This window comes from Mucilaginibacter limnophilus, assembly GCF_004005815.1.
GTDB lineage: Bacteria > Bacteroidota > Bacteroidia > Sphingobacteriales > Sphingobacteriaceae > Mucilaginibacter > Mucilaginibacter limnophilus.
Genome location: NZ_SACK01000015.1, coordinates 1 through 40,479 on the forward strand (window position 1 = coordinate 1; position 40,479 = coordinate 40,479).

The 40,479-nt window shown below is 42.3% G+C and carries 39 protein-coding genes and 5 tRNA genes; 31 read left to right on the forward strand and 13 right to left on the reverse strand.

What is annotated here, in order from left to right:
• Positions 1–197: 197 nt before the first annotated feature.
• Positions 198–1,952, reverse strand: coding sequence for a lysophospholipid acyltransferase family protein (locus tag EOD41_RS19915; RefSeq protein ID WP_127708407.1), 1,755 nt, complete (start codon positions 1,950–1,952; stop codon positions 198–200).
• A gap of 81 nt (positions 1,953–2,033) precedes the next feature.
• Here EOD41_RS19915 and EOD41_RS19920 point away from each other — a divergent pair, with 81 nt between their 5' ends.
• The 26 genes from EOD41_RS19920 (at position 2,034) to EOD41_RS20045 (ending at position 25,819) form a co-directional block, all read left to right on the forward strand.
• Positions 2,034–2,684, forward strand: a complete 651-nt coding sequence (locus EOD41_RS19920) for a ComEA family DNA-binding protein (protein WP_127708410.1) — start codon at positions 2,034–2,036, stop codon at positions 2,682–2,684.
• Positions 2,681–3,208: an adenine phosphoribosyltransferase gene (locus EOD41_RS19925; RefSeq protein ID WP_127708413.1), complete on the forward strand. Its 528-nt coding sequence runs from the start codon at positions 2,681–2,683 to the stop codon at positions 3,206–3,208. Before EOD41_RS19920 ends, EOD41_RS19925 begins: the two co-directional genes overlap by 4 nt.
• A gap of 47 nt (positions 3,209–3,255) precedes the next feature.
• Complete coding sequence (locus EOD41_RS19930; RefSeq protein ID WP_127708416.1) at positions 3,256–3,522, forward strand: DUF4342 domain-containing protein; 267 nt, start codon at positions 3,256–3,258, stop codon at positions 3,520–3,522.
• Positions 3,523–3,576: 54 nt separating this feature from the next.
• Positions 3,577–3,768 (forward strand): 30S ribosomal protein S21, encoded by a 192-nt coding sequence (gene rpsU / locus EOD41_RS19935; protein WP_127708419.1) that lies wholly within the window; start codon positions 3,577–3,579, stop codon positions 3,766–3,768.
• Between the two features lie 90 nt (positions 3,769–3,858).
• Entirely contained in the window at positions 3,859–4,746 is an 888-nt protein-coding gene (locus EOD41_RS19940; protein WP_127708422.1) for a tyrosine-type recombinase/integrase, read from the forward strand.
• Between the two features lie 12 nt (positions 4,747–4,758).
• Positions 4,759–5,106, forward strand: coding sequence for a ribosome hibernation-promoting factor, HPF/YfiA family (gene hpf / locus EOD41_RS19945; protein WP_127708425.1), 348 nt, complete (start codon positions 4,759–4,761; stop codon positions 5,104–5,106).
• Between the two features lie 183 nt (positions 5,107–5,289).
• Positions 5,290–5,362, forward strand: a tRNA-Thr gene (locus EOD41_RS19950).
• Positions 5,363–5,456: 94 nt separating this feature from the next.
• Positions 5,457–5,537, forward strand: a tRNA-Tyr gene (locus EOD41_RS19955).
• A gap of 82 nt (positions 5,538–5,619) precedes the next feature.
• Positions 5,620–5,692 (forward strand) — tRNA-Gly (locus EOD41_RS19960).
• 85 nt (positions 5,693–5,777) lie between these two features.
• A tRNA-Thr gene (locus EOD41_RS19965) sits at positions 5,778–5,849 on the forward strand.
• 55 nt (positions 5,850–5,904) lie between these two features.
• Positions 5,905–7,092: an elongation factor Tu gene (gene tuf, locus EOD41_RS19970; protein ID WP_127708428.1), complete on the forward strand. Its 1,188-nt coding sequence runs from the start codon at positions 5,905–5,907 to the stop codon at positions 7,090–7,092.
• A gap of 104 nt (positions 7,093–7,196) precedes the next feature.
• A tRNA-Trp gene (locus EOD41_RS19975) sits at positions 7,197–7,267 on the forward strand.
• 21 nt (positions 7,268–7,288) lie between these two features.
• Entirely contained in the window at positions 7,289–7,483 is a 195-nt protein-coding gene (gene secE, locus EOD41_RS19980; protein ID WP_127708430.1) for a preprotein translocase subunit SecE, read from the forward strand.
• Positions 7,484–7,496: 13 nt separating this feature from the next.
• Positions 7,497–8,039, forward strand: coding sequence for a transcription termination/antitermination protein NusG (gene nusG, locus EOD41_RS19985; protein WP_127708433.1), 543 nt, complete (start codon positions 7,497–7,499; stop codon positions 8,037–8,039).
• 158 nt (positions 8,040–8,197) lie between these two features.
• On the forward strand, positions 8,198–8,641 hold the full coding sequence (gene rplK, locus EOD41_RS19990) for a 50S ribosomal protein L11 (RefSeq protein WP_127708436.1): 444 nt from the start codon (positions 8,198–8,200) through the stop codon (positions 8,639–8,641).
• A gap of 23 nt (positions 8,642–8,664) precedes the next feature.
• The gene (gene rplA, locus EOD41_RS19995; RefSeq protein ID WP_127708439.1) at positions 8,665–9,363 is read left to right on the forward strand and encodes a 50S ribosomal protein L1; all 699 of its coding nucleotides are present in this window, start codon (positions 8,665–8,667) and stop codon (positions 9,361–9,363) included.
• Positions 9,364–9,365: 2 nt separating this feature from the next.
• A complete protein-coding gene (rplJ, locus tag EOD41_RS20000) occupies positions 9,366–9,887 on the forward strand; it encodes a 50S ribosomal protein L10 (protein WP_127708442.1) in 522 nt (173 codons plus the stop codon).
• Positions 9,888–9,952: 65 nt separating this feature from the next.
• Positions 9,953–10,336, forward strand: coding sequence for a 50S ribosomal protein L7/L12 (gene rplL / locus EOD41_RS20005; protein ID WP_127708445.1), 384 nt, complete (start codon positions 9,953–9,955; stop codon positions 10,334–10,336).
• Positions 10,337–10,530: 194 nt separating this feature from the next.
• Positions 10,531–14,334: a DNA-directed RNA polymerase subunit beta gene (rpoB, locus tag EOD41_RS20010; RefSeq protein WP_127708448.1), complete on the forward strand. Its 3,804-nt coding sequence runs from the start codon at positions 10,531–10,533 to the stop codon at positions 14,332–14,334.
• A 100-nt stretch (positions 14,335–14,434) separates the two neighbouring features.
• Positions 14,435–18,721 (forward strand): DNA-directed RNA polymerase subunit beta', encoded by a 4,287-nt coding sequence (gene rpoC, locus EOD41_RS20015; protein WP_127708451.1) that lies wholly within the window; start codon positions 14,435–14,437, stop codon positions 18,719–18,721.
• A 96-nt stretch (positions 18,722–18,817) separates the two neighbouring features.
• The gene (locus tag EOD41_RS20020) at positions 18,818–19,555 is read left to right on the forward strand and encodes a tyrosine-protein phosphatase (protein ID WP_127708454.1); all 738 of its coding nucleotides are present in this window, start codon (positions 18,818–18,820) and stop codon (positions 19,553–19,555) included.
• Positions 19,556–19,786: 231 nt separating this feature from the next.
• Positions 19,787–21,190: a UDP-glucose 6-dehydrogenase gene (locus EOD41_RS20025; RefSeq protein ID WP_127708457.1), complete on the forward strand. Its 1,404-nt coding sequence runs from the start codon at positions 19,787–19,789 to the stop codon at positions 21,188–21,190.
• Positions 21,191–21,694: 504 nt separating this feature from the next.
• Complete coding sequence (gene cysD / locus EOD41_RS20030; protein WP_127708459.1) at positions 21,695–22,600, forward strand: sulfate adenylyltransferase subunit CysD; 906 nt, start codon at positions 21,695–21,697, stop codon at positions 22,598–22,600.
• Positions 22,601–22,618: 18 nt separating this feature from the next.
• The gene (cysN, locus tag EOD41_RS20035) at positions 22,619–23,860 is read left to right on the forward strand and encodes a sulfate adenylyltransferase subunit CysN (RefSeq protein WP_127708462.1); all 1,242 of its coding nucleotides are present in this window, start codon (positions 22,619–22,621) and stop codon (positions 23,858–23,860) included.
• A gap of 30 nt (positions 23,861–23,890) precedes the next feature.
• Positions 23,891–24,904: an NAD-dependent epimerase/dehydratase family protein gene (locus tag EOD41_RS20040; RefSeq protein WP_127708465.1), complete on the forward strand. Its 1,014-nt coding sequence runs from the start codon at positions 23,891–23,893 to the stop codon at positions 24,902–24,904.
• Between the two features lie 117 nt (positions 24,905–25,021).
• A complete protein-coding gene (locus tag EOD41_RS20045; protein WP_127708468.1) occupies positions 25,022–25,819 on the forward strand; it encodes an alpha/beta hydrolase in 798 nt (265 codons plus the stop codon).
• Between the two features lie 94 nt (positions 25,820–25,913).
• On the opposite strand, the gene EOD41_RS20840 is transcribed toward EOD41_RS20045, so the two are convergent.
• The 4 genes from EOD41_RS20840 to EOD41_RS20060 all read right to left on the reverse strand — a co-directional run bounded on the left by EOD41_RS20840 (position 25,914) and on the right by EOD41_RS20060 (position 28,437).
• Complete coding sequence (locus tag EOD41_RS20840) at positions 25,914–26,057, reverse strand: hypothetical protein (RefSeq protein WP_164850008.1); 144 nt, start codon at positions 26,055–26,057, stop codon at positions 25,914–25,916.
• A gap of 280 nt (positions 26,058–26,337) precedes the next feature.
• A complete protein-coding gene (locus tag EOD41_RS20050; protein WP_127708471.1) occupies positions 26,338–26,538 on the reverse strand; it encodes a hypothetical protein in 201 nt (66 codons plus the stop codon).
• Positions 26,539–26,721: 183 nt separating this feature from the next.
• The gene (locus EOD41_RS20055; protein ID WP_127708473.1) at positions 26,722–27,975 is read right to left on the reverse strand and encodes a metallophosphoesterase; all 1,254 of its coding nucleotides are present in this window, start codon (positions 27,973–27,975) and stop codon (positions 26,722–26,724) included.
• A 108-nt stretch (positions 27,976–28,083) separates the two neighbouring features.
• Positions 28,084–28,437, reverse strand: coding sequence for a hypothetical protein (locus tag EOD41_RS20060; protein WP_127708475.1), 354 nt, complete (start codon positions 28,435–28,437; stop codon positions 28,084–28,086).
• A gap of 321 nt (positions 28,438–28,758) precedes the next feature.
• Between EOD41_RS20060 and EOD41_RS20065 the strand changes: the two genes are divergently transcribed.
• Positions 28,759–29,664: a phytanoyl-CoA dioxygenase family protein gene (locus EOD41_RS20065; protein ID WP_127708478.1), complete on the forward strand. Its 906-nt coding sequence runs from the start codon at positions 28,759–28,761 to the stop codon at positions 29,662–29,664.
• 78 nt (positions 29,665–29,742) lie between these two features.
• Here EOD41_RS20065 and EOD41_RS20070 read toward each other — a convergent pair whose 3' ends face one another.
• Together EOD41_RS20070 and EOD41_RS20075 are read right to left on the reverse strand one after the other, a co-directional pair.
• On the reverse strand, positions 29,743–30,159 hold the full coding sequence (locus EOD41_RS20070; protein ID WP_127708481.1) for a DUF983 domain-containing protein: 417 nt from the start codon (positions 30,157–30,159) through the stop codon (positions 29,743–29,745).
• Between the two features lie 8 nt (positions 30,160–30,167).
• Positions 30,168–31,037: a helix-turn-helix domain-containing protein gene (locus tag EOD41_RS20075; RefSeq protein WP_127708484.1), complete on the reverse strand. Its 870-nt coding sequence runs from the start codon at positions 31,035–31,037 to the stop codon at positions 30,168–30,170.
• A 164-nt stretch (positions 31,038–31,201) separates the two neighbouring features.
• Here EOD41_RS20075 and trxA point away from each other — a divergent pair, with 164 nt between their 5' ends.
• Positions 31,202–31,498 (forward strand): thioredoxin, encoded by a 297-nt coding sequence (trxA, locus tag EOD41_RS20080; protein ID WP_127708487.1) that lies wholly within the window; start codon positions 31,202–31,204, stop codon positions 31,496–31,498.
• 106 nt (positions 31,499–31,604) lie between these two features.
• Here the strand turns inward: trxA and EOD41_RS20085 are convergent, their stop codons facing one another.
• Complete coding sequence (locus tag EOD41_RS20085; RefSeq protein WP_127708490.1) at positions 31,605–32,483, reverse strand: diiron oxygenase; 879 nt, start codon at positions 32,481–32,483, stop codon at positions 31,605–31,607.
• Positions 32,484–32,614: 131 nt separating this feature from the next.
• Here EOD41_RS20085 and EOD41_RS20845 point away from each other — a divergent pair, with 131 nt between their 5' ends.
• Positions 32,615–32,758 carry a hypothetical protein gene (locus tag EOD41_RS20845; RefSeq protein WP_164850009.1) on the forward strand — a complete coding sequence of 48 codons (144 nt, stop codon included), beginning with the start codon at positions 32,615–32,617 and terminating at the stop codon, positions 32,756–32,758.
• Here EOD41_RS20845 and EOD41_RS20090 read toward each other — a convergent pair whose 3' ends face one another.
• Positions 32,759–35,605: a T9SS type A sorting domain-containing protein gene (locus EOD41_RS20090; RefSeq protein ID WP_127708493.1), complete on the reverse strand. Its 2,847-nt coding sequence runs from the start codon at positions 35,603–35,605 to the stop codon at positions 32,759–32,761.
• Between the two features lie 289 nt (positions 35,606–35,894).
• Between EOD41_RS20090 and EOD41_RS20095 the strand changes: the two genes are divergently transcribed.
• On the forward strand, positions 35,895–36,461 hold the full coding sequence (locus EOD41_RS20095; protein WP_127708496.1) for a YceI family protein: 567 nt from the start codon (positions 35,895–35,897) through the stop codon (positions 36,459–36,461).
• Positions 36,462–36,534: 73 nt separating this feature from the next.
• On the opposite strand, the gene EOD41_RS20100 is transcribed toward EOD41_RS20095, so the two are convergent.
• Entirely contained in the window at positions 36,535–36,852 is a 318-nt protein-coding gene (locus tag EOD41_RS20100; protein ID WP_127708500.1) for a hypothetical protein, read from the reverse strand.
• Positions 36,853–36,898: 46 nt separating this feature from the next.
• Entirely contained in the window at positions 36,899–37,276 is a 378-nt protein-coding gene (locus tag EOD41_RS20105) for a response regulator transcription factor (protein ID WP_127708503.1), read from the reverse strand.
• A 273-nt stretch (positions 37,277–37,549) separates the two neighbouring features.
• Between EOD41_RS20105 and EOD41_RS20110 the strand changes: the two genes are divergently transcribed.
• The gene (locus tag EOD41_RS20110; protein ID WP_127708505.1) at positions 37,550–38,725 is read left to right on the forward strand and encodes a GAF domain-containing sensor histidine kinase; all 1,176 of its coding nucleotides are present in this window, start codon (positions 37,550–37,552) and stop codon (positions 38,723–38,725) included.
• A 1-nt stretch (position 38,726) separates the two neighbouring features.
• Here EOD41_RS20110 and EOD41_RS20115 read toward each other — a convergent pair whose 3' ends face one another.
• Together EOD41_RS20115 and EOD41_RS20120 are read right to left on the reverse strand one after the other, a co-directional pair.
• Entirely contained in the window at positions 38,727–38,948 is a 222-nt protein-coding gene (locus tag EOD41_RS20115) for a PspC domain-containing protein (RefSeq protein WP_127708507.1), read from the reverse strand.
• A 1-nt stretch (position 38,949) separates the two neighbouring features.
• Complete coding sequence (locus tag EOD41_RS20120) at positions 38,950–40,236, reverse strand: DUF2851 family protein (protein ID WP_127708510.1); 1,287 nt, start codon at positions 40,234–40,236, stop codon at positions 38,950–38,952.
• Positions 40,237–40,479: the final 243 nt, after the last annotated feature.

Below are 40,479 nucleotides of genomic sequence, written 5' to 3' on the forward strand. Positions count from 1 at the left end.
AGACCGTCTAAAGACCTCACTGTACTTAAACTGCGGGGCCTCGCCTTTTAATTTAATTACTTTGTAACTCATTCCGTTGACTAAATTTTAGTCAACTTTTTTCAGGACAAGACAAAATAAAAAGCCCCGTTGATATCAGCGGGGCTTTGTTTATATGCTGGAAGTATTCTAAACGCTTAATTAACCAGTTAATTCGCTTATAGGTTTTTTGATAATTTATCAACCATTTCCTGCGGAACCTTTTCAAGGTCGAGTACCAGGAAGCCGTCAAGTGAATCAGCAAACTTCGGATCAATGTTGAAACAGATGATCTTTGCGTTAAGCGCGATATACTGCCTTAATAATACCGGCACTTTAGTGTTGCGCACCTCAATGTCAGATATAATATTATCCAGGATTTTAAAGTTATCTTCGCCACCTCTTAGCACATCGGTATCAATACTTGAAAAATCAACCTTGAACTTTTTACGTGGCTTAACAAATTGCGCCAGTTCATGGTCGAAATGGTTGCGGTTAATGTAATCAACAATCAGCGATTTCGACAGCGTAGAAAAGGAGTTACTGATGCTTACCGGCCCAATTAAATAACGGTAGCGTGGATTATCAAGCAAAAACTTCAGGATACCTTTCCAAAGCAAAAATAAGGGCAGCGGGCGTTGCTGATATTCTTTGCGGATAAACGAGCGGCCCAGTTCAAGGCTCTTTTTCAGCACCGGCGTAAGCTGCGATTTTATTTTGAACAGCTCGGCTACATAAAAGCCTTTCTTGCCCATGCTGTAAAATATCTCGTCGCCAAGGCCAACACGATATGCGCCTACAATTAGTCTGGCATCGGTATCCCAAATAAAGAGATGATGATAATAGATATCATATTCATCAAGGTCTATTTTTTTATTGGTGCCTTCGCCTACTTCGCGGAAAGTGATCTCGCGCAAACGGCCTATCTCCCGTAATACACATGGTATGCTTGACGGCGGTACAACAAATACCTCATATACGCCTTCCTGCCACACGCGGTAATTGTCACGAAGAGCCGTTATTTCTTTATCCAGTATATCCGGATTGGTTTCAGCAACAATATCCTCAGGCGTTTTTCTTATTTTGAATAAGTTGCCCGGACTAAATAGTTTTTTTTCCTCGGCAAGGCCTGCACCCAATGCATATGTTTTCGCCCGTAAAAAACTAAGCAGTTTGGTTGCGTTATTATTATTAGGAATGTCGTTAAACTGTATCGGCCTACCAATGCGTAACTGAATAGTATGACCTTGCTTATTAAACAGTTCTGATGGTAGCTTGGCCGTACGTAGGGTAGGGTGTATCAGGCTGAGCAGATTAAACAGCATACCGTTATTGCCATGAAAGTATATAGGCACAACAGGTACTTTTGCGCGGCTGATGATCTTACCCACTACCGGATGCCACAGCCTGTCGGTTACTTCACGTTTTTCGAGCTTAAAGGTTGATACCTCTCCGGCCGGGAATATACCCATTGGGATGCCTTGTGATAGCAGATCGAGCGTGGTTTTTAATCCGCTGATACTTGATGAATGATCAATGTTCTCAAACGGATTAACCGCAATAAAGTAATCGGCCAGGTTAGGGATCTTTTTTAGCAGGAAGTTAGCCATTATCTTGGCCTCAGGCCTAACGGTGCATAGGATTTTTAGCAATACCATGCCTTCAATACCGCCGTAAGGGTGGTTGGCTATAGCGATAAACCCGCCATTGGCCGGAATATTTTTCAGTTCTTTTTCGTCGAACTCAATTTTTACGCCGCAGCCTTCTAATATCGAGTCAACAAAATCAGGGCCTACTTTTGGCTGCGCCTGTGCAAACAAATCGTTTACCTGATTTATTTTCATAAGTTCCATTAACAATGAAGCAAGCCCCGGCATGTGTAACTTGTCAAGCTTGGTTGCTTTGGCAAATTCTTCAGTAGTTATTACTTTCATTTAATGGTATGATGTATAAGGATTATCATAACGTCTAATATCCCAAAAAATTTCTAATTTAACGTTTCGCTAATAAATCTGATGCTAACAAACATAAAAGCTTACCTGTCCATAACAAAAAAACAATGGAACGGATTAGTTGTAATGGTATTGCTGGTAACAGCCATACCTGTGCTAAATTATGTTAATCAAGGTTTGAGCAAAGATAGCACAATAAACCACAATTCTTTTAAAAAGGCAATAGCGAGGCTAAACCAGGCAGATTTAAAAGCGGAGAAAAGCTTTTACATTAATAAAGAAACACACGTCTTACACAAAAAAATACGGCTAACTACGCCGGTCGAAATAAACAGCGCCGATTCAGCCACATTAACCACAGTTTATGGTATAGGGCCATCATTTGCACGGCGGATAATTAAGTACCGCGAACTACTTGGCGGATTTTACAGCAAAGAGCAGTTAAAAGAGGTTTACGGCCTTGATGAAAATAAATATCTTGAGATAAAAGATCAGCTAAAGATCGATGCTTCAGCTGTAAAAAAGATTAACATAAATAAGGCAAGCGCTTATGAATTGAACCGCCTGCCGTACCTTGACTATAAGCAGGCAAACGCCATTGAGCAATATCGCCTGCAGCATGGCAATTACACATCAGCTGCCGCTTTGCAGGAAATTATGATACTGGACAAGCAAACCATTGACAAGATAAAACCATACTTAAGTTTCAAATGATAGAACAACGTATTAAAGCCGCTATACGCGATATACCCGACTTCCCGAAACCCGGCATCATCTTTAAAGATATAACGCCGATACTAAAAGACCATGAGTTGTGCATGGCCATTACCGATGCCTTTATCGGGCAGTTAAAAGGTATCAGGATAGATGCGGTAGCGGGGATTGAAAGCCGGGGCTTTTTGTTCGGACTTACGCTGGCAAATAAATTAGGTGTGCCGTTTGTGCCGGTACGTAAGGCCGGAAAGCTGCCTTACGCGGTGAAACAAAAGGTGTATGACCTGGAATATGGCACTGCCACCATTGAACTGCATACAGACGCTTTTGAGCCCGGAAGCCGCGTTTTGATACATGACGACCTGCTGGCTACCGGAGGAACTGTAACCGCTGCCAGCGAACTGATACAGGAAATGGGTGGGATAGTGGCCGGTTATACTTTTGTTGTAGGACTAAGTTTTTTAAATGGTAAAGAGAAGATAGCGCCTGTAAGTGATAATATTATTGTACTGGCGGAGTATTAATGTAACAAGCCGGCAATAGCATACTCTAAATGGTATAATACAAAACCATGAAAAAAGAAACATTCAGCATAAACGGCGAAGAGCTGGTAAACAAAATAAAAGAACTTATTAAAGAAGGTAACGTGCGTAAGGTAACCATTACCGATAAAGCGGGAAAAGAGTTATTATCGATACCATTGCTTCTTGGTGTTGCCGGAGTTATTATTGCACCTGTATTAGCCGGGCTTGGCGCTATGGCAGTGCTTATTGGCGAATGTAATATTGTTGTTGAAAGGGAAGAAGATTTGCCAAATAACGATTCAACTATTTTATAAATCAAAACTTTATCATACCTTTGTCGTCCCACGAAAGGAGGTATTTAGAGGAATATGATTATCATCAACGTTAAAGAAGGCGAATCATTAGACAAAGCGTTAAAACGCTTCAAGAAGAAATTTGAGAAAACCGGTGTTTTAAGAGAACTTCGCAGCCGTCAGGCCTTCGAGAAGAAATCGGTTACCCGCAGAACTACTGTGAAAAATGCCATCTACAAACAAGGCTTAAATCAGGAAGTAAACTAATTCTTGTTCAAAAGAGAATTTTTAGACTTTCTTTTAACATATTAAAAACTATTTGTACATTCAATGTTACCGGATGTATAAATAGTTTTTATGTTTTTAGAGCGGTTTATCCAATATATTAAGTTTGAAAAACGGTACTCTCCGCACACCGTAACCGCATACCGGGCCGATCTTGAACAATTTATGGCCTTTCTTACCGCCGGTACTCCGGCAGATCATCCCAGCGAAATTACTCATCACGACATCCGCAACTGGATAGTAAGCCTGATGGATGATAAACTCGCGGCCCGCTCGGTTAACCGCAAAGTAGCCACGCTGCGCAAATATTTTAGATTTTTACTTCAAGAGGGCGTTATTGAAATCAATCCTGCGGCTAAGGTTAACACACCCAAAATTCCTAAAACGTTACCTGTTGTGGTAGAAGATGTTAAGCTAACGCAGATGCTTGACAGCGACGATATTTTTACAATTGATTTTAAAGGAACCCGTGATAAGCTGGTGATTGAACTGCTGTTTGGTACCGGCATGCGCCTCGCCGAACTACTGGGTATTAAAGAAGCCGATATTAACGCACATGAGCAAACGATAAAGGTTTTAGGCAAGCGAAACAAAGAGCGCATAATTCCTGTGAATAAAGAATTAAGCCTGTTGCTGAAGGAATATATTACATTAAAGAAAAATGAAAATTTTGATAACAAATCGTTAAGACTAATCGTTACAGATAAAGGAGCAGATGCTTATCCGAAGCTTATATATTTAATTGTGCAAAAATACCTCTCCTACATATCTACACAAAGCAAAAAGAGCCCTCATGTGCTCAGGCATACATTTGCTACAACTTTGCTGAACAATGGAGCCGATCTTAATTCGATAAAAGAACTTTTGGGTCACGCCAATTTGAGCGCCACCCAAATTTATACGCACAATTCAGTTGAAAGATTAAAGTCTATTTATAAACTCGCCCATCCAAAGGCTTAAAAAGGAGGAAACATGAAAATCTCAGTGCAATCAATTCATTTCAACGCAGACAGAAAATTGTTGGATTTTATACAGAAGAAAGCAGATAAACTGGACACGTTTTATGATAAGATCATTAGCGGAGAGGTTTACCTTAAACTGGAAAACGTTGAAGACGAGGCAAATAAGATCACCGAGATAAAATTAAAAATACCAGGTATGCAGCTTTTTGCAAAAGAGCAGTGCAAAACCTTTGAAGAAGCTACGGATCTGGCTATTGAAGGGCTTAGAAAACAGATTGAAAAACATAAACAAAAGAAAAATGCAACCGAAGCGGCCGCTAAGAAAACAATTTTATCATCGGCCGAATACGAATTATAAGTTCAAAATCAGTAGTTTTGAAACAGAAAATCGACAGGTAAACAGCCTGTCGATTTTTTTTGATAAAAAATTTTGTTCAGGTTTAAAATTGTGTAGATTTGCAGTCCCTTTCGCAGGGGTGCTAAATGCACCGGCAGGCATCAAAAGGGAAGTTCTTTAAAAAGAGAAAAAAGAAAAAAATTAGCCTCCTTAGCTCAGCTGGTAGAGCAACTGACTTGTAATCAGTAGGTCATTGGTTCGATCCCGATAGGAGGCTCTGTTTAAATTTCGAATTTCGAATGTTCAATTTCGAATTTACCTGTTTAAGGAAATTTGAAATTGTAAATCCGATATCTGAAATAAGAACAAATGGGGGGATACCAGAGCGGTCAAATGGGACGGACTGTAAATCCGTTGCTTCGGCTACGAAGGTTCGAATCCTTCTCCCCCCACAGTGTTAAATTCTAAAATCTAAATACTAAATTCTAAAGGTTAACTTTTGGGTTTAGTATTTAGATTTTAGAGTTTAAACAAGCGGAAGTAGCTCAGTTGGTAGAGCGATAGCCTTCCAAGCTATAGGTCGCGAGTTCGAACCTCGTCTTCCGCTCAGTTAAATGTCGGATTTCGAACATGGAATTCGAGATGATAAAGATTGGATTGATCTAAATTTAGATCAAAAAGATCACAAACAAGCCGACGTAGCTCAGGGGTAGAGCACTTCCTTGGTAAGGAAGAGGTCATGGGTTCAAATCCCATTGTTGGCTCACTTTTTAATTAAAGTATTTAAAGTAAAAATTAACCTACAAATTAATATAAATCATGGCAAAAGAAAAGTTTGACCGCAGTAAACCGCACTTAAACATCGGTACTATCGGTCACGTTGACCACGGCAAAACCACCCTTACAGCTGCTATAACTAAAGTATTGGCTGACGCGGGTTTATCTGAAGCTCGTTCTTTCGATTCAATCGACTCTGCTCCTGAAGAAAAAGAGCGTGGTATTACTATTAATACAGCGCACGTTGAATATTCAACTGCTAACCGTCACTATGCTCACGTTGACTGTCCAGGTCACGCTGACTATGTGAAAAACATGGTTACCGGTGCTGCGCAAATGGACGGAGCTATCCTGGTGGTTGCTGCTACTGATGGTCCGATGCCACAAACCCGTGAGCACATCCTGTTAGCTCGTCAGGTAGGTGTACCTGCACTTGTTGTTTTCATGAACAAAGTTGACATGGTTGATGATCCGGAATTGTTAGAACTTGTTGAGATGGAAATTCGTGAACTATTATCGTTCTATGAATTCCCTGGCGACGATATCCCTGTTATTCAAGGTTCGGCTCTTGGTGGCTTGAACGGCGATGCAAAATGGGTTGGTAAAATTATGGAACTGATGGAAGCTGTAGATAACTACATTCCAATCCCTCCACGTCTTACTGATCTTCCATTCTTGATGCCTGTTGAGGACGTATTCTCGATCACTGGTCGTGGTACTGTAGCAACCGGTCGTATCGAGCGTGGTGTAATTAACTCTGGTGAGCCTGTTGACATCCTGGGTATGGGTGCTGAGAACTTAAAATCAACCGTTACAGGTGTTGAGATGTTCCGCAAAATCCTTGACCGTGGTGAAGCTGGTGACAACGTAGGTTTATTGTTACGTGGTATTGAGAAAACTGATATCCGTCGTGGTATGGTTATCTGCAAACCAGGTTCAGTAACTCCTCACACCGATTTCAAAGCAGAAGTTTACGTGTTATCAAAAGCTGAAGGTGGCCGTCACACTCCATTCTTCAACAAATACCGTCCGCAATTCTATTTCCGTACAACTGACGTAACAGGTGAAATTTCACTTGCTGAAGGTGTAGAAATGGTTATGCCTGGTGATAACGTAACTATCACAGTAAAACTGATCAACGCTATCGCTATGGAAAAAGGCTTACGTTTCGCTATCCGCGAAGGTGGTCGTACCGTAGGTGCAGGTCAGGTAACTGAAATCTTAAAATAATCCCCTTTACCTCGCACAGCGAAGAGAAAAGGTTAGGTTAATTATAAAAACAAAGTACCCGTAATCTTTCGGGTACTTTGTTTCATATAACAAATACTAAATACACGGGAATAGTTCAACGGTAGAATAGAGGTCTCCAAAACCTTTGATCAGGGTTCGAATCCTTGTTCCCGTGCATATTGAGCAAACAACTAAAATGGCTAACGTAACCGATTATATAAAAGAATCATACATCGAGTTGACCCAGAAAGTAACCTGGCCAACGTGGCGTGAGCTGCTTAACAGTGCCGTACTGGTGCTGGTTGCAGCAATCATCATCGCCTTGTTAATTTTTGTGATGGACCAGGCTATAGGTTATTTGCTTAAACAGTTTTATAGTTCACTTGCTTAATTTTTGATATAGGATGAGTGATCAGTTAAAGTGGTACGTAGTTAGAGCTATAAGCGGAAAAGAAAAAAAGGTTAAGCAATATATTGAGGCTGAAGTAAATCGTCTTGGCATAGCGCACCTTGTACCGCAGGTGCTTATACCTACCGAAAAATATTATCAGATGCGTGACGGAAAGAAGATTGCGAAAGAACGCAATTACTTTCCGGGTTATGTTTTAATGGAAGCAGCGTTGGATGGTGAGCTTGAGCACGTTATTAAAAATATTAATAGCGTTATTGGGTTTTTAGGTGATAAAGCCGGCAATGCGATACCGCTCCGCCAGGCCGAAGTTAACCGTATTTTAGGCAAAGTTGACGAAATGGTATCGCAAACAGAAACCATTAACGTGCCATACTATGTAGGCGAAAACGTTAAGGTTATGGACGGACCCTTCAACGGCTTTAGCGGCGTAATTGAAGAAGTTAACGAAGAGAAAAAGAAACTGAAAGTAATGGTAAAGATATTCGGGCGCCGTACGCCGCTTGAATTGAATTACATGCAGGTAGAGAAAGAATAGTTTTGATTCCGGATATCGAATTTTCGATGCCGGATTTAAAACTCGAAATATAGATTTCAACAATTTCGAAATTGAACATTCGAAATTTGAAATCAAAAGATAAATGTTACATAGCTTCCACTTACTAACATTGAGTTAATTAATTAAAGTAGATTAAAATGGCAAAAGAAGTCGGTGCGTTAGTAAAACTACAAGTAAAAGGCGGCGCTGCAAATCCATCTCCACCAATTGGCCCTGCACTGGGTGCAAAAGGTGTGAACATTATGGAGTTTTGCAAGCAGTTTAATGCACGTACCCAGGATCGTCCTGGTAAAGTGTTACCTGTGGTTATTACTGTTTACGTCGACAAGTCATTCGATTTTATCATCAAAACCCCTCCGGTAGCTATCCAGTTATTGGAAGTTTCGGGTTTAAAAAGCGGTTCGGCCGAGCCAAACCGTAAAAAGGTTGGTACAGTAACCTGGGATCAGGTTGAAACAATCGCTAAAGATAAAATGACTGATTTGAACGCGTTCACGGTAGAATCGGCCATGAAAATGGTAGCAGGAACTGCGCGCAGTATGGGGATCAACGTGTCTGGCACGGCTCCCTGGAATAATTAATTTATACAAATCAGTTTAAGACAGTGGCACGATTAACAAAAAATCAAAAAGCGGCACTATCCAAAATTGAGGCTAACAAAGCATACTCATTACAGGATGCGTCATCATTGGTAAAGGAAATTAACTATACCAAATTTGATGCTTCAGTAGATATAGACGTACGTTTAGGTGTTGACCCGCGTAAAGCCAATCAAATGGTGCGTGGTATTGCAACATTGCCTCATGGAACCGGTAAAACTGTGCGCGTACTGGTACTTTGTACCCCTGACAAAGAGCAGGAAGCTAAAGACGCAGGCGCAGATTACGTAGGTTTGGATGATTATATTGCCAAGATTGAAGGCGGATGGACTGATGTTGATATTATCATCACTATGCCAAGTGTTATGGCTAAAGTTGGACGTTTAGGTCGTATCCTGGGTCCGCGTAACTTAATGCCTAACCCTAAATCAGGTACAGTAACCCCCGAAGTGGGTAAAGCTGTAACTGAGGTTAAAGGTGGTAAAATCGACTTCAAGGTTGATAAAACCGGTATCATCCATGCCTCAATAGGAAAGGTTTCTTTCGCTCCTGAGAAGATATATGAAAATGCTTTGGAAGTACTTCAAACCATTTCAAAATTGAAACCTTCGGCAGCTAAAGGTACTTATTTTAAGAGTATACATATCTCATCGACCATGTCGCCGGGAATTGAAGTTGAAACCAAAACAGTAGCGGGGATCTAATCATGAATAAAGAAGAAAAATACGAACTTGTTCAAGCCCTTACTGAGCAGATCAATGAGTACGGTAATTTCTATATTACTGATACCGCTGACCTTTCGGTTGCAAAAATCAATAACATCCGTCGTAAATGCTTTGAAGCCGACATCAAAATACAGGTAGCAAAAAACAGCTTGATTAAAAAAGCTATGGAAGCCGCCGGTGGTGATTACACCGCAATATATGATGTATTAAAAGGCTCATCATCAATATTATTCTCAAAATCAGGCACTGCTCCGGCAAAGCTGATTAAACAACTGAGAAAAGAAGGTGACAAACCTGTGCTTAAAGCAGCTTATATCGATTCGGCAGTATTTATTGGCGACAACCAGCTGGATACTTTGACCAAACTAAAGTCAAAAGAACAGTTACTGGGCGAGATCATTGGATTACTGCAATCACCTGCGAAAAACGTTGTTTCGGCACTGCAATCAGGCGGAAACAAACTGGCAGGTATTGTGAAAACATTACAAGAGAGAGAAGGTTAACGAACGCCTTGTTAAAAGTTCGCATTAAACAACAACAAACGTATTAAAGTTAAAATTTAAATAAAATGGCAGATTTAAAAGCCTTTGCTGAACAGTTAGTTAACTTAACAGTAAAAGAAGTAAACGAATTAGCTCAAATCTTAAAGGACGAGTATGGCATTGAGCCTGCTGCTGCAGCTGTTGCTGTTGCTGCTGCTCCTGCTGATGGCGGCGACGCTCCTGCAGCTGCTGCTGAGCAAACTGCATTTGACGTTATCTTGAAAGAAGCTGGCGGTCAGAAATTAGCTGTAGTTAAATTAGTTAAAGACTTAACCGGTCTTGGTTTGAAAGAAGCTAAAGATCTTGTTGACGGTGCACCAAAAGAATTAAAAACCGGTGTATCTAAAGAAGAAGCTGAAGCTCTTAAAAAACAATTAGAAGAAGCCGGAGCGGTAGTTGAGGTTAAATAAGTTAACCCAATACACAATAGCATCAGACTCCGACCGTTTTTAGGTCGGGGTCTATTGCTGTTTATACAGGTTTTAGAATTAGGTATGAGATGTTAGATATGAGATGTTAGCCACATGTTTTTATTTGACTGTATCTCAGATCTCATATCTCAAAATCCCACATCTAACGTTTAGTAAACTAAAATTTTAATCCCTTGGCAAATACAATCGATCAAAGAGTAAACTTTGCAACCAGCCGTAAGGTACTTGAGTACCCTGACTTTCTGGATGTACAGTTACAATCTTTCCGCGAATTTTTTCAATTGGAAACAACTTCAGACAACCGTTACAAAGAAGGGTTGTTTAAAGTGTTTGCTGAAAACTTTCCGATTTCTGATTCAAGGAACATCTTTGTTTTAGAGTTCCTGGATTACTTTATTGACCCGCCGCGTTACGATATACAGGAATGTATTGAGCGTGGGTTAACATACAGCGTGCCTTTAAAAGCCAAGCTGAAACTGTCGTGCAACGATGAGGAGCACGAGGATTTCGAAACCATTGTACAGGACGTGTATTTGGGTACCATCCCCTACATGACCCCAAAAGGTACGTTTGTAATTAACGGTGCAGAACGTGTTATCGTTTCACAGCTTCACCGTTCACCGGGTGTGTTCTTCGGCCAAAGCCGTCACACAAACGGTACCAAATTATACTCAGCACGTGTTATCCCTTTCAAAGGATCATGGATTGAGTTTGCTACTGACGTGAACAACGTTATGTATGCTTATATCGACCGTAAGAAAAAATTCCCGGTTACTACGCTGCTTCGTGCCATTGGTTATGATTCTGATAAAGACATATTAGAATTGTTTGAACTGGCCGATGAGGTTAAGGTGAGCAAGTCAGGCCTGAAAAAATACATTGGCCGTAAGCTTGCTGCAAGGGTGCTTAAAAAATGGGTTGAAGACTTTGTTGACGAAGATACCGGTGAGGTAGTGTCTATTGACCGTAATGAGATCATCCTTGAGCGTGAAACCATACTGGAAGACGACCATATCGACATGATTATTGACGCAGGTGTGAAAACAATCATCCTGAACAAGGAAGATTCATCAACCAGCGGCGATTATACCATTATATATAACACTTTACAGAAAGATACATCAAACTCAGAGAAAGAAGCTGTTGAGCACATTTATCGCCAGCTGCGTAACGCCGAACCACCTGATGAGGAAACAGCACGTGGTATTATCGACCGTTTGTTCTTCTCTGATAAAAGATACGATTTGGGTGATGTAGGTCGTTACCGCATCAACCGTAAGTTAAAGCTTGATACATCTGAAGAGATCAAGGTATTAACCAAGCAGGATATTATTGCAATTGTTAAATACCTTATCAAACTGATCAACTCCAAAGCTGAGGTGGATGATATCGACCACTTGTCAAACCGTCGTGTACGTACCGTAGGTGAGCAGCTTTATGCTCAGTTCGGCGTAGGTTTGGCACGTATGGCACGTACCATCCGTGAGCGTATGAACATCCGTGACAATGAGGTGTTCACACCAACCGATTTGATCAACGCGCGTACCCTGTCGTCAGTTATCAACTCGTTCTTTGGTACCAACCAGCTTTCTCAGTTTATGGACCAAACCAACCCGCTGGCCGAGATCACGCACAAGCGTCGTCTTTCAGCGTTAGGTCCCGGCGGTCTTTCACGTGAGCGTGCAGGTTTCGAGGTTCGTGACGTACACTACACCCACTACGGCAGGTTGTGTACCATTGAAACTCCCGAAGGTCCGAACATCGGTTTGATTTCATCACTTTGCGTACACGCCAAGATCAATAATTTGGGCTTTATCGAAACTCCGTACAAACGTGTGGTTGATGGTAAAGTATCGGTTGACGAGCCTGTTGTTTACCTGTCGGCTGAGGATGAGGATGGCAAAACCATCGCTCAGGCCAACGCGCAGTACAATGAGCAGGGTGTGTTTGATACCCCACGTGTAAAAGCGCGTTTTGAAGGTGACTTCCCGGTTATTGAGCCTGAAAGGCTTGATTACATGGACGTAGCACCGAACCAGATCACTTCAATCGCGGCTTCGCTGATTCCGTTCCTTGAACATGATGACGCTAACCGTGCGCTGATGGGTTCGAACATGCAACGCCAGGCCGTACCGCTTTTACGCCCTGAGGCACCAATTGTAGGTACCGGTTTGGAAGGCCGTGTAGCAAAAGACTCACGTACACTTATTAACGCCGAAGGCGATGGTGTGGTTGAGTATGTTGACGCTAACGAGATCAGAATAAAATATGATCGTAACGAGCTTGACCGCCTGATTTCATTTGACGGTGATTCAAAAAGTTATCGCTTAACCAAGTTCAAGAAAACCAACCAGAGCACTACCATCAACCTTAAGCCGATTGTTAAAAAAGGCCAGAGGGTTGAAAAAGGACAGGTGCTTTGCGAAGGCTATGCTACGCAAAACGGCGAGCTTGCACTTGGCCGTAACCTTAAAGTGGCATTCATGCCTTGGCAAGGTTACAACTTTGAGGATGCGATTGTAATTTCTGAGCGTGTTGTATCTCAGGATATATTCACTTCATTACACGTTGAAGAGTTTGAACTGGAAGTGCGCGACACCAAACGCGGTGAAGAAGAACTTACAGCTGATATCCCTAACGTATCTGAAGAAGCTACAAAAGACCTTGACGAAGACGGTATCATCCGTGTTGGCGCTGAGGTTAAAGAAGGCGATATTCTGATTGGTAAGATCACCCCTAAAGGTGAATCAGACCCTTCACCGGAAGAGAAATTATTACGTGCCATATTTGGTGACAAAGCGGGCGACGTAAAAGACGCTTCGCTGAAAACCCCGCCATCAATTAGCGGTGTTGTTATCGATACCAAATTGTTCTCTCGTGCTAAAAAGACTTCAAAAGCTGAAGAAAAAGCACAATTAGAGAAACTGGATACAAAGCATGAGAAAGCTTTGAAAGATTTGAAAAATACTTTGGTTGATAAACTGTTCGAGATAGTGAACGGCAAAACCTCTCAAGGTGTTTACAATATCTACAAAGAGCTTTTTGTAGCCAAAGGCGTTAAGTTTACACAGAAGATACTGGCCGAACTGAACTACGAAAACATCAACCCAACTAAATGGACCACTGATGATGACAAGAACGATCAGATCAAAATCCTTCTGCACAACTATAACATTAAAGTTAACGAGGAACTGGGCGCTTACCGTCGTGATAAATTCGCTATCAGCGTAGGTGACGAGCTTCCATCGGGCATTGTACAAATGGCCAAAGTTTACATCGCTAAAAAGCGTAAGCTTAAAGTGGGTGATAAAATGGCCGGCCGTCACGGTAACAAGGGTATTGTTGCCCGTATCGTACGTGATGAGGACATGCCTTTCCTTGAAGACGGAACACCGGTTGATATTGTGTTGAACCCGCTGGGTGTACCTTCACGTATGAACCTTGGACAGATTTATGAAACCGTTTTAGGCTGGGCCGGTAAAGAGCTTGGTATAAAATTCGCAACGCCAATATTTGATGGTGCAACCCATGATGAGGTTGAGGAGTGGATTGCTAAAGCAGGCGTACCTGAATCAGGCCAAACATATTTGTACAACGGTTTAACAGGCGATCGTTTCGATCAACCAACCACGGTAGGTATCATCTACATGCTGAAACTGGGCCACATGGTTGACGATAAGATGCACGCCCGTTCAATTGGTCCGTACTCGCTTATTACGCAACAGCCGCTGGGTGGTAAAGCACAGTTTGGTGGTCAGCGTTTTGGTGAGATGGAGGTTTGGGCACTGGAAGCATTCGGTGCAGCCAACATCCTGCAGGAGATATTGACCGTTAAGTCTGACGACGTTATTGGCCGTGCCAAAACATATGAGGCTATTGTTAAAGGTGAAAACCTGCCAACGCCATCGGTACCTGAATCATTCAATGTATTGGTTCATGAGCTTAGGGGCTTAGGTTTGGACATCACTTTGGAATAAGGTTTTGTTGTAAAGTTGAAAGGTTGGAATGTTTTAAGGTTGCTTAACATTTCAACTTTCCAACCTTACAACCTTTCAACAATAAAAACAAAAGGAGACTATGTCTTACAAAAAGGATAATAAAATCAAAAGTAACTTTACCAGCATAACTATCAGTTTAGCTTCGCCTGAATCTATACTGGAGCGTTCAAGCGGTGAAGTTTTAAAACCGGAAACCATTAACTACCGTACCTACAAACCAGAACGTGATGGTTTGTTTTGTGAGCGTATATTCGGTCCGGTTAAGGATTATGAGTGCCATTGCGGTAAATACAAACGTATCCGTTACAAAGGCATCGTGTGCGACCGCTGCGGTGTTGAAGTAACCGAGAAAAAAGTACGCCGCGAGCGCATGGGCCACATTAACCTCGTAGTGCCTGTTGCGCATATCTGGTACTTCCGTTCGTTACCAAACAAAATTGGTTATTTATTAGGCCTGCCAACTAAAAAGCTCGACCTGATAATTTATTACGAGCGTTATGTAGTTATTCAGCCGGGTATTAAAGAAGCTGACGGAATTTCAAAAATGGATTTCCTGACTGAGGAAGAATACCTTGACGTATTGGATACTTTACCAAAAGAAAACCAATACCTGGATGATAAAGATCCACAGAAATTTGTTGCGAAGATGGGTGCAGAAGCGCTTGAAGAGCTGCTGAAACGCCTTAATCTTGACGAACTTTCATACAACCTGCGTCACCAGGCTGCTAACGAAACATCTCAGCAGCGTAAAAACGAAGCTTTAAAACGCCTTCAGGTAGTTGAAGCTTTCCGTGACGCGCAAAGCCGTATTGAAAACCATCCTGAGTGGATGATCGTGAAGATCGTTCCGGTTATCCCGCCAGAGTTGCGCCCGTTAGTGCCTTTGGAAGGTGGCCGTTTCGCTACTTCAGATTTGAATGACCTTTACCGCCGTGTAATTATCCGTAACAACCGTTTAAAACGTTTGATTGAGATAAAGGCGCCTGAGGTGATTTTACGTAACGAAAAACGTATGCTGCAGGAAGCTGTGGATTCGTTATTTGATAACTCACGTAAAGTTAACGCGGTTAAAACCGAAGGTAACCGTGCCCTGAAATCACTTTCAGACATCCTGAAAGGTAAGCAAGGCCGTTTCCGTCAAAACCTGTTGGGTAAACGTGTGGATTACTCTGCACGTTCGGTAATTGTTGTAGGCCCTAACCTGAAACTGCACGAGTGCGGTTTGCCAAAAGATATGGCTGCCGAACTTTTCAAACCGTTTATCATCCGTAAGATGATTGAGCGTGGTGTAGTTAAAACGGTTAAATCAGCCAAAAAAATAGTTGACCGTAAAGACCCATTGGTTTGGGATATATTAGAGAACGTACTTAAAGGACACCCGGTACTGCTAAACCGTGCGCCTACGCTGCATAGGCTTGGTATCCAGGCTTTCCAGCCGAGGCTGGTTGAAGGCAAAGCTATCCAGCTGCACCCGTTAACCTGTACCGCGTTCAACGCCGACTTTGACGGTGACCAGATGGCCGTTCACGTGCCGCTTGGTAACGCCGCAATTTTGGAAGCGCAAGTACTGATGCTTGCATCGCACAACATTTTGAACCCTGCCAACGGTACGCCTATCACTGTACCTTCTCAGGACATGGTACTTGGTTTGTACTACATAACCAAAGGACGCCGTACTGATGAGAAACGTGTTGTTAAAGGTCAGGACCTTACTTTCTACTCTGCCGAAGAGGTTATCATCGCTTACAACGAGAAGAAAGTTGACCTGCACGCCTTTATTAAAGTGAAAGCTAATGTTAAAGAGCGCGACGGGCAGATAGTAAATAAAATTATTGAAACTACCGTAGGCCGCGTACTGTTTAACCAGCACGTACCTGAAGAGGTAGGTTATATAAACGAGCTACTTACCAAAAAATCACTTCGTGATATTATTGGTGAGGTAGTTAAAAACACCGGTATGGCACGCGCCGCCCAGTTCCTTGATGATATTAAGGAATTAGGTTTCAAAATGGCGTTCCAGGGAGGCCTGTCGTTCAACCTTAAGGATATCAATATCCCTGAAGAAAAAGTTACTCTTATTGAACAAGCTTCAAAAGAAGTGGAAGAGGTTATGGGTAACTATAATATGGGTTTCATTACAAACAACGAGCGTTACAACCAGATTATCGATATCTGGACACGTATCAACAACCGCTTAACGGCGAATGTAATGAACATCCTGTCGACAGATAACCAGGGCTTCAACTCTGTGTACATGATGCTTGACTCGGGTGCTCGTGGTTCTAAAGAGCAGATCCGTCAGCTTGCAGGTATGCGTGGTTTGATGGCGAAACCTCAAAAGTCAGGTTCGGGCGGTGAGATTATCGAGAACCCGATCCTTTCAAACTTTAAAGAAGGTTTGTCAGTATTAGAGTACTTCATCTCTACCCACGGTGCACGTAAAGGTTTGGCGGATACGGCGTTGAAAACGGCGGATGCGGGTTACTTAACCCGTCGTTTACATGACGTTGCGCAGGATATGATTGTAGGCGAAGTAGATTGCGGAACCTTAAGGGGCATTTTCACTACAGCGCTTAAAGATAATGAGGACATTGTTGAGCCATTGTACGACCGTATCTTAGGCCGTACCTCACTTCACGATGTAACCGATCCTATCACTAATGAACTGCTGGTTTCTGCCGGACAGGACATTACTGAAGAGATTGCTAAAAAAGTTGAGAACTCTCCGCTGGAAGGTATCGAAATCCGTTCGGTACTTACCTGCGAAAGCAAACGCGGTGTATGTTCATTATGCTACGGCCGTAACCTTGCAAGCGGTAAACGCGTGCAAAAAGGCGAAGCTGTTGGTGTAATTGCAGCACAGTCAATTGGTGAGCCGGGTACACAGCTTACACTTCGTACATTCCACGTGGGTGGTACCGCGTCAAACATTGCTGCTGAATCGCAGATCAATGCAAGGTTTGATGGTATCATCGAGTTTGAGAATGTACGTACTGTTGAGTTCCAAACTGAAGAAGACGATGTTGATGTGGTATTAGGCCGTTCGGGCGAGTTCCGTATAATTGAGCCGGGCAGCAATAAAGTTATCATGACTAACAATATTCCATACGGTTCATACCTGTATGTGAAAGATGGCAGCAAGATATCTAAAGGCGACCGTATCTGTTCATGGGATCCGTACAATGCGGTAATTATATCAGAGTTTGCCGGTATTACCAAGTTTGAGGCCGTGTTAGAAGGTATCACCTTCCGTGAGGAATCAGACGAGCAAACCGGTCACCGTGAAAAAGTAATTATCGATACAAGGGATAAAACCAAAAACCCAAGTATCCAGGTTGCTGATAAACAAGGTAACGTTATAAAAGGTTACAACATTCCGGTAGGCGCGCACATTGCTGTTGAAGAAGGCGATACGCTGAAACCAGGCCAGGTAATTGCTAAAATACCTCGTTCAACCGGTAAAACCCGGGATATTACAGGTGGTCTGCCACGTGTAACCGAGTTATTTGAAGCACGTAACCCATCAAACCCAGCGGTAGTAACCGAGATTGACGGTGTGGTAACCCTTGGCGGTGTAAAACGTGGTAACCGTGAAATAAGCATCGAATCAAAAGACGGACAGGTTAAAAAATACCTGGTACCGCTTTCAAAACACATCCTTGTACAGGATAATGACTTTGTTAAAGCTGGTATGCCATTGTCTGACGGTTCGATATCACCTGCCGATATACTTGCCATTAAGGGCCCTGCAGCAGTGCAGGAGTACCTGGTGAATGGTATACAGGAGGTTTACCGCTTACAGGGTGTGAAAATTAACGATAAGCACTTTGAAGTTATCGTGCACCAGATGATGCAGAAAGTATCTATTGAGGATGCAGGCGATACCCGTTTCCTTGAGAAAGAAGCTGTTGACAGCTGGGATTTCATGATGGAGAATGACGAGATCTTCGACAAGAAAGTTGTTGTTGATCCGGGAGATTCCACTACATTGAAAGCCGGTCAGATCATCTCTGTACGTAAACTGCGCGACGAGAACTCGGCCCTGAAACGCCGCGACTTGAAACTGGTTGAGGTACGTGATGCTATCGCAGCAACTTCAAGTCCGATACTGCAAGGTATCACCAGGGCCTCGTTAGGCACCAAGTCGTTCATCTCTGCGGCATCGTTCCAGGAAACTACCAAAGTACTGAACGAAGCAGCAATTGCAGGTAAACGCGACAGCATGCTTGGTTTGAAAGAGAACGTTATCGTTGGTCACTTAATTCCGTCAGGAACAGGTTTACGCGAATACGACAATATCCGCGTAGGTTCTCAGGAAGAGTTTGACCGCCTGATGGCTTCAAAAACTGAAGATGTAGAAGCATAATAAAACATACTTTATAGAAAAAGCCTTTCGGTAACGAAAGGCTTTTTCTATTTTTAAGGGATTTTATAAGTATACATATACCTTTTTCACTGTTCTATGTTCAACTTTTTCAAAAAGTCTAAACTCTCTGAGGTTCGTTTCGATTGGCTGGGAACTGATATACATTCGCATTTACTGCCCGGCCTGGATGATGGTTCGCCTGATTTGGAAGCGTCAATACAATATTTCACCGCGCTAAAAGGACTTGGTTTCAACAAATTTATTTGTACACCACACGTTTTTACTGAACTGTACCCAAACAACCGCGAAACAATAACCAATGCGCTTAACAAGGTAAAAGCCGCGCCTGAACTAAAAGATTTTAACATCAGCGCTGCTGCTGAATACATGGTAGATGCTGATTTTAATGGTGTTTTAGAGCAAGGCCCGCTTATGAACATGCCCGGCAATTATGTGCTTATAGAAATGTCGTATCTTGCCGAAACACCGGATATTGAACAGCATGTTTTCAATTTAAAAGTAATGGGTTATGAATTGATATTGGCCCATCCCGAAAGGTATAATTTTTATCATGGCAAGCTGAGCAAAATAGAGCGGCTGAAAGATATGGGATGTTTGCTTCAGCTTAATTTGCTTTCAACTACAGGTTACTACGGGAAAGAAGTGAAGAACACTGCTTTAAAAATACTTGGCAATAAATGGTATAGTTTGGCTGCTACCGATTTTCATCACGCCAAACATTTACAGGCATTGCAGGATGCACGGTTATGGCAGGAAGTGTATCAGCAGGTAAGTAACTATGATTTCCGCAATACCGAACTGTTTGGGAGCTGATTGTAAGTTTATGAGCAACTATTGCAAAAATTTACACAAATTGTAAATTAGTTTACGATATTTCTAATATAATTTATAATTTGGTGCCAATATTTTAATATAAATAATTATTTTGAAATGATAACACTACATTCAAATAAATACAATATTAAAATAACTACTTTGTCAAACACAATTAAATATATTTAAAAAGCTTCAGTAAAGCCGAACAAGAATTAACTAACTTCTTTTATGGGTAAAAAAATATCTAAAATTTGTTGTATAGGCGCCGGTTACGTAGGGGGCCCTACAATGGCAGTTATCGCGCAAAAATGTCCGCATATAACAGTAACCGTAGTTGACCTTAACCAGGCTCGTATTGATGCCTGGAACGATCCGGACACTAACAACATCCCGGTTTATGAACCAGGTTTGGATGCCGTTGTTGCTGAAGCCCGCGGCCGCAACTTGTTTTTTTCTACCGAGGTAGATAAAGCAATTGACGAAGCCGAAATGATATTTATCTCGGTAAACACACCTACCAAAACCTATGGTACCGGTAAAGGTATGGCTGCCGATTTGAAATACATTGAGCTTTGCGCACGCCAGATTGCCCGCGTAGCTAAAGACGATAAAATAGTAGTTGAAAAATCAACACTGCCTGTGCGTACTGCCGAGGCCGTAAAAAATATATTGCAAAACACCGGTAACGGTGTAAACTATCAGATACTTTCAAACCCTGAGTTTTTGGCTGAAGGTACTGCTGTTGAAGACTTACATGCGCCAGACCGTGTGTTGATTGGTGGCGACACCACTCCGGAAGGCCAGGAAGCATTGGAGTCGCTGGTTGAAGTTTATGCAAACTGGGTGCCCCGCGAAAGGATATTGACCACCAACCTTTGGTCGTCTGAACTTTCAAAACTTACCGCTAACGCGTTCCTTGCACAAAGGGTATCATCAATCAATGCTCTTTCTGAACTTTGTGAGCGCACCGGCGCCGACGTTTCGGAGGTAGCGCGCTCTATCGGTACCGATAGCCGTATTGGTCCAAAATTCCTGAAATCATCAGTAGGCTTTGGTGGCTCATGCTTCCAGAAAGATATTTTGAACCTGGTTTATATTGCCCGCTCATATGGCCTGAAAGAAGTTGCTGATTATTGGGAGCAGGTAATTATTATGAACGACCACCAGAAACGCCGTTTCGCTACCAACATTGTAAAAACGCTTTATAATACGGTATCAGGCAAAAAAATCGCTTTCCTGGGTTGGGCGTTTAAAAAAGACACTAACGATACCCGTGAATCAGCAGCTATTTATGTGGCTGATGATCTGCTGAACGAGCAGGCCGGTATTTCGGTATATGATCCTAAAGTACCTGAAAGCCAAGTCTATTCAGACCTTGACTATCTTGAAACCCGCGCAAGCGAAAAGAACAAGCAACTGGTAACTGTAGTAACAGATCCTTACGAAGCTTGTAAAGACGCGCATGCCATTGCAGTATTAACCGAATGGGACGAGTTTAAAGAGTATGATTGGATTAAAATATTCGAAAATATGAAAAAACCTGCCTTTGTTTTTGACGGCCGTAACCTGCTTGACACTAACAAGCTAAAAGATATCGGTTTCAAAGTGTACTCAATAGGTAAAGAAGCTTAATCATTCACAAACTATACACCAAAGCCCGGAGACAACCATCCGGGCTTTTTTATTGCCACAAATTTAATCTAAAGCATTATTAAGACATTATTAAAAATACCATCTTTTTTTTGTGTTTATGTTATGGCATCTTATTCTTTATTTGAAATTTAATAATTAGTTGAATATAAAGTATGTGTAATAACGATATAATCTTTATCTTAGCATTGTTTAATGTCGGCTGGAGTCAGCATAACATAAACAACTGATCTTGTAATTTTTGCCGTGATAAGTTCAACATATTACGGCTTTATCCTTTAAGACGCGGCAATGCATCGATGCCGTTTTTTATATGATGCTTAAGGGATTTTTGATCACAATGTTGTGAGGACGGTTTGTGCAGAGGAGAAGAAACAACATTATGAACCAGGCAGTATCTGTTTAAACAGGTGCATTGAAACAATTATACTGTCTTTTTAAATATAAATGCCACATTTGCAGCGCAAATACTGGTAATAAAATTATATGAACAAGTACTATTTAGACCACCTTCAGGAGCTTGAATCGGAAGCGATTTTTGTGATAAGGGAAGTGGTTGCTCAGTTTGACCGTCCGGCTATTTTATTTTCCGGCGGTAAAGACTCTATCGTGGTGACAAATCTTGCCAAAAAAGCGTTTTGGCCTGCCCGGATACCCCTGCCGCTTATACATATCGATACAGGGCACAATTTCCCGGAAACAATGAAATTCAGGGACGAGTTGGTTGAGGAGCTTGGCGTACAGTTGATTGTAGGTTCGGTACAGGAATCAATTAACGAAGGCCGCGCGGTTGAAGAAACAGGTCTTAACGCCAGCCGTAACGAGCTGCAGATTGTCACCCTGCTTGATACGATTGAAAAACACAAGATAGACGCCGCTTTGGGTGGCGCCCGCCGCGACGAAGAGAAAGCCCGCGCAAAAGAGCGTTTCTTTTCACACAGGGACGATTTCGGTCAGTGGGACCCAAAGAACCAGCGGCCAGAGTTGTGGAACATATTTAACGGACGTAAAAAAATGGGTGAGCACTTCAGGGTGTTCCCGATAAGCAACTGGACCGAAATGGATGTATGGAACTACATCCGCCATGAAAATATAAAAATACCTTCGCTGTATTTCGCGCACGAGCGTGAAGCGGTTTACCGTGATGGTACTTGGCTGCCACAGTCGGAGTTCTTAGTGCTACGCGAGGGCGAAACCATCGAGACGAAACGTATGAGGTTCCGCACGCTTGGTGATATCACCATTACAGGCGGCATTGAATCAGACGCCGATACGCTTGACAAGATAGTTGACGAAGTTTCGGCATCACGCAGCACAGAAAGAGGTATGCGCAGCGACGACAAGCGCTCGGATACATCAATGGAAGACAGGAAAAAACAAGGATATTTTTAAATAAGGGTATACAGTTATATGGAATTATTACGATTTACAACTGCCGGAAGCGTTGACGACGGGAAAAGTACCCTTATTGGCCGCCTGTTGTACGATTCAAAATCAATATTTGAAGACCAGATGGAAGCCGTGCGCCAATCAAGCGAGCGTAAGGGACTGAGCCATGTTGATCTATCATTACTTACAGATGGCCTGCGTTCAGAACGCGAGCAGGGCATAACCATTGATGTGGCCTACCGTTATTTTGCTACACCTAAACGCAAGTTCATTATTGCCGATACCCCGGGGCATATTCAATATACCCGTAACATGGTTACCGGCGCTTCAACGGCTAACCTTGCACTGATACTGGTTGACGCGCGTCAGGGGATAGTTGAGCAAACCTGCCGCCATTCATATATCGCATCGTTACTGCAGATACCACACCTGATTGTATGCGTGAACAAGATGGATCTGGCAGGATATTCTGAAGAAGCATTTAACAAGATAGTTGAAGAGTACACTGAGTTTGCCAGCAAACTTGCAGTGAACGACATACGCTTTATCCCGATAAGCGCCCTGCATGGCGATAACGTAGTAAAGCATTCAGAAAATATGCCATGGTACCAGGGTGGTACGTTACTGCATACGCTGGAAACCCTGCACATCGGTAGCGACTATAACCACATCGACGCGCGCTTCCCCGTGCAGACCGTCATCAGGCCGCATTCAGATGAATATCATGATTATCGTGGTTACGCAGGCCGTATTGCCGGTGGAATATTCAGGCCGGGTGATAACATCACCGTATTGCCTTCGGGATTAACATCGTCTATCAAATCTATCGATACATATGATGGGCCGCTTGAGGAAGCATTCGCGCCAATGTCGGTATCTATTACCCTGAACGACGATATCGACCTGAGCAGGGGGGATATGATTGTTAAGGAAAACAACCAAAGCGAGGTGAGTCAGGATATTGATGTGATGATTTGCTGGCTTGCGGCTAATCCGCCGCGCCCGGGTGCCAAGTACTACCTGCGCCACACTACTAATGAGGTACGCGCCATTATAAAAGAGGTGGTTTACAAAATGGATATCAACACGCTGGAGCACACCGAAGGTGATATCAATATAAAAATGAACGACATTGCCCGTGTACGCCTGCGTACCACGCAGCCGGTTATGTATGATGCATACCGGAAGAACCGCACTACCGGAGCACTGATATTGGTTGATGAAGCAACGAATGAAACAGTAGCGGCCGGAATGATACGGTAGTAATAGCAGAAACTATTAAAACAACATATAATGAGCAAAATATTAATTACAGGCGCGGCGGGATTTGTGGGTTTTCATCTGATAAACAGGCTTATCTCCAAAGACGTTGAAATTGTTGGCCTGGATAATATTAACGATTATTATGATGTTAACCTTAAATTTGGCAGGCTTAAAGAAGCCGGTATCGACAAAGATCAGATTGAATACAACAAGCCGGTGCAAAGCACAACTTACAGCAACTATAAGTTTGTAAAGCTTGACCTTGCTGATAAAGACAATATCCTGAACCTGTTTGCTGCCGAAAAATTTGATTATGTAGTTAACCTTGCCGCGCAGGCAGGTGTACGCTATTCACTAATCAATCCTTATGCTTATATTGAAAGTAATGTTTCGGGCTTTTTAAACATACTTGAAGGATGCCGCCATAACCCGGTTAAACACCTGATTTATGCTTCGTCAAGTTCGGTTTATGGTGCTAATAAAAAAATTCCTTTTTCTGAGGACGATAATGTTGACAATCCGGTATCATTATACGCGGCTACCAAAAAATCGAACGAACTTTACGCGCATACCTACTCGCATCTGTATAAAATACCTACAACAGGTTTAAGGTTCTTTACCGTTTATGGTACATGGGGCCGCCCTGATATGGCGTATTTCAGTTTTACCGATGATGTGCTTAAAGGCAGAACTATAAAGGTGTTTAACCACGGTAAAATGAAACGTGATTTTACCTATATTGACGATATCACTTTAGCCATTGAACGTTTACTTGAAAAGCCACCGGTAACTACTCCTGCAGCCCGCGTGTTCAACATAGGCAATAATACGCCAATTGAACTGCTCGACTTTATTAAAGCTATTGAAGAAGCGCTTGGACAGGAAGCTGTAAAAGAATATTTACCGATGCAGCCGGGCGATGTGCCTATTACTTACGCCGACCTTACAAAGCTTGAAGCTGAAATTGGTACAATGGAGCGTACGGATATCAAAACCGGTATCAAAATATTTGTTGACTGGTACAGGAGCTACTATCAGCAATAATCTTCTTTTATAAGAACTTTCAATAGCAACAACCTTAGGTTGTTGCTATTTTTGTTTTATAACTGATTGTCACCCGTTTTGGTATGTTTTTTATTCTGATAACAGAAACATACTATCATGAAAAACACCATTGTATTTATACACGGCATGTTCCAGAACCCAAAAAGCTGGGAGAAATGGATTAATTATTTTAGCGAGAAAGGTTACAACTGCGTGGCACCGGCATGGCCGATGCACGAAGGCGAACCCGCCGAGTTGAGGCAAAGTCCACCCGATGGTCTTGGCGATTTGCGTTTAGAGGAGATCATTTATGAAATGCAGCAGATTGTTAAAGATCAGGGACAGCCGCCAATTGTTATTGGCCACTCGGTAGGCGGATTGATCACCCAATTGCTGGTGAGCAACGGGCTTGTGCAAACCGGTGTAGCCATAAGTTCGGTTGCACCAAATATGATGCTTTCGTTCGATTGGGGCTTTATGAAGAACAGCGCCCTCATCACCAATCCGTTCAAAGGCAACGATCCTTTTTATATGGATGAAGAAAGCTTTCACGGTTCGTTTGCCAATACATTAAGCGAAGAAGAAGCCAAAGTAGCTTATCAGCAATATGCTACGCACGACAGCCGTAATGTGCTGCGTGATTGCCTGGGCAGCGACGGCCATATTGACCTTGATATGCCGCACGTACCATTGTTGTTTGTAGGCGGCGAAAAGGACCAGATCATACCTGCATCATTAAATGAAAAGAATGTAAATGCTTATAAAGATGAGGTAAGTATAACTGCCTTTAAAGAGTTTGCTAACCGCAGCCACTTTATTTGCGGTGAGCCTGGTTGGGAAGAAGTTGCAGGATATATTTATGAGTGGCTTCAGCGTCACGAACAGCACCAGTATGATACGGCGGCACATGTTTGAGTATTAACGCAAGTATATTATATCAATAAAAAACCCGTACATTGTACGGGTTTTTGTTTTTCATAGACACATGTTATTTCGTTTCAGAAATACATTACCATTTTTTAGTGGTGTCTTTTTTCGTAGTGTCTGATTTAGTTGTTTTTGTAGACTTTTTGGTAGTGTCTTTAGGTGCGGTTTGTGCAAAAGTTCCTAAAGTAAAAGCTGAAAGTATCAGCACGCTTAATAACTTTTTCATAGTTTTCTGTTTAGTGTTTTAAGTTAACTATAGATAAACAATTACATTTAATAACGCAATAAAATGCCTCGTGTTGTAAAATTTTTTTACTTTATTGTTTGTATAGACATTTTTAGTGGATTAAGATATTGATAATCAATAATTTATAAATATTAATTTTTACGAAAATTTTCGGTATTAATCATTAATTTGTCCCTTTTTGAAGGTATGTGAAACAAAAAGAGTGGTTATCCGCTTGGAAAAGAATCTTTTATTGCGTTTTTCAGGAAGAACATGCCTGTTATTTTTTTAACGGATATGTATTATCCGCCTTATCAACTAATGGTTTCGGAATGCTTTTTACAATGGCAATGAGTGCGCCGGCTATTAAACCCATAGCTTTCCATCCAAATTTTACAAATGGTTTCATTTCGTACCAAAAGCTGCCGCTCTGATTGCGGGCCGGTGTGCTAACAGGTTCATTGATGTATTTGGTTTCCATAGTTTTGTTGTTTTCTAAAAGGAAGCAGTAACTATGCCATTTTTAAAATCAGAATCAAGAATTAAGAATCAGGAATCAAGAATTATAAAACAAAATCAAGTGTAACGAATTAGATTCAGAGCAACGCTTATTTAACACTAATCCTGATTCTTAATTCTTGATTCTTGATTCAAATCAAAAGATCTAGTTCTTAACCCTAAGCGTAATATGAGTAATCTCAGGCCATATACCTAACCGGCCGCTGAAGGCCAGGAAACCAAAACCCCTGTTCACATACAGCAGTCGGTTATTATGTTTAGCAAAGCCGGCCCATTGCAGGTAGCGGTATTGCACCGGGCTCCAGCGGAAGCCTGCGGTTTCAATACCAAACTGCGCACCATGCGTATGCCCCGAAAGTGTTAGCTGTACCGGATTTTTATGATAACGTACCTTGTCTTCCCAATGTGTTGGATCGTGAGATAGTAGTATTTTAAATGCGTTGTTATCAATACCATTTAATGCATGGTCGAGGTTCCCGGCTTTTTTAAAATCCCGCCCCCAGTTTTCAACACCGGCAAGGTAAATACGTTGGCCGTTCTTTTCAATAGCTATGTTTTCATCAAGCAACAGGCGGTAGCCCATAGTTTTATGGTGGCGCTTCAGTTTATCAAGGTTATCTTTCTTTTCCTGTTCACTGTCCCAAACAATATAGTCGCCGTAATCATGATTACCCAAAACCGAGTACTGGCCATAGGGTGCTTTTATTTGGCCGAAATGTCCCATGTAAGGTTCGATCTCAAAGGCCATATTATTCACCATGTCACCGGTGAAAACGAACAGGTCACTCTTAAGGCTGTTTATTTTATCGATGCCTTTTTGTACAGCAGCAGCATTATCAAAGCTTCCCGAATGGATATCACTTATTTGGGTAAGGGTAAAACCATCAAAAGCTTCAGGCAAATTTTCAAAGTATAAGGTGTGCTTATGCACACGATAATCATACTTACCCCTTAACATGGCATAAAAGAAACTGGTAAAAGGAAAAGCTGCCAGCAGCACAGCCAATTCGCTGATAAATTTGCGGCGTTCAGGAAAATAAGGATGGGTTTTATTATCGCTTCCAATGTTTTGCGCCAGCCCGGTTACAAAGCGGCCAAAGTCGCCCAGTGAAAGTACAATCACAAATACCAGTTTGCTCACAAAAAAGGTAAGGAAGATGCTCAGCATCCAGCTGTTGAAATGAGTAAGGCCCTGTTTGGCATCACTTGTTGTTAAGCTAACAACAAAAGTAACCAGCACCCCTACCGAGATAATCAAATATCCCCAGGTAAGTAACATCCGCCACCGCGACTGCCAGTCGGCAGCCAGTGTGCGTAAGCCCGAAAAAACATACCAGTCGAGCACTAGACTTATTGCTCCAAGTATTAAAAAGAAAGTAAAGAAACCACTTCTACGCATATGTTGCAATTTACTTATTGGCAGGTAATTGAAACGTAAAATATTAATCAAACAAAATGCCCCTTACAGGTTTTGTAAAGGGCATTTCGTATAATCTATCGCTATCAATTAATAGCGTGAGTAACGTACATGTTTAAAATGTTTGTTGTGTTTGAAATGTTTAGCCGGACGATAACGGTCGCGGTAAACCACATCTCTAACCACTACCGTACGCGGACGTGAGTACACCACCGGACGACGGTAATAAACCGGACGTTCAACAACCACAGTACGCGGGCGGGCATAAACCACAGGCTCGGCATAATAAACCGGCCTTTCAACTACTACCGGCGCAGGCCTGTAAATTGGCAAATAACCCGGACTGCCGAAGTTTGCGCTTACGCTAACATGTACCTGCGCACTGGCTGCTGTTACGGTACCTAAAGTGAATATTGCTACGGCTAATACTTTTAATGTTTTCATTTGTCAGTAAGTTTTAGTTTAACAAAAAACAGCTACCGGCTCTACATCAATCAAACCCGGCTCAAATCACAATCACCACATTGTGCCGGTAGCTGTTATATTTATTAAACTCAAATTTTTTGCCAGGGTTTAATGCTGTAATTCAAAATTAATTTATTTGTTTTTTTAAGCTTGATTTCCAGTAGGATAATTACACTATTTTGTTTGATGTATATGCCTAAACCAGTAATTTGACGCAAGATGGTGGAGTAAATTTGGAAGATATGGTGTATTAATGTAACTATGTATAAACATATCAGTTAAACCAATAAACTATAACCAATGAGTACCGTATCCGCAGAAGTAAAAGACCTGTCGACTATACATGCCCTTGTTTCAGACTTTTTTAAAACACCTGAAACGCCTGAAGAATGGGATAAATACAGGCTAAGTGACGAGCAGGTAGCTTTTTTTAACGAGTATGGTTACCTTAATAATATAAAACTACTGGAAGAGTGGCAGATTGACCGCCTGAACCAAGAACTTGCCGCCATTGCAGATCCGGAGCACCCGGGGAATCCGTTGTTTTATTACTTCTTTTCAAATGAGTCGGGCAACCCGGATACCGTATTGTTTCACGCGCTTGGTGCCTGGCGTATCACCGGAGGCTTTCATGATGTGATTTATAACCCGGCATTTTTGATGGCGGCAAGCCAGTTGCTGGGCGGTAAAGGCGTACGTTTCTGGCACGACCAGCTGTTTTGCAAACCGGCTAAACATGGCGGCGTAGTGGCCTGGCACCAGGATTATTCGTACTGGACACGCACCGCGCCAATGCAACACCTAACCTGTTGGATAGGCCTTGACGATGCCAATGTTGACAACGGCTGCCTGTACTACGTACCGAAAAGCCACAAATGGGGTCTTCTTGATAAACCTGAGCTGGCCGGAGATATGGAAGGCCTTATGGACTACCTGACAGAAGAACAAAAAGCTGAATTTAAACCGATCCCTATTGAAATGAAGAAAGGCTACGGCTCATTTCACCATCCGTTGATGGTGCACGGGTCGTACGAAAACCGGTCGGAGCGTTCGCGCAGGGCATTTGTACTCAACGTTTTTGCTGATGGCACACAGTCAAACTCGAACGAAGAAATTTTAAAAGGCATACCGGGCATACCTGCGGGCGAAGTGCTTGAAGGGCAGTTCTTCCCGCTGCTTTTTGATCCGGCGGCAGCCAAAAAATAAAGAAACACCACGAACCAATTAAATTAAAAATGTGAATGCTTTTGGGCGCGAGGCCCAAAGGCATTTTTTATTTATTTATTAATGTTTATGCGGCATATCCCCTGACATTTCCGGATGATAATGCAAGCCCGGAGTTAACCAGTACAGCAGCATTACCCTTGAATAACGGAAGTTAAAAGGTGACAAAACCAATATCGACCCTAACAGTACGCTTACATATACCCACGGATTATCTGACCCGGTAAGCACGGCTATAGCCACGGCAAGGGTTACCATTTCGGCAACGTTCATGGCATAGCTCACAAACATGGCCACGTAGAAATAACCAGGTTCCCGCTCAAAGCTCAGGTTGCAATGAGGACAGCTTTTGTACATGTTTTGTCCGCTGAGGCTGTATGTGCTGTTGGCAAACATTTTACCCCGGCGGCAACGCGGACATTTAGCCTGTATAAAAGCCGAAAACTGTGGAATAGGTTTTATATTATCAGTGGTCATGGTATTAATTATTTATACGTTCTTCTAAATTCTTCGGGTGTCATATCAGCCTGTTTTTTAAAAAAGCGGGCAAAGTATGAGTTATCGGCAAAGCCTAAACGTCCCGCTATGTCGGCAATGGACAACTTTGGGTTGATCAGCATCCGCTTCGCTTCGAGGGATACCCGCTGCCGTATCACTTCACCTGCTGAAATACCCAAAATATCGTTACACAACGCGTTTAAATGATTAGGGGTTATGTACAATAAAGCGGCATAATCCTTTGGAAGTTTTAAAGTGGTGTAATTTTGTTCAATCAGTTTACGAAAATTGCTCAGCAGTGTTTGGTTATAAGTAGGCGCGGCAGTTGCTGTGGTAGCGGTATGTGCACGGGCTATCACCGTAAAAATCCGCATCATCAGCATACGTATCATGTCAAAGCTAAACCTGTCGTGCCCGGTGGTCTCTTCAATTATATCCTCAAATAAGTCTGCAACAGTGTTTTTTACCTTTTTGGTAAGATTGATCACCATGTCGTCGAGATTGCCGCTAAAGAAGGGCAGTGTTTCAGGATATTCCGGTTTCAGCAAGAAAGAATTGAAAAATGCTGACGAGAAATTAATGATATACCCGTCTGCTTCGCCCTCAAAAAACCAGCTGTGTACCTGTCCGGGTATCATAAAGTAGATCTGCCCGGGCTGAACGTTAAAGGTTTTGAAATCAATTGCGTGTGTGCCGCCGCCTTTGGTGAAAAATACCAGGTGATAAAAATTATGCTTGTGCGGAAAATGCAGATTATAATGCTTTTGCAGATAAGTGCCAAAGCGGTCGATAAGGATATCATGCTGCTGATATTCAGAAAGGGTGCAAATGTCATATACCGGGAATCCGCTTTTCATGAAACAAAAATACCTATAAATTTCAACCGGTAATGGCAATATACAGGGTGTTTGTGGTACTTTTTACAGATAAGTAATTTGTACTATTTTTTACCAAGTATATTTTAAGCTGATGCTGAAACAACTTGCTAAGCCGGACGTTCCTAATAAAAGGAGATTGAGCAATGGCAGACTTTAAAGAGATAATAGCTTCGGAAACACCGGTTCTGATAGATTTTTCGGCCGAGTGGTGCGGCCCGTGTAAAATGATGCCGCCAATATTGCAGCAGGTGAAGAATGCCATGGGTGAGAAGGTAACCGTCATCAAAATAGATGTCGACAAAAATCCTTCGCTGGCCAACGCTTATCACGTGCAAAGTGTGCCCACTTTAATGATTTTCAAAAACAGCCAAACCAAATGGCGTCAGGCGGGAGTGATACAGGCGCCGCAATTGCAGCAGATACTGGAGCAGTATGTATGATTAGTCGATAGACCATAGTCCATGGATATCAGACTAATAATAAGTAATTACACCTTTCAAAAACAAGTGTTGTCTATCGTCTATGGACCATCGACCATGGACTAACTCATACCTTCGCACCAAGCAGCCATCTCCAGGCCCAGCGGGTAGCTCGGTTAAAGCCGTTCCAGCTTTGTACAAATTCAACAACGTTTTCGAGGCAGTTTGCAGCGAATTTCTGCTTATAGTTAACAAATCCTTGTTTGAAAACGACATCGGCATCAGCTATGCCAATACGCTGATAGATCTCCTTCTTAACATACAGCGTCCGCAGAAAGTATATATTAAACAGTATCACAAAACTGTATAGCGTCCGTTTGATGTATCCCGCTTTATTGGTATAGCGTTCAAGCAACCCTTTTGTAAAGATGATGTGCCGGCCTTCTTCAATATTGTGCAGCTCAAAAACCTTACGAAGCGTAGTATATACCTGCTTGTTTCGCCGTGAATAATTGCCATAAGTATCAGTAACCAGTTCTATCGAAAGGCTGCCCATAAACAAAAAATCTGCAGGCAGGTACTTAGTAGTGAACTTTCCGATAAAACTATGAAACGCGGTAGGCGGTAGGGGATTTCCTTGTAACTGCTGTACTGCCTGCGCAAACATTTCTTGGTGACGATATTCTTCTATCAGTTCGCGCAGTAAAAAGCGGTACTCGGCATCGGCAGGTTGTAAATTCAGCATATACCGGCTCATGAACACGCAAAACAAACCTTCGCCCCAACCGTACGAGTACATTACCTGTACCGCTTCGTGCCGGCCTAAGTCGAGCTTTTGCTGAGTGGTAAGCGTATCATAAATCGGCAGCCCTTCAAGTGAGTTGAGCACTTCAGGTAAAAATATCTCGGTTTCTTCGGGAAGTAAGTGCCAGGGTACATAAGTTTCGGGCATCAACTGATGCTCTTTACTTATGCGGATAAGCCGTTCAACCTCGCTGGTTTGCATAACCTAAAAATACGAAAAGCAGGCTTTTGTTTTTCAAGACACTGATAATTTGTAACCGAACTGATACAAAGGTGAATTAAACTAAGCGCAGTACCGCATGGTCAATACTTTAAATTTAAACTTCACACGATATGAAAACCTTAAAAACAATTCAAGCCGACCTGTTCAATGTATTTGTAGAAGGCAACGCCAACAAACAACAACAAGCAAGGGTGTTTATCCTTTTGTTTGTTCCGCTTTATACGCTGTATGCAATAGTTGGCGACCTGAAATAACTATCTCGATTTTATAAGCTTTTCCACTTTGGTTTCATCACCTTGCTTAATTATTACAAGGTTTATGCCTGCAGGCAGTTGCGTTACATCAATGGTTTGTGAAAAGTCATCTTCAGCCTTCGCGAAAGTATAATTGCCATAAGTGCGTCCGGTTGCCGCGTCGGTTAACGTGATATTTACCTGCTGATAATTGGTGTTGCTGAACGCCACATTAACCTGATTAACCGCAGGATTAGGGTAAACGCTAAGCGTTGATACTTTAGGCGTCTCACTTAGCGGCTTTTTTAACGCCATTAAGGTTGAATGGGTGCTCATCAATGCGCCTACAAGTACACGCTCAACAGGCAGTACAAATATTGGTGTTTCGGTTACTGTCAAAGTTATCTTGCCGTTTTTTAATGCCATCCGTGTAAAAGGCATTTTACTTTTGCCGATGGTCGGCGTGTAAACGGTTACACTATCAGCATTGGGTACGCTTAAAGTGTATTGCGCTGTACGGCCAATCTCATCAGGAACCATCAGCGCGTAAGCCGATTTTCCGTCTAACTCATAGCGGTCAACAATCGGATCGGCATTAAGGGTTTCTGCATAGGCATAATCACCAATCAGTTTATTTACCTGCACCATAAAATCGGCAGCGGGCTTACGCATACGATTTTGTTTAAGCATGCCTGATGATGCATACTGTGTCGGATTGTAAAAATTATCATCATAAGCCTGATAGATAAACAATCTGCCAATGCCTGCGCGAGAATACAACAAAATGGTCCGTAGTATCCAGTCGGCTTGCGTTTCTGAGATAGTTTTCTTACCGATCGGTATTGCCCTTATCGGACTGTTTTCGTTAGCGTCGTAACCTGCTTCGGTCACCCAAACAGGCATGCCATTGCAGTATTTGTTGGCAGCTTCAATAAACTCAATTGCTTTTTGATAGGTGTTATTCTTTTCAGGAGCTACACCGCGTGTAGGGAATGAGTTAGGCACCATCTGAGCGTCGTGCGAGTACCAGTGATAGTTGATGTAATCCCAGCAAAGATTTACAGTACCGTCGGGTTTGTAACCACGATTCATGCGGCACCACTCAACCATGCCCTTAAGGTATTCGGTATTGGCTGATGCAAGCCCACCCATTACCACCTTCATGTTTGGGTCCGCATTTTTCACGCCAACACCGGGGCCCATGGTGTTCTTATGGCCATCGTAAAACGCCGAAAGATTAGCCGCGTACTCGTAAGCGGTTTGATAGCCTTTACGGCCTTTCCACCATTTGTCGCGCTCGTTATCGCACTCGATGTATTTCACATACTTCAGGCCGATTTTAACGGTGTTAATGGGGTCGGCAGTCCAACGCGGTGTGCTGTTAACGCTCAACAGCGCAGGATTTACGTTTTTGTTTGAGCCATAGCGTGCAGTAAACTGGAAAGCTACTTTAGCTTGTTCTATGTATGATTTTGGATCAGAGTAATCGCTGCCATATTTTACCGGAATATTCTCTGTGTCACGCTGATCGGCGGGATAAGTTTCCAGCATCCAGTTTGGCAGGGTTTTAAGGTCGGCGAGGATCTCCATGTCGCTTTCGCGCATGGCTTTGTACATGGCATCGTAGTTCCAGCCGCCGCTGTGTGTCGGGCTAAAGGTATATCCGCCCGGAGTCGATTCCAGCTTTTCCCAGTCCATGTAATGGCGCACCTGGCTGAAGTTGCGCATGGCAGTCATGCGGGTTGATTCTACCTGATCAGGATTATTGCCATCCTCAAAATCCCACTCGAAAGCATTAATGCCGATGTAATTGCTTATCGGGAAACGTTTCCTGGTAATCACAGGCGACTGGCTTTCGGTTTGTGCATTCGCCTTCAGGTAATCGCCATAAAACTCAATTTCAGTAGGAAACTGGTACCAGCAGTTAAGTATGATGTATCTTACATTGCTTACAGCAGTATCCAGTAAATATTTCTCGGGCTGTGCCGGATTTGGACCAAGCCATTTTTTATAGTATCCGCCTTTATAAACACCAACAACCCTACGGTTACCGGTGCTGTCGATAACAGAAACAGTAACCGGAAAATCACCCAAACCGCCGGTGTTGTTATAGAACCTTATTTTTTTCAGATTGATGCGTTCGCCCTGCTCAACAGGGTAATAAGCCTCGTAGTTATTGAATATTTTGCCATAACCGGTATTAACCTCTGTATCGGTAATGCCATCAAACAAACCGGATAAGCCATCGCTCACGTTATTCAATTGGTACCAGCGTTTTGCATCGATAGGGATTTTGGTTAAACCGTCGGTAGGTTCTGGTTGTGGATTAACCGGTGGTGGGTTAGTTACCGGCGGCTGGTTTGTAGCAGTATCAGGTGTGTTTATGCGGGTTGTATCAGATATCCCATAAGCAAATACTTTTTGCGGAATATTGTTACTGTATTTATGTACAATAATGGCATCAGCTTCAATAGGCGAAGGCAGATTAATATATTGAAACGTCATGTAACCCGGGCCTGTAAACGTGCCAAGCAGCGTACGTTGGGTGCCGTTCAGCGAATAAATTTCAGCAGGCTTGTCTTCAAAAACGCCGGTGTAATCGTACAATTTTATTTGTGTGATCCGGCTGTGGTATTTCAGCCTGAGCGTTACATCTACGTATACAAAATTATCCTGCCAGGCTTCCTGCACCAGTGAGTCAAGGTTGTCGTTAAGCCAGGGTGAGTAATCCTGGCCGGTATTTTGGCTTGATACCACAGATATAAATGGTATGCGCTGATCTTGCGCGTAAGCATTGTTTAAGAAAACTATTGTTGCCAAAGCAACAAGGATAATTTTAACAGACAGCAACCGAAAACACTTCTTCATAGCACATCAATAGCTTTGCTGCCTTGTACTGATATGTCGTTAATACATATCAGCCAGGCGGCAGATTAATTAGGGTATATGCTTTTACGAAGAGTGTAATAGAAATGTTACGCGCTATTGTAATAATTAATTAATTGTCTGTTTTATTAATTAATATTTAATTGATTCGGGCAAAGAATGCTGATTTATCATGATTGAGTAATAATTGGATGTTCAAACAAATATTTATTTGCTTGACATAAAGCTATCTATACTTTTGTGCCGATAAAGAGTAACAACACAAAACACAATGAAAAAAACATTCATCTTTTTAGCCGCTATCCTGCTGCAAACGGCAGTTTACGCGCAAACCTGGAAGCTTGACAAAGCTCATTCAAACCTGAAATTTACCGTTACCCACCTGATGTTATCAGACGTTGACGGTAGTTTTAAAGATTTTGATGCTACTATCACTTCATCAAAAGCTGATTTCAGCGATGCAAAAGTTTCCTTTACAGCACAAGTGGCATCAGTAAGTACTGAAAACGAAAAACGCGATGCGCACTTAAAAACTCCTGATTTTTTTGACGCAGCTAAATATCCAACAATATCATTTACCAGCACCGGTATTACAAAAACTGCTGTTAATAAATACAAAGTAACAGGTAACTTAACCATGCACGGCGTTACTAAACCGGCAACTTTTGAATTTTGGCACCGTGGCACAAAACAACATCCAATGCTTAAAACTGATGTTGCAGGTTTCCAGGTTACAGGTACCATCAACCGTAAAGACTTTGGCGTAGGTTCAGCGCCCGAGGCTGTGGTTTCTGAAGAAGTTACATTCAAAGCTAACGGCGAGTTCGCTAAACAGTAATCAGAAAAAATTAATGATTAATAATAGCCGGGGCCTTGCATATTGCGGGGCCTTTGGCGTTTAAGCGGAGTGGTTAAACATCAGTTTTACCTGTGTGCGGATCTTGTATCTTACTCAGGTTATAGCGCAGGCGGCCTTCGTCTTCAACTGCTTTTATCAACCCTTTGTCATACAGGTGAGTCAGTATATCATCGGTTTGTTTTTTTACTTCGGCAGCATCGGCGCCGGCCTCTAAAGTTTGCAAATGGGCTGCAACCTCTTCGGCAGTGCCGTTGTTCATATCAGCTAAAGTAAAAATTACCTTATCCTGCCAGCTAAGTGATGGCTCATACTCGTGCGGTACATGCAAGGGTTTAAATTCTTCAATAAAAGCAGCGTCGTCGGCGTTCATAAGTTGTTTTTTCTTATAAACAGCATCAACACCCGGATGGTTTTACTTATGCTGATTTAGCGGTTAGCGTCTCTATTTTCTGCATCAGGTCGGTCATTTCAAAGGGCTTGGCCAAAAAATCATCTGCGCCGGCGTCCATGGCCGATTGCCTGATGTCTTTACTGGCTGAAATCATTAGCACCGGAATCCCTTTTTTTATTACGTCAGCTTTTAATTTCCGGCATATATCGCGGCCGTCTTCACCGCTCATCCATATATCAAGTAAAAGCAGGTCAGGAAAGTCGTTTTCCAGCTTCAGTACATCAGAGCCATACCCGGTTGAGCGTACCAAATATCCCTCAAATTCAAGCATCATACCCACAGCATCAACAATACCCGGATCGTCATCAGCTATCATTATTGTTTTTTGTTTAGAGCTAGGCATAGTAGTATCGGCAGTAAAATTTATTCAACGGCAGTTATTTATGTACGCGATTTTAAATTTTGAACTATTAAATATGTAACTAGAGATGTTCATGTGCATAAGATTGTATGTTGAAACACCTACAAAGGTGTAACTGTAACACTATATAATGCAGGAAGTAATAAATTGTTTTAACAATTTTACAACCTTTGGGTGTAGAATAAATAAATGTTAACCCCCGTTAATAGTTTTACGTACAATCTTACATTTACATAATCCAATTAGTTTTTGCCGATGAGCCCAGCGAACCTCCCTGCAAATGAAAGCGATAGATTAAGAGATCTTTACAGTACCGAGCTACTCGATACTCCGCACGAAAAGGAATTTGATGACATTGTAAATCTTGCATCAGACCTATGTAGCATGCCTATTTCCCTTATCAGCCTGGTTGATACCAACAGACAATGGTTTAAGGCCAGGGTAGGGCTAGAAGTTGACCAAACTGGCCGTGATATCTCCTTTTGCAGCCATGCCATATTGCAGGACGACCTTTTTGAGGTGACTGACGCTTTACAGGATAACCGCTTTAGCGATAATCCGTTGGTTGTTGAAGATCCTTCTATCAGATATTATGCTGGCGTGCCATTGATTACCAGCGGCGGCAGCAAATTAGGCACGCTGTGTGTGATTGACAGGGTACCACGCTATCTTACCGAAAAGCAACGCTTCGCTTTAAAAGTGCTGGCCGAAAACGTGATTAAAATAGCAGAATTGCGCATCAAGAACAGACATTTGAATTATCTGGGCCAAACCCAAAAGCGTATCATCTCTATTTTGGCGCATGATGTGCGTAACCCGCTGGCTTCGCTTAAATCGGTTATCGAATTTCGTAAAACAGATATACTTGACGAAGAAGAAGCCACTCATATGATGGACACTATAAGTCTGCAGCTTGATAGCACCATTGATATGATTGCCAATGTGGTAAACTGGGGTGAAATGCAGTTGAAATTTGATAAGTTCAGTTTCGAAGATGTGGCGCTGTTTGATTTGGTTAAAACTATTTCAGGTTCGGAAGTACTAAACAACCGGGCAAAGCATAACATAATAGTGAATGACGTTGATAAGGAGCTTTTTGTACGTACAGACAGGCGGGTGCTTGAATTTATTTTGCGTAACCTGATGAGCAACGCCAATAAGTTCACCGAGAATGGTACCATTTCAATTTCAGCAAAAAAACAGGGAAGCTATACCATAATTGAAGTGTGCGATACAGGCGTAGGCATGCCCCAGGAAAAAGCCGATCAGTTATTTGCCGGTACCGAAAACGCTATCACGGCAGGTACTAAAAATGAAAAAGGGAACGGTTTGGGCTTGTTATTGGTTAAAGAATTTATTGATAGGATGAAAGGCACCATTACGGTTGAAAGCAAGCCGGGCGAAGGTACTTGTTTCCGTATTGTACTATAGTTTACAGATCGGTAAGGCGGGTACGTGCACGTTTTACGTAATTGCGTATATCAAGCACTATGCCGGCAAAAAAATAAAATATGAGCGGAAAACCTACCGCCAGGAACGACGAATAGATAAAAAACAAACGTATTTTGGCGATGGAAACATTAAACCTGTCGCCCAGGTAGGTACACACCCCGAATGAGTACCGCTCAAAAAATGTTAAAATACGCTGTATCATGTCAGGTTAATTTTAATATTTTATTACCAACGCTGCAATTAAGGCATTTCTTATAATCGCAGTAATTGTTTTTTAATTCAAGCAGCGCCTGCGTTTCAAAAGCCGACTGTATCTTAAGCCCTAAGTTACTAAAATCATCTATGATATGATTACTTTCACGGGGCAAACTTTCTAACAATTTTAAACTACGGCTAATGTAATATTGCTGCTGATGCTGCTTACCATAGCTGAACAGAAATAATGCCATAGTGTTTAACAAAATAATATCAATTGACGCTTGCCCCAGTTTTTTTGATGATTGTGCAGATATCGTGTCGAAACGGTAATGCGTTTCCCAGTATTCATTTATCTCAATATCGGCAAACAGTGAACGCAACGAGGGAATTTCTTTTACTTCGATCACTTTACTAAACAAGTGGTTCGATTTGATTATCAGCGCCGCAAACTGAGCCAGCCTGATGGTAGGAAAGTTTTGCGGACGCATCCTCATAAACTTCCACAAATGCCGGTCGACAGGAGTAAGGCTATGTTTCTTTCTTAAAAAATCGTATTCTGTTTTTAGCTTATGCGGATAGTCGTCTGTAAACTCTTCATCAAGAAAACCGGCCTGACCGAATATCAGCGCCTCTATTTGTAGCGGGTTGTTTTTGTGTTTGGCCAGAATGATTTGCGGAAGCGATTTGGCCAGCAGTTCAAACGGAAGGGCGTTCACCTTAAAACCAAAGTTAGCCGCCAAAAACTGGTAAAAAGTTTCTTCCCAATCACCACGGTTTAATGCAAGTGCATCAAGTACAGCTCTTGAGCGTTTTTCCAGCCGTTCAACCAAAATGCGCGACAGCCAGTTGCCCATCGTTAGTTCATCAACTATGCTGAAATTAGCCTCACAGGGAATAAATACCCGCTGCCCAAAAATGAGGTTATGATAACGCTGATATAATTCAGGAGCAATCCGGTCATGCAGTTCAATGGTTGGCAAACGGCGGCCGTTAGGCAGTGTAACCGGCGCATCGTCGCGATATACCACATGAAGTATCACATTATCATAAGCCTTATCATCGGTATGGCCGTGCTGCTGCCATGCGGATGAAGACAGGTGCAGTTCCACATTCCCGGCCCAAACTGTTTCCCCAATACGTATACGTGCATTATGAAAATCGGGCCCCGAATCTTTATTATGCATACCCGCCGAAAAGATTTCAACAGGTTCGCCCTCAACCGTGCGTAGGTTCAACCTGTTAAACAAGCGAAACTTCCATACATAATGCAATAGGTCTTCGGTGAAAAGCATGCGCTAATATATGATATCTGAACCGCTGATTTTTGTGATTTTTGATTGCGCTGATTTTTATGTGAGAATGATTGTCTTAACCTTGATTTGAGGATTAGAATATTGCTATGATTTTATGTCATTTTGAGGAGATTGTCTGAACCACTGATTTTTGTGATTTTTTGATTACGCTGATTTTTTAGATACTCAATTCGTCGTCCCGAACTTGTTTCGGGATCTCTCAGGACAATTCGATTGCTTAGC

Excerpts from the sequence above, each read along its gene's own strand:
- EOD41_RS19915 (WP_127708407.1), bottom strand. The coding sequence starts at position 1,952 with ATGAAAGTAATAACTACTGAAGAATTTGCCAAAGCAACCAAGCTTGAC.
- EOD41_RS19920 (WP_127708410.1), top strand. The coding sequence starts at position 2,034 with ATGCTAACAAACATAAAAGCTTACCTGTCCATAACAAAAAAACAATGG.
- EOD41_RS19925 (WP_127708413.1), top strand. The coding sequence starts at position 2,681 with ATGATAGAACAACGTATTAAAGCCGCTATACGCGATATACCCGACTTC.
- EOD41_RS19930 (WP_127708416.1), top strand. The coding sequence starts at position 3,256 with ATGAAAAAAGAAACATTCAGCATAAACGGCGAAGAGCTGGTAAACAAA.
- rpsU (WP_127708419.1), top strand. The coding sequence starts at position 3,577 with ATGATTATCATCAACGTTAAAGAAGGCGAATCATTAGACAAAGCGTTA.
- EOD41_RS19940 (WP_127708422.1), top strand. The coding sequence starts at position 3,859 with ATGTTTTTAGAGCGGTTTATCCAATATATTAAGTTTGAAAAACGGTAC.
- hpf (WP_127708425.1), top strand. The coding sequence starts at position 4,759 with ATGAAAATCTCAGTGCAATCAATTCATTTCAACGCAGACAGAAAATTG.
- tuf (WP_127708428.1), top strand. The coding sequence starts at position 5,905 with ATGGCAAAAGAAAAGTTTGACCGCAGTAAACCGCACTTAAACATCGGT.
- secE (WP_127708430.1), top strand. The coding sequence starts at position 7,289 with ATGGCTAACGTAACCGATTATATAAAAGAATCATACATCGAGTTGACC.
- nusG (WP_127708433.1), top strand. The coding sequence starts at position 7,497 with ATGAGTGATCAGTTAAAGTGGTACGTAGTTAGAGCTATAAGCGGAAAA.
- rplK (WP_127708436.1), top strand. The coding sequence starts at position 8,198 with ATGGCAAAAGAAGTCGGTGCGTTAGTAAAACTACAAGTAAAAGGCGGC.
- rplJ (WP_127708442.1), top strand. The coding sequence starts at position 9,366 with ATGAATAAAGAAGAAAAATACGAACTTGTTCAAGCCCTTACTGAGCAG.
- rplL (WP_127708445.1), top strand. The coding sequence starts at position 9,953 with ATGGCAGATTTAAAAGCCTTTGCTGAACAGTTAGTTAACTTAACAGTA.
- rpoC (WP_127708451.1), top strand. The coding sequence starts at position 14,435 with ATGTCTTACAAAAAGGATAATAAAATCAAAAGTAACTTTACCAGCATA.
- EOD41_RS20020 (WP_127708454.1), top strand. The coding sequence starts at position 18,818 with ATGTTCAACTTTTTCAAAAAGTCTAAACTCTCTGAGGTTCGTTTCGAT.
- EOD41_RS20025 (WP_127708457.1), top strand. The coding sequence starts at position 19,787 with ATGGGTAAAAAAATATCTAAAATTTGTTGTATAGGCGCCGGTTACGTA.
- cysD (WP_127708459.1), top strand. The coding sequence starts at position 21,695 with ATGAACAAGTACTATTTAGACCACCTTCAGGAGCTTGAATCGGAAGCG.
- cysN (WP_127708462.1), top strand. The coding sequence starts at position 22,619 with ATGGAATTATTACGATTTACAACTGCCGGAAGCGTTGACGACGGGAAA.
- EOD41_RS20040 (WP_127708465.1), top strand. The coding sequence starts at position 23,891 with ATGAGCAAAATATTAATTACAGGCGCGGCGGGATTTGTGGGTTTTCAT.
- EOD41_RS20045 (WP_127708468.1), top strand. The coding sequence starts at position 25,022 with ATGAAAAACACCATTGTATTTATACACGGCATGTTCCAGAACCCAAAA.
- EOD41_RS20840 (WP_164850008.1), bottom strand. The coding sequence starts at position 26,057 with ATGAAAAAGTTATTAAGCGTGCTGATACTTTCAGCTTTTACTTTAGGA.
- EOD41_RS20050 (WP_127708471.1), bottom strand. The coding sequence starts at position 26,538 with ATGGAAACCAAATACATCAATGAACCTGTTAGCACACCGGCCCGCAAT.
- EOD41_RS20055 (WP_127708473.1), bottom strand. The coding sequence starts at position 27,975 with ATGCGTAGAAGTGGTTTCTTTACTTTCTTTTTAATACTTGGAGCAATA.
- EOD41_RS20060 (WP_127708475.1), bottom strand. The coding sequence starts at position 28,437 with ATGAAAACATTAAAAGTATTAGCCGTAGCAATATTCACTTTAGGTACC.
- EOD41_RS20065 (WP_127708478.1), top strand. The coding sequence starts at position 28,759 with ATGAGTACCGTATCCGCAGAAGTAAAAGACCTGTCGACTATACATGCC.
- EOD41_RS20070 (WP_127708481.1), bottom strand. The coding sequence starts at position 30,159 with ATGACCACTGATAATATAAAACCTATTCCACAGTTTTCGGCTTTTATA.
- EOD41_RS20075 (WP_127708484.1), bottom strand. The coding sequence starts at position 31,037 with ATGAAAAGCGGATTCCCGGTATATGACATTTGCACCCTTTCTGAATAT.
- trxA (WP_127708487.1), top strand. The coding sequence starts at position 31,202 with ATGGCAGACTTTAAAGAGATAATAGCTTCGGAAACACCGGTTCTGATA.
- EOD41_RS20085 (WP_127708490.1), bottom strand. The coding sequence starts at position 32,483 with ATGCAAACCAGCGAGGTTGAACGGCTTATCCGCATAAGTAAAGAGCAT.
- EOD41_RS20845 (WP_164850009.1), top strand. The coding sequence starts at position 32,615 with ATGAAAACCTTAAAAACAATTCAAGCCGACCTGTTCAATGTATTTGTA.
- EOD41_RS20090 (WP_127708493.1), bottom strand. The coding sequence starts at position 35,605 with ATGAAGAAGTGTTTTCGGTTGCTGTCTGTTAAAATTATCCTTGTTGCT.
- EOD41_RS20095 (WP_127708496.1), top strand. The coding sequence starts at position 35,895 with ATGAAAAAAACATTCATCTTTTTAGCCGCTATCCTGCTGCAAACGGCA.
- EOD41_RS20100 (WP_127708500.1), bottom strand. The coding sequence starts at position 36,852 with ATGAACGCCGACGACGCTGCTTTTATTGAAGAATTTAAACCCTTGCAT.
- EOD41_RS20105 (WP_127708503.1), bottom strand. The coding sequence starts at position 37,276 with ATGCCTAGCTCTAAACAAAAAACAATAATGATAGCTGATGACGATCCG.
- EOD41_RS20110 (WP_127708505.1), top strand. The coding sequence starts at position 37,550 with ATGAGCCCAGCGAACCTCCCTGCAAATGAAAGCGATAGATTAAGAGAT.
- EOD41_RS20115 (WP_127708507.1), bottom strand. The coding sequence starts at position 38,948 with ATGATACAGCGTATTTTAACATTTTTTGAGCGGTACTCATTCGGGGTG.
- EOD41_RS20120 (WP_127708510.1), bottom strand. The coding sequence starts at position 40,236 with ATGCTTTTCACCGAAGACCTATTGCATTATGTATGGAAGTTTCGCTTG.